At 43.5% G+C, this 57,671-nt stretch carries 35 protein-coding genes and 2 pseudogenes (1 of these 37 running past the window's edge); 33 read left to right on the forward strand and 4 right to left on the reverse strand.

The annotated features are described in order from the left end of the window. From ABMY45_RS16765 to ABMY45_RS16815, 11 genes are all read left to right on the forward strand, one after another. Positions 1-7,362 (forward strand): amino acid adenylation domain-containing protein (locus tag ABMY45_RS16765; RefSeq protein WP_349289213.1); only part of this gene is annotated, 7,362 nt, incomplete at its 5' end. Between the two features lie 61 nt (positions 7,363-7,423). Then, on the forward strand, positions 7,424-16,033 hold the full coding sequence (locus ABMY45_RS16770) for an amino acid adenylation domain-containing protein (RefSeq protein ID WP_349289214.1): 8,610 nt from the start codon (positions 7,424-7,426) through the stop codon (positions 16,031-16,033). Next, positions 16,033-16,971: a TauD/TfdA family dioxygenase gene (locus ABMY45_RS16775; RefSeq protein WP_010604449.1), complete on the forward strand. Its 939-nt coding sequence runs from the start codon at positions 16,033-16,035 to the stop codon at positions 16,969-16,971. Before ABMY45_RS16770 ends, ABMY45_RS16775 begins: the two co-directional genes overlap by 1 nt. A 15-nt stretch (positions 16,972-16,986) precedes the next feature. Further along, positions 16,987-17,979 carry a TauD/TfdA family dioxygenase gene (locus tag ABMY45_RS16780; protein ID WP_010604448.1) on the forward strand — a complete coding sequence of 331 codons (993 nt, stop codon included), beginning with the start codon at positions 16,987-16,989 and terminating at the stop codon, positions 17,977-17,979. A gap of 271 nt (positions 17,980-18,250) precedes the next feature. After that, positions 18,251-19,240: a methyltransferase gene (locus ABMY45_RS16785; protein WP_102056221.1), complete on the forward strand. Its 990-nt coding sequence runs from the start codon at positions 18,251-18,253 to the stop codon at positions 19,238-19,240. A gap of 21 nt (positions 19,241-19,261) precedes the next feature. Continuing rightward, on the forward strand, positions 19,262-20,092 hold the full coding sequence (locus tag ABMY45_RS16790) for an amidohydrolase family protein (RefSeq protein WP_010604446.1): 831 nt from the start codon (positions 19,262-19,264) through the stop codon (positions 20,090-20,092). A 47-nt stretch (positions 20,093-20,139) separates the two neighbouring features. Next, positions 20,140-21,711, forward strand: a complete 1,572-nt coding sequence (locus ABMY45_RS16795) for an NAD(P)-binding domain-containing protein (RefSeq protein WP_010604445.1) — start codon at positions 20,140-20,142, stop codon at positions 21,709-21,711. Positions 21,712-22,319: 608 nt separating this feature from the next. Continuing rightward, complete coding sequence (gene prfC, locus ABMY45_RS16800) at positions 22,320-23,909, forward strand: peptide chain release factor 3 (protein ID WP_010604443.1); 1,590 nt, start codon at positions 22,320-22,322, stop codon at positions 23,907-23,909. A 24-nt stretch (positions 23,910-23,933) separates the two neighbouring features. Next, positions 23,934-25,676, forward strand: a complete 1,743-nt coding sequence (gene argS, locus ABMY45_RS16805; RefSeq protein WP_174171069.1) for an arginine--tRNA ligase — start codon at positions 23,934-23,936, stop codon at positions 25,674-25,676. A 67-nt stretch (positions 25,677-25,743) separates the two neighbouring features. Further along, complete coding sequence (gene pdxH / locus ABMY45_RS16810) at positions 25,744-26,385, forward strand: pyridoxamine 5'-phosphate oxidase (RefSeq protein ID WP_199539682.1); 642 nt, start codon at positions 25,744-25,746, stop codon at positions 26,383-26,385. Next, positions 26,351-27,154, forward strand: a complete 804-nt coding sequence (locus ABMY45_RS16815) for a TatD family hydrolase (RefSeq protein ID WP_349289215.1) — start codon at positions 26,351-26,353, stop codon at positions 27,152-27,154. The genes pdxH and ABMY45_RS16815 overlap by 35 nt, the downstream gene beginning before the upstream one ends. Positions 27,155-27,614: 460 nt before the next feature. Here ABMY45_RS16815 and ABMY45_RS16820 read toward each other — a convergent pair whose 3' ends face one another. Both ABMY45_RS16820 and ABMY45_RS16825 read right to left on the reverse strand, forming a co-directional pair. After that, positions 27,615-28,343 (reverse strand): alpha/beta fold hydrolase, encoded by a 729-nt coding sequence (locus tag ABMY45_RS16820; protein WP_206471851.1) that lies wholly within the window; start codon positions 28,341-28,343, stop codon positions 27,615-27,617. Positions 28,344-28,412: 69 nt separating this feature from the next. Next, positions 28,413-29,069 (reverse strand): AhpA/YtjB family protein, encoded by a 657-nt coding sequence (locus ABMY45_RS16825; protein WP_206471852.1) that lies wholly within the window; start codon positions 29,067-29,069, stop codon positions 28,413-28,415. Between the two features lie 95 nt (positions 29,070-29,164). Here ABMY45_RS16825 and serB point away from each other — a divergent pair, with 95 nt between their 5' ends. The 13 genes and pseudogenes from serB (at position 29,165) to ABMY45_RS16890 (ending at position 41,828) form a co-directional block, all read left to right on the forward strand. Continuing rightward, positions 29,165-30,178 (forward strand): phosphoserine phosphatase SerB, encoded by a 1,014-nt coding sequence (gene serB / locus ABMY45_RS16830; RefSeq protein WP_349289216.1) that lies wholly within the window; start codon positions 29,165-29,167, stop codon positions 30,176-30,178. A gap of 166 nt (positions 30,179-30,344) precedes the next feature. After that, positions 30,345-30,617 (forward strand): helix-turn-helix transcriptional regulator, encoded by a 273-nt coding sequence (locus tag ABMY45_RS16835; RefSeq protein WP_095727217.1) that lies wholly within the window; start codon positions 30,345-30,347, stop codon positions 30,615-30,617. Between the two features lie 253 nt (positions 30,618-30,870). Beyond that, positions 30,871-31,371 (forward strand): hypothetical protein, encoded by a 501-nt coding sequence (locus ABMY45_RS16840; protein WP_308374737.1) that lies wholly within the window; start codon positions 30,871-30,873, stop codon positions 31,369-31,371. Positions 31,372-32,927: 1,556 nt separating this feature from the next. Beyond that, a pseudogene (locus ABMY45_RS16845) lies at positions 32,928-33,830 on the forward strand (phage late control D family protein); the annotation flags it as partial. 1,911 nt (positions 33,831-35,741) lie between these two features. Beyond that, positions 35,742-35,999 (forward strand): annotated as a pseudogene (locus ABMY45_RS16850) (hypothetical protein); the annotation flags it as partial. 494 nt (positions 36,000-36,493) lie between these two features. After that, on the forward strand, positions 36,494-37,243 hold the full coding sequence (locus ABMY45_RS16855) for a PoNe immunity protein domain-containing protein (protein WP_349289217.1): 750 nt from the start codon (positions 36,494-36,496) through the stop codon (positions 37,241-37,243). Between the two features lie 9 nt (positions 37,244-37,252). Continuing rightward, entirely contained in the window at positions 37,253-38,044 is a 792-nt protein-coding gene (locus ABMY45_RS16860) for a PoNe immunity protein domain-containing protein (RefSeq protein WP_349289218.1), read from the forward strand. A gap of 117 nt (positions 38,045-38,161) precedes the next feature. Continuing rightward, positions 38,162-38,848, forward strand: a complete 687-nt coding sequence (locus ABMY45_RS16865) for a GAD-like domain-containing protein (RefSeq protein ID WP_266071505.1) — start codon at positions 38,162-38,164, stop codon at positions 38,846-38,848. A 78-nt stretch (positions 38,849-38,926) separates the two neighbouring features. Continuing rightward, complete coding sequence (locus ABMY45_RS16870) at positions 38,927-39,394, forward strand: SMI1/KNR4 family protein (RefSeq protein WP_266071506.1); 468 nt, start codon at positions 38,927-38,929, stop codon at positions 39,392-39,394. 284 nt (positions 39,395-39,678) lie between these two features. After that, on the forward strand, positions 39,679-40,197 hold the full coding sequence (locus ABMY45_RS16875; protein ID WP_349289219.1) for a group-specific protein: 519 nt from the start codon (positions 39,679-39,681) through the stop codon (positions 40,195-40,197). Between the two features lie 271 nt (positions 40,198-40,468). Continuing rightward, positions 40,469-40,699, forward strand: a complete 231-nt coding sequence (locus tag ABMY45_RS16880; protein ID WP_349289220.1) for a hypothetical protein — start codon at positions 40,469-40,471, stop codon at positions 40,697-40,699. Between the two features lie 106 nt (positions 40,700-40,805). Next, positions 40,806-41,483: a GAD-like domain-containing protein gene (locus ABMY45_RS16885; RefSeq protein ID WP_102056228.1), complete on the forward strand. Its 678-nt coding sequence runs from the start codon at positions 40,806-40,808 to the stop codon at positions 41,481-41,483. Positions 41,484-41,567: 84 nt separating this feature from the next. Further along, positions 41,568-41,828 carry a hypothetical protein gene (locus tag ABMY45_RS16890; RefSeq protein WP_102056229.1) on the forward strand — a complete coding sequence of 87 codons (261 nt, stop codon included), beginning with the start codon at positions 41,568-41,570 and terminating at the stop codon, positions 41,826-41,828. A gap of 815 nt (positions 41,829-42,643) precedes the next feature. Here ABMY45_RS16890 and ABMY45_RS16895 read toward each other — a convergent pair. Next, the gene (locus ABMY45_RS16895) at positions 42,644-43,762 is read right to left on the reverse strand and encodes a DUF1570 domain-containing protein (protein ID WP_102056230.1); all 1,119 of its coding nucleotides are present in this window, start codon (positions 43,760-43,762) and stop codon (positions 42,644-42,646) included. Positions 43,763-43,991: 229 nt separating this feature from the next. On the opposite strand from ABMY45_RS16895, the gene ABMY45_RS16900 reads away from it, so the two are divergent. The 6 genes from ABMY45_RS16900 to ABMY45_RS16925 all read left to right on the forward strand — a co-directional run bounded on the left by ABMY45_RS16900 (position 43,992) and on the right by ABMY45_RS16925 (position 52,717). Beyond that, complete coding sequence (locus tag ABMY45_RS16900) at positions 43,992-44,744, forward strand: transporter substrate-binding domain-containing protein (RefSeq protein ID WP_102056231.1); 753 nt, start codon at positions 43,992-43,994, stop codon at positions 44,742-44,744. Positions 44,745-45,299: 555 nt separating this feature from the next. Next, positions 45,300-46,049 carry a pyruvate dehydrogenase complex transcriptional repressor PdhR gene (gene pdhR, locus ABMY45_RS16905; protein WP_010607393.1) on the forward strand — a complete coding sequence of 250 codons (750 nt, stop codon included), beginning with the start codon at positions 45,300-45,302 and terminating at the stop codon, positions 46,047-46,049. A 70-nt stretch (positions 46,050-46,119) separates the two neighbouring features. After that, positions 46,120-48,786, forward strand: coding sequence for a pyruvate dehydrogenase (acetyl-transferring), homodimeric type (aceE, locus tag ABMY45_RS16910; RefSeq protein WP_206471282.1), 2,667 nt, complete (start codon positions 46,120-46,122; stop codon positions 48,784-48,786). A gap of 11 nt (positions 48,787-48,797) precedes the next feature. Continuing rightward, the gene (gene aceF / locus ABMY45_RS16915; protein WP_349289221.1) at positions 48,798-50,690 is read left to right on the forward strand and encodes a pyruvate dehydrogenase complex dihydrolipoyllysine-residue acetyltransferase; all 1,893 of its coding nucleotides are present in this window, start codon (positions 48,798-48,800) and stop codon (positions 50,688-50,690) included. 211 nt (positions 50,691-50,901) lie between these two features. Continuing rightward, positions 50,902-52,326: a dihydrolipoyl dehydrogenase gene (gene lpdA / locus ABMY45_RS16920; protein ID WP_010607389.1), complete on the forward strand. Its 1,425-nt coding sequence runs from the start codon at positions 50,902-50,904 to the stop codon at positions 52,324-52,326. Between the two features lie 142 nt (positions 52,327-52,468). After that, positions 52,469-52,717 (forward strand): DUF1289 domain-containing protein, encoded by a 249-nt coding sequence (locus tag ABMY45_RS16925; RefSeq protein ID WP_010607388.1) that lies wholly within the window; start codon positions 52,469-52,471, stop codon positions 52,715-52,717. Here the strand turns inward: ABMY45_RS16925 and ABMY45_RS16930 are convergent. Then, entirely contained in the window at positions 52,701-53,390 is a 690-nt protein-coding gene (locus ABMY45_RS16930) for a hypothetical protein (protein WP_174170857.1), read from the reverse strand. The two genes, ABMY45_RS16925 and ABMY45_RS16930, sit on opposite strands and share 17 nt — an antisense overlap. A gap of 167 nt (positions 53,391-53,557) precedes the next feature. Between ABMY45_RS16930 and ABMY45_RS16935 the strand changes: the two genes are divergently transcribed. The 3 genes from ABMY45_RS16935 to ABMY45_RS16945 form a co-directional block, all read left to right on the forward strand. Next, entirely contained in the window at positions 53,558-53,761 is a 204-nt protein-coding gene (locus tag ABMY45_RS16935; protein ID WP_010607386.1) for a DUF3283 family protein, read from the forward strand. After that, complete coding sequence (locus ABMY45_RS16940; protein WP_349289222.1) at positions 53,761-54,147, forward strand: GNAT family N-acetyltransferase; 387 nt, start codon at positions 53,761-53,763, stop codon at positions 54,145-54,147. The genes ABMY45_RS16935 and ABMY45_RS16940 overlap by 1 nt, the downstream gene beginning before the upstream one ends. A gap of 65 nt (positions 54,148-54,212) precedes the next feature. After that, positions 54,213-57,671, forward strand: the 5' portion of a protein-coding gene (locus ABMY45_RS16945) for an EAL domain-containing protein (protein ID WP_349289223.1). Its footprint extends 996 nt past the window's final position; only the first 3,459 of its 4,455 coding nucleotides appear in the window; the start codon lies at positions 54,213-54,215; the stop codon falls past the right edge of the window.

Here is a 57,671-nt window from a genome sequence, read left to right on the forward strand (position 1 = left end):
AACCACTATGGTCCGACGGAAACGGTGGTAGGTTGTAGCTTATATGATGCAAGCGCGCATTTAAGGGCAGGGGATTCAACGCGAGAAGAGATACCGATAGGGTATGCGATGGCGAACACAGGGCTGTATGTCGTTGATGCAGGGGGTGAGCTGCAAGCGAAAGGAGGCGTAGGAGAGCTTTATGTTGGAGGGCCTTGCGTAGCGAAAGGATATGTTGGAGATCCGGACAGGACGGCGGCGTCATTTGTGTATGTTCCTTGGTTGGCGGATACGAGGTTGTATAGAACAGGAGACAGGGTACGGCGCTTGGAGTCGGGAGCGTTGGTATTTTTGGGAAGGAAGGATGAGCAAGTCAAGCTGCGGGGATATCGTATAGAGCTTGGAGAGATAAGGAGTGTTTTGGCACAGCAAGCAGTGGTGAAACAGGCGGCGGTGTTGGTGCAAGGAGAGGGTGCGGATGCGACGTTGGTGGGTTATGTTGTTGCAGAGGGAGAGGTAGTAGATGAAGGTATTTTTATAGCGGAGTTAGAGCGTGCGTTATCGTCGCGTTTAGCCAGTTATATGTGTCCGAGTCGTTGGTGTTTGCTAGATGCTTTGCCGTTGACGGCGAATGGTAAGCTGGATAGGGGTGCGCTACCGAGCGAGATTGGGGAGATAGGGCAGGAATATGAAGCGGCGGAGAATAGTGTAGAGCGAGCGCTGGTAGAGATATGGGCAGAGGTACTGCGACAACCACTAGAGGAGTTAAGTGTAACGGGTGATTTCTTTAGGTTAGGGGGAAATTCTCTGTTAGCGGTGAAAATAATCAGCGAGATTAACGCTCGCTACAAGCTGCAGTTGGGTCTCAAAGAACTCTTTAGTTATCCTAGTATTCGCCGTTTAGCGGTACTTATGCAGCAATCTGGTTTGGGAGAAAACAACCCAGAGATCCCAGCGTTACCTCGAGATGGTCAAGCCCTACCGCTATCTTACGCACAACAGCGTCTTTGGTTTATTGAGCAATTAGCAACTCAACCAAACGCACAATTCAATATGCCATTGGCGTTAAGAATCCGTGGCCAATTAGAGACTAATACCCTTGAGCAGGCCATCGCAGCAGTTATTAAGCGTCACGAGATACTAAGAACAGTATACCAGCTCGATCAGGATGGCGAACCCCAACAAGTTATATTGCCAGCATTTGCGCCACGGATAACAACGCTTGAGTTAAATGGCAGTGAGCAAGAAAAGCTTAATCAGGCACACGCTAATGTCGCAGCCCAAGCCTTGCAGCCGTTTAACTTACAAAGTGACCACATGTTAAAGGTTCAGTTGTTGCAACTTGGCAAGCATGATTATGTATTGGCCATTGTGGTGCATCATATTGCTTGCGACGGTTGGTCATTGAATATTCTTCTTAACGATATCATGGCATTCTATGACGCGATAAGCTCAGCGCAAGCACCCACTCTGGAGCCATTGACGATACAGTATGCAGACTTTGCAAGTTGGCAACGTCGTTACCTAGGTGGAGAGCGGTTGCAACACGGACTTGATTTTTGGCTGAGTCATCTAGATCAAGCGCCGCCATTACATAGTATTCCCCTAGACCGTAATCGAGCTCCTGATCAGTTCAGTGGAGCAAGAGTAGATGGAACCATTGCACCAGATATCGTTAATGAACTAGAGCTATTTGCTCAGCAGCACCAAAGCACTCTGTTTATGCTCTTACAGACTATGTTCGCGGTTACTGTAGGTAGATTCAGTCGTGAGCAGGATGTTGTAATGGGGATGCCTGCGGTCAATCGTAATAATAAGTCCTGTCAGAATATGATTGGCTTATTTCTAAATACACTAGTCGTGCGTACTCAGTTTGATACACAACAACCCATCGGTGAATTGCTGCGCAAAGCCAAGCAAACTCATATGGAGATACATGCTCACAGTGAGGTTCCGTTTGAATTACTAGTCGAACAATTGAATCCAGAGCGTTCCTTGACACATGCTCCTATCTTTCAGTTGTTTATCAATATGGCCAATGAACAACTAGCATTGTCAACAGAAAGCCAACTCGAAGTGAGTGCTTTTTCCGCACAGCAAGAGTTTGACAGTAAGTACGACATTACTTTATATCTGCGACCGACTCACTCAGGGTTGAAGTTTATTTTTGCTTACAATGCGGCATTGTTTGACTGCTCAACCATTACTGCTTTGGCGAATGAATTTAGTAGTACGTTGTATCAGGTTGCAGCAAATCCACAACTTAACGTTGCACAGCTTAAGTGGTCGCAACCTCTAAAAGAGAATGCCGCAGTTACTCTTTGTGAGCATGAAGTCAGCTCAGTTCATCAATTATTTGAACTTAATTTGAGTAAGCACGCAGCTAGTGGTGCATTACATTATGCAGAGCAAAAGCTGTCATTTGAAGAGTTAAACGAACAGTCCAACAAGTTGGCTCATTATCTGATTAAGCAACATGCTATCAGTAAGGGTCAAACGGTAGGTATACATTGCCAGCGAAACGCCACGCGGATAATCGCTATGCTTGCTGTATTAAAGGCAGGAGCAACACTGGTTCCATTGTCTGTTGAACTGCCTGCATCACGATTGAAGTTGCAAGCAGAAGATGCAGACATTACTTTGCTATTACATGATGAGCAAACAGAGGCATCATTTTTTGAGCGCGCAACATTGGACTGTAGCAGTCTATTGAGAGAAAGCACGCTGGACCAATACAGCGGAGAAAATCCAGACGTTGAAGTCTTTAGTGATGATATTGCGCACATAATCTACACCTCGGGCTCGACGGGTAAGCCCAAAGGGGTGTTAGGGACTCACGGTGCTGTAGTTAACAGAGTCAGTTGGATGTTACAGCGTTTTCCACTGGCCTCAAATGAAGTAACCGTGATGATGACCTCAATGGCGTTTATACGCGGTATGTGGGAGTTTTACGTCAGCTTAGCTGCAATCAAACCCGTTGTTTTATTGCCACGAGAGCAGGTGAAAGATAACAATTTATTCGTCGCAGCTATTGAAAAACATAAAATCACCAGAATAGTTACTACGCCTTCTCATTTGCAGAGTTTAGTAATATCGGGAGCGCAGTATCGCTCGACGCTTAGCAGTTTGCGCTACTGGTTTATTAGTGGTGAAGCACTGTCTTTGAGCCTTGCTGAGCGATGCTGTAAATGGCTGGATGAAGTGGAGTTTTATAACCTTTACGGCTCCACCGAGGTTATGTCCGATGTTCTATACAGTAATATTAAAGAGGATGTCGCACGAGGTGTCATAACACTCGGACAGGCGATAACCAACAACCACGTATTACTCGTTGATGAGCAACTACAACGTATTCCTACGGGAGCTGTAGGTGAGGTTTTGGTTGTGGGTAGTAATGTGGCAGCAGGGTATTTGTTACGCCCAGAACAAACGAAAGCCGCGTTTGTGGAGTATGATGGTCAACGCGCATACCGAACCGGTGACTTGGCAAAGTATCTCGCTGACGGTCGTTTGGTTGGTTTGGGACGTAAAGATAAGCAAGTTAAGATTCGTGGGTTCCGAGTTGAAGTGGATGAAATCGCCAGTCTACTGCGCAACCGCCCTGAAGTTGATGATGCGATCGTACTGGTCAAAGGCACTGAACTACAACAACGGTTGATTGCTTATCTTAATGTTGGTTGTCGAGCTGTTAAACCGTCACAGCTTGAACAGATTAAAGTCTATTTAAGTGATCATTTACCTGATTATATGGTTCCTAGTCACTTTGTTACCGTCGAAAATTGGCCTCTCACTATCAATGGTAAACTACAATACAGCGCCTTGCCTGAACCCACTTACCAAAATGATCAGATGCAAGTGGTTCCGAGTACAGAGACAGAGCATCAGCTCCTAGAAATCTGGCAAGGTCTATTAAATGTGACAACAATCGGTGTTACAGATAGCTTTTTTGCGTTGGGCGGACATTCGCTTTTAGCAACTCGTTTGGTTAGCCAAGTTGAGGCGACTTTTGGCTTGACGATAGCGTTGAAAGCAGTTTTTGAAAACAGCACGATTCAATTGCTAGCGCAGCATATAGATAATCATGGTAAAGCCAGTCTAGGGGCAATAACACCGGCACCTAAAGGAAAGCAGATCCCACTTAGTTATGCTCAACAGCGTCTATGGTTTGTAGAGCAAGTAAGTCCTAGTAATCAGTACAATATGCCGCTAGCGTATCAAGTAACAGGAAAGTTTGCACTGCAAGTGGCAGAGCAAGCGTTGCAGTATTTAGTAAATCGGCACGCGGTACTTAGAACTCAATATCAATTTGATGGCCAAACGGCATATCAAGAAGTGCAAGAAAGCTGGCAAGTCAGGCTGACGGTTTCTGATCTAACTCATTTATCTGAGCAACAACAAAAAGATAGCATTATTGATCTGCTACGTTCTTTTTATCAACGAGTATTCGTACTCGAAGAACAACCGCCATTTGAAATCCATTATATCTGCCAAAGTAGCGAACAGGGCATACTGCTGTTTAATCTCCATCATATAGCTGCAGATGCATGGTCTATGGGTATCTTGATGTCTGAGTTTATCCATTGTTATCAGGCTATCGAGGCGGGAGTTGATCCGCAGTTACCTGCATTGAGTATTCAATATAGTGATTTTGCGTACTGGCAACGACAGCGATTGGATGATGTATTTTTAGCTGAGCAATTAGCATATTGGCGTACACAACTACAAGATGTGCCAAGCATCCATAATCTGCCATTGGACAGGCCTCGACCTTCAGTCAGAGCACAGCAAGGAGCAATTTATGAGAGTTGTTTATCTGGCGAAATAGTTCAGCAATTAGAGAAAGTGGCGAGTCAGCATAATGTATCGATGTACATGCTATTTCATGCAGCCTTGGCATTTTTAGTTAGTAAATTAAGTGGACAGCAGGATGTGGTCATTGGTTGCCCTATCGCCAATCGAACGAATGTTGAAGTTGAGCCACTAATAGGACTATTTGTAAATACTCTGGTTCTGCGAACTCAAGTACAGCAAGAGAGTTTTAATGGACTTCTAGAGCATATTCGCACGGTCAATTTGGACGCTCAAGCACATCAAGATGTGCCATTTGAGCAACTCGTAGATTTATGTAAGTTACTACGCACTAGCAGTCACACGCCGCTAGTACAAGTTGTTTTGAACTTGAACAATATCGGCCAATCTGTTGCGGGGATTGAAGGGCTGGAATTTACCCCGTTAGAACAACAAAGCACGATTGCTAAAACTGACTTGAATCTTGGGGTGGTATTTGCCGGAGGGAAGTGGGTCATCAACTGGACCTATGATGTTGCGTTATTTGATGCAGATACGATTGAGCGATTCTCGAGCTACTTTATACGTATCCTTCATCAAGTTGCACACAATCCACGGATCGCATTAAGTGATATCGATCTGCTCAATGAGCAAACACAGCAAGCATTAGTGGCAATGAGCCGAGGGCCAGAGCTTGCACCAACAAGGATACAACAAGTTCATCAGTTTCTTGAGAACCAGGTAACACGAACTCCAGAGGCGATTGCACTGGTTTCTGATACACAGAGCTATAATTATCAGGAGCTAAATTCAGCTGTTAACAAGCTATCCAACTACTTACTCAAATTGGAGTTACCGCGTCAAGCAACGGTTGGGATCTGCATGGAGAGATGTAGTGATATGGTAATTGCAATGTATGCAGTTGCTAAAGCTGGTTTAGTTTTCACGCCTTTGGATCCGGAACAGCCACAAGCGCGACGTGCATTTATTATTAGCAATGCAAAAGTTCATTTAGTGCTGAGTCATCAGCAATTTGAGCCCATATTGCGACAAATCCCTGCACTGGCCGTCGCCTATATTGATAGTGTTGCGACCAATCAATTAATCACACAATGCTCAAACATAAATCCAGAAATTGGAGGTCACAATACGGATTTGGCTTATATCATGTATACCTCTGGTTCAAGTGGCGAACCTAAAGGTGTACAAATTGAGCATCGGCAAATCATCGCTGCAACACAGAGTCGTCTAGATGCTTATCGAGTACCAGCAGGGCGCTTCTTGTCTCTTTCATCTATCTATTTTGACTCTTGTTTATTAGGTATTTTTTCAGTGTTAGCACAAGGTGCTGAACTACATATCGTCAAAGATAGTGATGTGGTCGATATTGGAGCCGTTTACCGGTACATCATGGCAAGTGATATTACTCACTTGGCGATTTTACCGACAATGTATCGGGCGTTATTACAGTATGCCAACCTAATGGCTGCGCTACCAAGCCAGCTAAGATTAGTGATCACTGGTGGAGAAGGAGTAGAGCAAGATCTTCAACAGTTGCATTTTGAAAGCCAATGGAGTCAGGGGGCTCGATTTTTTAACGAATATGGGCCAACAGAGGCGACAGTTTGGAGTAGTCACTATGAAATCAAAGCGGATGATAGCTTTCAGGTTGCACCTATTGGTCGTCCGGCGGGTCATGTCAACCTGTACGTAATGGATCATTATGGGCACCTAACACCACAAGGTTGTGAGGGGGAGTTGCACATTGGTGGAGTTGGTGTGGCAAGAGGCTATATGGACAATGCTGAGCTTACCAATGGACATTTTTTCTCAAGACAACTCTACAGCGGAGAATCAGAGCGACTATATCGAACTGGTGATGTGGTGCGTTATAACAAGCATGGTGATATAGAGTTTGTAGGTCGTAAAGATAACCAAGTAAAAATACGTGGCTATCGTGTTGAGCTAAGTGAGATAGAACAACAGATCTTACACCACCCTGATGTACTCGATTGTGTCACAAAAGTGTGGCAGGAGCAGGGAGAAGAAAAGCTCCTTATTGCATACTTACAGATCCGCGAACGACAGTCCGAACAGGCGGTTGTTGCAGCAGTTAAAAAACAACTGGCTCAAACACTACCCAGTTACATGCAACCCAATGCGATAACGAGTATTGGTCATATACCTGTCAATCGTAATGGTAAGGTGGATAGAAAGGCGTTGCCTAAACCTAACCTTGCAGCACTAACCGGTGAATATTCGCCTGCGCAAAATAGTACGCAGAAAAAGCTGCTGACCATCTGGGCCGAACTACTGCACTTATCGGCAGAGGAGATCAGCATCAATGCCGACTTCTTTGAACTGGGTGGACATTCGCTATTAGCGGTACAACTAGTGACCAAAGTTAATGAAACCTTTCCTGTTGACTTATCTATAAAAGAAATTTTTAGCTCACCCGTACTATGCGATTTGGCTGACCAAGTTGATGCTTTACTTCATTTAGATGAAGACGAGCTGGCGGCCGCTGAAGCTGAGCTAGCAGATATGTCTGATGAAGAAATAGAAAAGCTTTATCAGGAGCTGTGTGACGAGTAACGGCTACTTTGAATTATCGTCACCTCCGGATATAGCGCATAACAAAATAGGTATAACGAAAATGGATATTGAGAATACACAGTCAGTGGCAGAGTCAAATCGCAAGCGAGCCGCGCTGATTAAAAAGTTGGCAGAGCAAAAGCGCGCCCAGATGTTGGCTAAGAAACAAAGCAAAATTACAGCTCGGCAAATAGGGTCTAACACCTTGCCTTTATCGTTTGCACAGCAACGCCTGTGGTTTCTCGATAAGCTTTCTGATCAAGGCGCAGAATATAATATCTCCGGAGGCTTCACCGTTAGAGGTGAGTTTAACGTTGTGGCGGCCCAACAGGCAATACAACAGATCATCACCCGCCATGAAGTGCTTCGAACGACATATGATGACAAGGACGGAGAGCCTATTCAGATTATTCAAGCGACTCCTGAATTTGCAATGACAGTTTACGACTTGAGCCGTGACGAATGTGCACCAAATGCGAACACGATGGAGGAGTTACTCCAGCGCGAATGTGAAAAACCGTTCGATTTAAGTACCGATGTGATGCTCCGAGCAAGTTATATCTCTATGCCACGCGAGCAAGAACAGGCTGTTGGGGTATTACTGTTTAGTATGCATCATATTGCTTCTGATGGTTGGTCGATGGAAATTGTCACGCGTGAATTTGTGGCCGAATATCAGGCTCAACTTGATGACCGCCCAGCGAGTGTCGTTGAACCGGAGATACAATACGGTGATTTTGCACTTTGGCAACGCCAACACTTGGATCAGCAAGTGTTGCAAAAGCAACTTGAATATTGGCAGCATCAACTTGAAGGAATGCCTGCCGTTCATCGTCTACCCATGGATTATCCACGGCCAGATTTTAAACGCTATCAAGGCCTTAAACTTTCCAGACGACTCGAAGGCAGCGTAAGCCGTCGAGCGTTGATGTTTGCAAAGGAGCATGGACTGACTCCATTCATGTTATTTCATGCGGTGCTGAATCTTATGATGGCACGCTGTAGTAACCAAGCCGAATTTGTAGTGGGAACGCCAGCCGCTAACCGAATGAAATCAGAGTTGAAGCAAGTGGTTGGCTTTTTTGTTAATACGCTCGTTTTAAAAGCAAATGTCGATGCGTCTAGTGTTAATGCATATCTTGAGCACATTAAAGAAGTTAATTTGGATGCTCAATCTAATCAAGATATTCCTTTCGAGCAGATAGTTGAGCATTGCGTGCCAGCCAGAAGCGCCCAATACACCCCATTATTTCAGGTACTGCTAAGTACAACGAGCGGTCAAAACACTGCATTAGAGCTACCTCACCTTGAGTTACTACCTATTGAGCGCAAAGGGGTGGTAGCTAAATTTGATATAGATATTAACGTTGCTTTGGGTGAGCAAGGTGGCCAAATCAAATGGGTTTATGATAGTGCTATTTTTAAGCCTGAAACGATAACACAATTTGCTGAATTTTTTGAATGTACCCTAATCTCCCTATTAAATTGCGATGATCTTAGTTTGCCCTTAAGTCGCATCAATATGATCACTGATGCTGAGCGCACGAAGCTAGTTACTCCCAACCAACCGCAGTTTGAAGGTCAGCCACTAGCAGATCATGTTCATCTTCATTTTAGTGCGCAGGCCCAAAAGCTTCATAACCAAACCGCGTTAATATCGCAAAATAACCACATTAGCTATCAAACAGTTGATAGCGCCTCGACACAAATGGCTATACATCTTCAAGAGTTGGGGGTAGGTGCTGGCGATATTGTGGCTGTAAGTATGATTCAGAATGAGCGCTTAATATATACTATTTTGGGCATTATGAAGCTTGGAGCAGCCTATTTACCTGTCTCACCTGATTTACCTAAGGCGAGGTTACAGTATATTTTTGATGATGCATCAGTGTCATTGGTGATCACATCGGAAGAAAAGATAGGGCTCGACAAGCGTGATGGCCTCAAGGTCATATGTTTCGATGATGATTTTGAGCAACGAATATTAAATCATTATGTTACTGAAGGCTTTGAGCCCCACCAAGGTGACCCATCTACACTACCAAGTTATGTGATTTACACTTCAGGTTCGACAGGCAATCCCAAAGGCGTTGTCATTTCGCAGCAAAGTGCTTTGCAATTTGGGCTCTATATGGGGCAGCGATTTGCAATTGACTCTAATTGCCGAGTACTACAATTTGCCACTATTAGCTTTGATGCTTTTATCATGGAATGGCAATGGGCATTATTAAATGGTGGCAGTCTACATTTTTGCGATCCGCAATGTAAAACCGATCCTGCGCAGCTAAGCTCGTTTTTACAGCAACAAAGTATTACTCACACACTGTTGCCGCCAACACTTCTTCGCCACCTTCCTTATCATGATAATTATGATTTTAAAGCTCTGTTGGTCGGAGGCGAGGCTTGCGATGAAGGTTTGGCCGAACAGTGGGCTGGGCGATACCCTATGTTTAATGCGTATGGGCCCACCGAGTCTACAGTGTGTGCCAGTATTGCTGAGCTAAAACCCCAGCATCAGGTCACAATTGGTAATCCTGTAGATTTCACCCAGCTATTTGTCTCGAGTCGCGACGGTCAACCTTTACCGAAAGGCTTGTGTGGAGAGTTAGTGATAGCGGGAAGTGGGTTGGCTTTAGGTTATTTGAATAAATCAGAGCTGACTTTGCAAAAATTTATCACGAACCCTTTTGGGGCGGGGCGGTGGTATTTTACTGGAGATATTGCGCGGCAAAATAGCCGCGGAGAATTTGAATATCTGGGACGTATTGATGATCAAGTGAGTATTAAAGGCTTCCGGATTGAGCTTGAGGAAGTTAAGCAGCAACTACTGTTAGCTGTTGGTGTAACCGCGGCAGAAGTAGTTGTTGAAGAATTGGCTGCAGGACAGCGTAGGTTGCTAGCCTATATCGTAGCGAGCAATGAGGTAGTTGGCTCTGACGGTGAACTTATTGCATCGGTGAAAGCACAACTGCATGAGCGTTTGCCCAATTATATGATCCCTGCAGGTTTTGCTGTGCTTGATGCTCTGCCTGTCACCCAAAGTGGCAAGGTTGATAAACAGGCACTACCCAAAATAGATATGTTGGCGCAACAAGAATCATACCAAGCGCCAAGCAATGATATAGAGCATCAACTGGTTGAGTTGTATGCTCAGTTGCTGGGACTTTCACCACAACACCTAAGTGTTACGAGTAACTTTTTTGAACTGGGTGGTGATTCGATCTTGTCTATACAGCTAGTGTCGAGAGCCGCAAGGGTTGGATTGTACTTTTCTGTTAAGCAGTTGTTCTCCTACCAAACCATAGCTGCACTGGCTGCCCATGTTTCGACTTCACAAGTACAGCAGGTCTCACAGCAGCCAAGTTCTGGAACCTTACCATTACTGCCTATTCATCAAGCTTTTTTTATGGATGAGGCTGGACTAAATCATTTTAATCAAGCTGTTATGCTCGGTTGCCAAATCCAGTTAACTAAAGAGTTTCTGACCCAAGTTGTTACATGCTTAGTGGTCCAGCATGATGCACTGAGGTTGCGTTTTAAACATCAAGATACTGGTTGGGTTGGTGAGTTTGCTGACACTTCAAGTTTTGATATTGACGCAGTACTAAGCGTAATCAATGTTGATAATTTAAATTCAATTACAGGTATTGCGGATGAGTTACAGCAAAGCCTCAACATTACAGTTGGCCCCTTATTCAAAGTGGTCTTGTTTACTGATCCAAAACAGCAGCAGCGTCTGCTGATTATTTGCCATCACCTTATTATAGATGGAGTCTCTTGGCGTATTCTGCTTGAAGACTTTGAGCGCTGTTTAGATAAGAGCCAAGAGCCCACTCATCATGCTCTATTTGAGCTTGGGCAAAAGACCACCGCTTATCAAACATGGTGCGAGTATTTAGACTCATGGCCAAATCTAGAACAGAATGCCAACGAGATTGCTTATTGGCGAGAGCAGTTAGCGCTACCTGTACCTAGTTATCGGCGCGGTGAGACGAGTGAGGCATACATAAGTAATGAGTTTGTTGGTAGTTTACAGTTTGCATTGGATAAGGATTATACAAGCTTGTTGTTGCAACGAGCTAATAGCACTTATAGAACACAAATAAATGAGCTACTCATTGCAGCGCTATTACGTGGTTTTAGTCTTTGGTCGGAACAGTCTATCATGCGCATAGATTTAGAGGGGCATGGTCGCGAAGAGCTTGATAGCGGCCATGATCTCAGTCGCACTATCGGCTGGTTTACTACCTCATACCCACTTACATTAGAAGCGCCTGATGGAGATCTTGAAGCGCTAATTTGTGCAGTAAAAGAGCAATACCGTGCCATTCCAAATAAAGGACTCGGCTTTGGGTTATTAGCTCGGGCAGGTCTGTTGGGGAGTAATGTTGAACCTCACGCTGAAATTGTATTCAACTATCTAGGCCAATTTAAGCAGGTGATCAATGAGCAATCGCTATTGTTTGCTGTAGAGGAAGGTACCGGGCGAGCTATCAGCCCTCATAGAAAGTTAACACACGGGCTTAGCTTCAACGGTAAAATTTTGGCCGAGCAATTACAGTTCAACTTGAGCTATGACAAAAACGGTTACTCCTGCGAGTCTCTCCAAAAGTTAAACCAGCTAATTGTCAGAAGTTTAGAAGAGATTATTCAGCACTGCTGTGATGTTGAAGCCGGTATTTTTACGGCGTCGGATTTTCCGTTGGCAACCGTCCAGCCGCAAGAGCTAAAAAGCTGGACGCAAGGCCAAGCTATTCAAGATATTTATGCGACAACGCCAATGCAAGAAGGGATGCTATACCATAGTAACTTGGAGCGTGGTGCATACGCCAACCAGCTATTTATGGAAGTGATTGGTGAGGTTGATCTCGGCCATCTGCGTGCTGCTTGGCAGTGTCTGGTAGATAGGTACGACATTTTTCGAACTGGATTTAGAACGTCAGAACTAGGAATAATCAATCAGATTGTCCATCAACAGGTGACATTACCTTGGCAAGAGTTTGATTTAAGTCAACTAGATGTGGCGGAACAACAAGCGATAGTCAATCAAATGCGTGCTGAAGACAAGGCGGAAGGCTTTAATGTCAATATGCCACCTTTAGTACGAGTAACCGTTTGGCAATTGGCGCCCCAACACTATCAGCTTTTGTGGACTCAGCACCATGCATTAATCGACGGTTGGTGTTCTGGTATTGTTTTCTCCGAGCTATTAGCGATTTATCATGCATTAAGTAACAAGCGAGATATACAACTATCGCCAGCCGTGCCTTACAAAAATTACATCGCCTGGCTACAAAGTAAAGATAGTGATAAAGCTGAGCAGTTTTGGCGTACTCAAGTGGGTCAAATTACTGAACGAAGTCATTTACCTTTTTCTCGTTACCTAGAGCAGCCTGACTATGTGGTTGCGAGGGAATATTTACAACTAACAGTCGAGCAAACTAATGCGTTAACTCTACTTGCAAAGCAAACGCGCACCACCCTGAATGTTGTATTGCAAGCTGCTTGGGCTTTATTGTTGAGTCGAGCAAACCGCAGTAAACAGGTTACGTTTGGTACAACCGTATCCGGCCGCCCTGCAGATTTGAATGGGGTAGAGTCAATGGTGGGGCTATTTATTAACACAGTGCCCGCGGTCATCTCTCTTGACTCAGAGCAGAGCGTATCTGAGCTGTTACTACAGCTCCAATCAGATTATATTGAAAGAGATGAATACAGTTATTTTCCGTTATCAAAAATTCAAAAGTTATCTAGTGAACATGCCGGTCGCGGCCTCTTTGATAGCCTATTAGTATTTGAGAACTATCCGCGCTCTTTATCCGATGCGAGTAGGCACACAGAGCAGTCACTGCAAATCAAAAATATTGAATCGCAGCAAGGCAACAATTTCCCTCTTTCTTTGATAGCCTCTCATGGCGAGGTACTCAAGATTAAGTTCGAGTACCATAGTAATCATTATTCAAAACACGGGATAGAACAGCTTCGTAGCTGCCTTGGCGAAATCCTTACGGCCATGTCACACGGATCAGATAAGCCAATATCGACATTAGCTTGGCTAACCAAAGCGCAGCAACAAGCTGTTTTAGTGAACAGTGGTTATGGCCGACAAACGCAAACTTCCCCGAGTTTTATTGCTACCTTAAAGCATCAATTTGCCAGTTATCCAGAGGCTGAAGCTGTTTATAGCCATGGGGTAAGTACGAATTATCGAGCATTAAATACAATTGCTAATCAAATCGCTACACAGTTATCAGAAAACGGTATCGGTAAACAAAGTCGGGTTGGAATTTGTCTCGAAAAGGGCGTGGGTTATTTAGCTTCAATTATAGCGACATTTAAAGTTGGCGCTGCATTTGTGCCATTGGAAAAGGAATGGCCAGCAGAGCGTCTAGCTTTCATTGCTCAAGATGCACAGCTAGACCTAACGCTCACTGAGCCCACGACTCAACATGCAATGACCAAGTCTCAACGACAGCTATGCATAACAAAACTAGCTTCTGAACATATCGAGTTTGAGGGGGACATCCCTCACGCTAATGATATCGCTTATATTATCTACACGTCGGGCACAACTGGTAAACCTAAAGGAGTGGCCGTGAGTCATGGCAACATAAGCCATTACGTTGATGCCATGTTATCTCGACACGCGATTGCCCAACATAGTCGCTTTGCTCTCCTTACTTCATTTGCCACAGATTTGGGTTACACCTCGATACTTCTAGCGTTGGCGACAGCAGGCAGTGTAGATATAGGTAGTCGAGAGTTGATCCAAAGCGGTGATAGTTTTACCCAGCATATCCTTGCACGTGAGATTAATGTGATTAAGCTGACTCCGAGTCTATTGGCTGCACTGTTGACGCATTATGATGGAAAATTGACATCGCTAAACCATGTATTCGTGGGTGGTGAAGCTATTCAATCCGATGCTCGTCAAGTCATTCGCACGCTACTTAATGATGGCGTGGAAGTAATTAATCACTACGGTCCAACAGAAACTACCATTGGTGCATGTACACAGGTTATTAATGATGTGGATGCTAAGCCAATAGCGATAGGTCGCCCTATTTCAGGAATGCGAGCTTGTGTGCTGGATGATAACAAAGAGTTGGTGCCTGATGGCATCGTAGGTGAGCTGTACTTATCAGGAAGCGGTGTTGCTTTAGGATACATAAAACAATCGTCGTTAACGGATCAATATTTCACTCTTGACCCTTGGGCGTCCGATAGTTCGCGTCGTTACGCCACGGGGGATTTGGTATATAGAGATGAAAGTGGAGATTTGGTATATGTCGGACGTAAAGATAATCAAATTAAAGTTCGTGGTTTCCGCGTTGAACTGGAAGAGATCGAGCTAACTTTACTGCGCTCACCTAGCGTTAGTACCGCCGTTGTCATACTTAATAGCGAGCAAACTTTGGTGGCCTACATCAAGCTCAAAGCTGGTGCTGTGGAGCAACAAAGTAATCTATTAAATCTTGCCCAGCAATGGCTACCTCACTACATGGTACCAAGTGCGATTGTCTTTGTGGAAGATATCCCATTAAAAAGCAACGGAAAAGTAGATAAAAGTGCATTGCCAAGTGTGCAAAAGAATGTTGAGAAAAAACGAGCTGAAACGCCTTTGGAATTAACCGTTGCTCGAGCTTGGGCGCAATATTTGGGCTGCGATGCTGAAACGATAGGGGTCGAAGAAAACTTTTATGATTTAGGTGGTGACTCCGTAAAAATGATTTTGGTGATTGGCTTGTTGAAGAAGCAAGGGATCACAATAGCAGCTCAGCAAATGAGCAAAATCAATACCATTGCTGGGGTCGTGGAATTGGTTGAAGGTCAAGGCCAAGCACCGAAACAGCCAGAGTCAGTTGTTTTATTGGGGCAACAAGCTGAAGAAGTTATCTTCGCGATTCACCCATATGGGGGGCGTGTTGATAACTATCGCCAGTTGGCAGCTAAATTGCAGCCTGAATATCAGCTACTAGGGTTACAAGCGCCATACAATTACCAGTCTGACTATCGATTTGATTCTGCAAAGCAACTAGCTGAGCGTTATGTAGAAGAAATCCTCGTTACGCAACCAAAGGGGCCTTATAGGATCATAGGTTGGTCTGCTGGTGGCACACTCGCGCACTTGGTTGCTGCTACGTTACAGCAACGAGGCCGGAATGTTGCCTATTTAGGCATGATAGATTCACTTCCGATAGGCATATCTCGAAAAGTGAAAAGTAACCATGATTATCTGTTAAATAGCGCTCGCTATATTGATAAGCATATCGCCACGAAATTAGCACCAACTTGTAGCTACAGCTACGATGAGCTGATGCAAGCCATCATTGAGTCAATATTTTCCTCACAACCTGATTTCCCACTTTCACGCGATGTGCTAACCGCAGCGTTGCAATTTGGGGTTGATTTAGGGCGTAGTTTGGCGACTGCTCAGGCGATGCAAGAACCATTAGATCTAGCCGTTGAGTTGTTTAAAGCGACTGCTTCAGAAGGCGGGGTGATTGAGCCTGCGTCATTTACTCAGGCCTTTAAACAGCCGCTGAAGGTGCATGAATTTGAGACCACACATGCCGGTCTACTCGAAGGTGATGCTGTAGTCATGATAGCCGATCTAATAAAACAGAGTTTAAAGCGAAAGAATAAGAAAAATGAAGGAGTAACTGGATAATGTTAAAGACTAAACCACTACCCGAAGCACGAGATAGAGAAGTACTACTTGAAGTCGAGTTGTCAGGTATGAAATCACTTGATTGGGTGACACAGCATAAGGAACAACTCAATGGCATGTTAGATGAGCACGGAATGCTGCTCATTCGAGGTTTAAACGTTGTGAGTAGTAAGCAGTTTGGGCAAGCGCTTAGCACGTTGTTTGGCTGTGAGTTAGCTTCGTACCAATACCGCTCGACGCCTAGGACCGAACTTAGAGGAAATGTTTACACTGCCACTGAGTATCACCATGACGAAGTGATACCGCAGCATAATGAATGTTCTTATGCGAATAAGTGGCCTCAAAAATTAGGTTTTTTCTGTATGTTACCGGCAGGAAAAGGCGGGGCGACACCGTTGGCTGACAGTCGTGCGGTATATGAAAAATTACCAGCGGAGATCCGTGCCAAATTTGAATCTAAGCAAATCATGTATGTACGAAACTATAGCGACATTGATCTTCCTTGGACTGAAGTATTTCAAACCGACAGTAAAGAAGATGTTGAACGTTTTTGTCATGAAAACGGTTTTGAATTTGAATGGTTTGATAATGAGTTACGGACCAAGCAGGTTAATCAAGCTGCAATTGAACACCCGCTACATGGCTTTAAAGTTTGGTTTAATCAAGCTCATTTATTCCACATTTCAAGCCTTGACCCTGAAACTAAACAGAGTTTTTTATCAATGTTTGGCACTGAAAGATTACCAAGAAATACCTACTTTGGAGATGGCAGTGACATTCCTGAAGCTGATTTGGCAAAAATCCGGGAAATTTATGAACAGGAAATGTTCCATTTCAATTGGCAAAAAGGCGATGTTTTACTGCTAGATAACTTACGTTTTACCCATGGCCGGCAACCTTTTGAAGGTGCCAGGAAAGTGCTTGTAGGCATGGCCTAACTTCAGGAGAGAGTAATGGTAGATACAATAATAGATGGTGCTGATATTAAGTCATTCGCGACGTTGATTGAGTCCAACTTAACGCCGTCCTCGGTCACTAACCCTACTTTTTTGTCCGGTATCGCAATAGCAGATCCCGTTTTATGGGCAAGTACAAATCGGGAAGCTATTTTAGATTTATTGCAACGCGATGCTGCACTGGTTTTTAGAGACTTCTCATTACCAACTCCTGAGCATTTTGAAGCATTTGCCGCAGCCATTTGTCCTGACCTTTACGGTAACTATGGCGATTTACCGAAAAAAGAGGTTGGTAAGAAAATATACAAGTCCACACCATACCCTAATAACATGAAAATACTTTTCCATAATGAAAGTTCCAATACTGGGGTTTGGCCAACAAAACAATTCTTTTTTTGTGAACAGCCAGCGGCTGTCGGAGGGGCAACGCCATTAGTGGATTGTCGTGCTGTATACAAGGCTTTACCGGAGCATATCAAGCAGGATTTTTCAGCAAAGGGATTGAAATATACGCGTAACTTCTCTGCTGGGTTCGATGTGTCTTGGCAGGACTATTTCAAAACAGACAGCCTTGATGAAGTCAAAACTATTTGTGAACGGCTAGGGTTAACATTTAGTCACGACGCAGACGATACGATAACTACAGAGTTCACAACGGCTGGCGTACTGGTCTTATCTCCAGAAGAAGTAAGCTTTTTCAACCAAGTGCAACTACATCACCCATTTTGTCTAGAACCTCAGGTGAGGGCCGTTTTGCTTGAGTTGTTGGGGCAAGATCGATTACCACGAAATGTTACATTTGCAGACGGGAGTGTTATTTCTGATGAAACAATGCAGCTGATTGCAGAGGCCTATGAATCCTGCGCTGTACGGTTTACGTGGCAACAAGGAGATGTCGTAATGGTTGATAACCGCATTATTGCGCATGGTCGAGATGAATTCGACGGCAATAGAAAAGTTGTAGTAGCGATGGCAGATATGAAAAATTGAACCATTTTGTATCATTTGTAAATTATTTATTTACTTGAAATTAATTAAATTAACATGTTAACCTGTTCGCAAAGTGTTCAGTTTTGGTCACTATTGACACATTTTTAATCATGATTGAACAGCTAAACGCTGAAAGTCAGGCGAGTGTTTTCTGCCCCTCCTTGCTTTCAAGCTATGTAGCCAAGTACTTGATGTAACGACTTCTCTTTACTGCAGTTCAAGTATTCCTAGCGAATTAATTACAAGTACTGTCTATAGGTAGGCAAGGAAAATGAAAGAATTGTATAGTCTTGAGGAGTACGACAAGCATTTATATGGTTATGTCGTTACTGAATTACTTGCTCTGTGTTTTAAATACAACATATTTGAACGGTTAGTTCAGGCACCAGGAACAAATATCGGCCAGCTAGCGCAAGAGCTGAACCTAGCACCTGAAGCTCTGCATCGAATGTTATTGACGCTTAATGCACTAGATATTCTCACGGAACGTGGTGATGGCTTCGCTGTTGAGGATTATTATCTTCCCTTCTTCGATAAAACCCACATACGTTATTTAGGAAACTTCACTCAATTTGTATGCGATCAAGGTCGCAAGTCCATATTTAAGTTAGAAAACCTTTTGACTGGTGAAGAAAAGCCTCGCTCGCCATATGATGATATATACAGCCAAGACAAAAGCTATAGTTTTGCTGCTGCGATGTGGGAGCTGAGTCACTGCTCAGGCCAACCCTTAATCTCATTTTTACCTGACGCACTCGGAGATGTTGTTGACGTTGGTGGTGGTGCAGGTGCAGTAGCCAGTATGCTGATCGCTGCAAACAAGGCACAAAGCGTTACAGTATTTGACCTTCCTGAGGTTGCTTCTGAGTTTGATAGGTATTGTAATGATAATCCCCTTTTTCACCGCATTCGATTTAAAGCTGGCAGCTTTTTTGAAGACTCGATACCTAATGGCAATAACTATTTGCTGAGCAACGTTTTATCTAATTGGAATGAGAATTCATCAGTAGCCATCCTCACTAAAATTCACGCTCAGTTGGCCGCCGGAAATGGCGGTAAAGTATTCATTTTGGAAAGACTTTTTGATGTTGCTGGAAGTCGCTATTCAACTGCTGTAATGCACTTAAACATGATGCTCCATACCGAAGGCGCACATCGTAGCTTTGAGCAGTATAAATCTCTTTTACACCAGGCGGGTTTCTCTTGTGTAGAGCTGATAGAAACAGGGACTGACAGGCATATCGTAACCGGTAGTTTATAAAAAAATACAAAAGGAAATACCATGAATAATATTATCGACTTTCATATCCATGCGGGTGATTTCCCGCAACTGCGTGAAGACATCCAAGATTTAATACAAAAAATTCCGTTAGAAGATGGGGCTGATGTTAAGGAGCTATTTTCAAATGGTGAGGCAATGTCTGCCTACCTTCAAAACGCGGGTGTAAGCACAGGGATTATTCTGGCTGAATGTGGGCCGGGTACAAACTATTCTATTACCAGTGAAATGATCGCTAACCGTTGTAAAGATAACAATAGTTTAGTGCCTTTTGGTAGTGTTAATCCTAATTATCACAAGGATCCGATAGCTGAATTTCATAAAAGTATAGAGGCTGGAGTCAGAGGGTTTAAATTCTATCCTGCTGATCATGGTTTTGATGCATTAAGTAGTGACATGATGGAAATTTATAAACTCTGTGAACAGCATGGAGTGGTGATCATGTTTCATACCGGGTTTACGGCTCAAAAAGATACAGAACAAATGTACTGTAACCCCGCGGACTTTATTCCTATTTTTGAGGCATGTCCTGAGTTGGCAGTCGTATTGTGCCATGCAGGTAAGCCGCACTGGTACAAAGAATCTGTTGAAGTAATTACTAAGTACCCAAATGCATTTATTGATACTGCGTTAGTACCAATCGATGTGGTGACTGAGTTGGTTCGTAGTAACCCCAAAGTAGTAGACAAAGTTTTATTTGGCTCAGACTGGCCTGTATGTGGCAATTATGAGGCATTAGTTGAGCGCTATTTACACTCTGGATTGAGTGAAGTGCAACTGCAAAAAATAATGCGTACCAATGCATTAAGTCTGCTCACTCGTAGAGATTTTTAAGCATCACTGCTTGGACTCAACCGTCATCAAAAATTTGGAGTTTAACCGTGAATAGTACTGAACATAACACGCAACATATCGACCATATTATCATTGGGGCCGGACCTGCAGGGGTACAATTAGGATATTACTTTGAGCGTGACCAAAAAGACTACCTCATCTTGGAAGCCGGTGAGCAACCGGGGAATTTTTATAAAAAGTTTCCGAGGCATCGTAAATTAATTTCAATAAATAAGCGATTCACTGGGAGCGACAATCCTGAATTCAATATGAGGCATGACTGGAATTCATTGTTGTCCGATGATTATTCTTTGTTATTTAAAGATTATGATAAGGAGTTTTTTCCTCAGGCAGACAGCTTAGTTACGTATATGCAAGATTATGTAAATCACTTTGACATTAAAGTGAGATGTAACACTCGAGTTGTTAATATAGATAAGGAAGATGCACTATATAGGCTAACAGATCAAAATGGGAACGTTTTTCTTGCTAAGAAGTTAATCGTTGCAAGTGGCTTTTTGAAACCACATATCCCACAGATTAAAGGAATTGAGTTAGCTGAAAACTATACTGAGATGTCAATTGACACAAAGGATTATGAAAACCAAACAGTACTAGTGATTGGTAAAGGTAACTCAGCCTTTGAAACTGCCGATCACTTAGTTTCCTCTGCAGCCATCATCCACCTTTGTAGTCCTAATTCTGTAAATTTTGCATGGAAAACACACTACGTGGGTCATTTGAGAGCGGTGAATAACAACGTGCTTGATACCTATCAACTCAAATCGCAAAATGCAGTCTTGGACGCAGAGATTATGTCGATTGAATGCGTAAATCAACGCTTTAAAGTATTATTTAAATACAAGCATGCTGAAGGGGAGCTAGAAGAACTATGGTATGACAAAGTACTTTGTTGTACTGGGTTTGCTATTGATACTAGTTTGTTTAGTGAAGAGACGAAGCCAGAGCTCACAATCAAAGATAAGTATCCAAAATTAAATAACGATTTTGAATCGGTTAATCAAAAAAATATGTATTTTGCGGGTACTTTGACCCATTCGTTAGATTATAAAATGGCGACATCAGGATTTATTCACGGGTTTAGATATAATAGTCGAGCATTGAATACGATATTAAACAAAAAGCAGGGCGAGCATTACCCTGAAGTTACCTGTAACAACGAAGATGTTGCTCAACTCGTGCTTGATCAGGTTAATGAGTCCGGTGCTATGTGGCAGCAGCCTGGATTTATAGGTGATTATTTTTACCCAGATGGTGACAAAGTACATTATGGTTTTTCTTTACCAATAAATCATGTGCTTGAATCTTTAGCAAAAGAGAAAAGACAGTTTTTCACCGTAACACTAGAATATGGTATAGATGCGGACTTTGACCCGTTTACTGCCAACCGGATCCATAGAGAAAATGTCGCGGCTTCAGATCACAGCCAATTTCTTCACCCAATAATTAGAGAGTATCAAGGGACGGAGCTAGTTTCTGAACACCACGTTATTGAGGATCTATTGGCGATTTGGAAAGAAGATATTCACTTACACCCACTACAATCTTTTATCAATGAAGCAATTCGTTTAGTACAAAAAACTGAAGAGTTGGCCTAATCCCCTATGAAACAGCCCCAAAGCAAGTGTTTCGGGGCTGCTTTCTTTTTGAGTCCTGCAAAACAAATTTTCCCCATGCGTTGTATTCCATCACCTTTTAAGGTGTCGATTAAAATGTTGGTACGAGCGCCAGTTGAGCTGTGCTGTTTAATACCAATTTGTCTTATTATTTGCTCAATTTGAAGAATCAAATCTGATGCTAACTGCGTTAAATATTTCTCATTTATTTGGAACTACTAAAGGGCAAGGTTATTGCCTTACTCATATGGACATAGGTAGCTTGTCGCTAGTAAGGAACGGGAGTTGAGCTCCTAACTTTACACAAATATTTCGCTATGTTGTTTAACCAAAAAAGGTAAGTGACGGTTTCAATAGCAAGGTTGGTGTACAATAAGCGTAAATAGCCTTTCTGCTAGAAAGGCATTAATTATCCGAAGTTCAGGTTAAATAGTACGCGATTCGGCAAACATTGATTGTTTATAAAGTCAAGATCAGCGAAAATAGCGGCCAACTACGATTAACATGACGGATTTGACAAGCGAAGGGCAAGAAAGAGCGTGCTTCCGAAAATATGTACAAATCCGTGTACAAACTAAAAGAATTTATACATGGCTACCCAAGATTTTCTTAATGAAATCAATAAGCGAAGGACCTTTGCAATTATCTCGCACCCGGATGCGGGTAAAACCACTATCACTGAAAAAGTACTCTTATTCGGGAAGGCGTTACAAAAAGCCGGTACGGTTAAAGGCCGTGGCTCAAATCAACACGCTAAATCAGACTGGATGGAAATGGAAAAAGAGCGTGGTATCTCGGTAACAACTTCCGTGATGCAGTTTCCATACAATGATGCTTTGGTGAACCTACTTGATACCCCAGGACACGAAGATTTCTCTGAAGATACTTATCGTACGTTAACCGCGGTTGACTCATGCTTGATGGTGATTGATGCAGCAAAAGGTGTAGAAGATCGTACTCGTAAACTAATGGAAGTAACACGATTACGTGACACGCCAATCGTTACCTTTATGAACAAATTGGACCGTGATATTCGTGACCCAATGGAGCTACTTGATGAAGTCGAAACCGAGCTCAACATCATGTGTGCACCGGTTACTTGGCCAATTGGCTGTGGTAAAGAATTTAAAGGCGTTTACCACATCCATCGTGACGAAACGATTTTGTACCAAACAGGCCAAGGTCACACTATTCAAGATAAACGCATTATCAAAGGACTAGATAACAGCGAGCTTGACGCCGCTGTGGGTGAAAGCTTAGCTGAGCAACTACGTGAAGAGCTTGAGTTGGTAATTGGAGCCTCACACGAGTTTGACCGTGAGTTGTTTTTAACTGGCGAATTAACTCCTGTGTTCTTTGGTACGGCACTTGGTAACTTTGGCGTTGACCATATGCTTGATGGATTAACTGAGTGGGCACCAAAACCACTACCACGCCAAACCGATGACCGTGAAGTAACAGCCGACGAAGAAAAGTTCTCTGGTTTCGTGTTTAAAATCCAAGCAAACATGGATCCAAAACACCGCGACCGTATTGCCTTTATGCGTATTGTTTCTGGCAAATATAGCCAGGGCATGAAGATGAACCATGTGCGTCTTGGTAAACAAGTCAGTATTGCAGATGCGGTAACCTTTATGGCCGGTGATCGTGAACGCGCTCAAGAAGCGTTTGCGGGTGATATTATCGGTCTACACAACCATGGTACGATCCAAATCGGTGATACCTTCACACAAGGTGAAACGCTTAAATTTAGCGGTATTCCAAACTTTGCGCCTGAGCTATTCCGTCGCATTCGTCTAAAAGATCCACTCAAGCAAAAGCAACTTTTAAAAGGTTTGGTACAACTTTCTGAAGAAGGTGCGGTACAGGTATTTAGGCCACTTATCAACAACGACCTGATCGTAGGTGCGGTCGGTGTGCTGCAGTTTGATGTGGTTGTGGCGCGTTTAAAGTCTGAATACAACGTGGATGCGATTTACGAGAGTATAACGGTTCAGACCGCACGCTGGGTAAGCTGTGATGACGAGAAGAAAATGGCTGAATTCCGCCGTAAGTGTGAGCAAAACTTGGCACTAGATGGTGGTGATAACCTAACTTACATCGCACCAAGTCGCGTAAACCTGAATTTATCTATGGAACGTTACCCTGACGTGAAGTTCCATGAAACTCGTGAACACTAATCGCTGCGCATTAAAGGAAAACAGATGAACATCAAAAGTATTTTAATTGAAAAAGCCAATGCAGCGATGCAAGCGGCTGGTATCCCTGAAGGTACAAACCCAGCGGTAACACAAAGCACGCGTCCTCAGTTTGGTGATTACCAAATTAACGGTGCGATGGGGGCTGCCAAAGCACTAAAAACCAATCCAAGGGAGTTGGCGCAGAAGATCATCGACAACCTAGATGTTGCTGATCTTGCAGAAAAAACGGAAATCGCAGGCCCAGGTTTTATTAATATTCACCTCAAGCCTGAGTTTTTAGCCACAAGCCTAGAGGCGGCAAATACGGATGCCAAGCTAGGTGTTGCTGAACATGCTACGCCTCACAAAGTCGTGGTAGATTTTTCTTCGCCAAACCTTGCTAAAGAGATGCACGTAGGTCACCTGCGCTCAACTATCATTGGTGATGCTGTTGTACGTGCCCTTGAGTTCCGTGGTGATACCGTTATTCGCCAAAACCACATGGGCGACTGGGGTACCCAGTTTGGTATGTTGATAGCACACCTTGAAGATTTGCTAAACCAAGGTGTTGACCTTGAAAATGTCGCACTTGCGGATCTTGAAAGCTTTTATCGTGATGCGAAAAAGCGCTTTGATGACGAAGCCGGTTTTGCCGATAAAGCCCGTGATTACGTAGTCAAACTTCAAAGCGGTGATGCGCATTGTAAGAAGCTATGGCAAATGTTTATCGACACCTCAGTTAAACATTCTGAAGAAGTATACGGCAAGTTAAATGTGACGCTTACGCGTGATAATATCATGGCAGAAAGTGCCTACAACGACCGTCTTGCCGGTGTAATTGAGCTATTAAAAGAGAAAGGCATTGCGGTTGAAGATCAGGGCGCTCAAGTAGTATTCCTTGACGAATTGGCAAATAAAGACGGTGAACCTTCCGTATTTATCGTGCAAAAATCAGGTGGTGGTTTCTTATATTCAACGACGGATTTAGCCGCCTGTGATTACCGCTCAAATGAGCTAGATGTTGATCGTATTCTAATTTTTGTTGATGCGCGTCAGGGCTTACACTTCAACCAAGTTGAGATCACAGCACGTAAAGCGGGTCTTTTAAAAGACAAAACCAGCTACGAGCCTAGCCTGTTCGGTACAATGATGGGTAACGACGGCAAACCGTTTAAAACTCGTACTGGCGGCACGGTGAAGCTATCAGACTTACTTGACGAAGCGGTGAGCCGTGCGACAGAAAAACTTGCTGACAGAGCTTCTGACTTATCTGATGAAGCACGCCAAGAAATCGCGCGTAAAGTGGGTATTGGTGCAGTGAAGTACGCCGATCTGTCAAAGCACAGAACCAGCGATTATATCTTTAACTGGGATACGATGCTGAGCTTTGAAGGGGCGACAGCGCCATATTTGCAGTACGCCTATACCCGTGTGCGTAGTATTTTCCGCAAAGCAAACATGGATAGCGCTAGCCTAACTGGTCGCATTCAAATTCAAGCACCACAGGAAAAGGCACTTGCGCTCAAACTGCTGCAATTGGAAGAAGTACTTGATCTGATGATCAGCGAAGCAACGCCACACGTATTATGTAGTTATTTATATGAGCTCGCGAGCTTGTATATGACATTCTATGAAGCGTGCCCAATTTTGAAAGATGATGTAGCAGCAGACGTCCGTGAAAGTCGTCTCTTGTTATGTAATCTGGTTGCTAACTCACTGAAAACCGGTCTAGATTTGCTTGGTATCGAAGTGATGGAGCAAATGTAAGTTAGTTTTAACTTGCATTAAGGTATACTAGAAGCCGCTTTATAGCGGTTTTTTTGTAAAGGAAATAGTGATGAAACTTGAAGACATTCGCAGAGAATATACCAAAGACGGTTTACGTCGTGAGATGCTAAAAGACACACCCGTTGAGCAGTTTGAAACCTGGCTACAGCAGGCGATTGATGCCAAGTTTACCGACCCAACAGCGATGGTCGTTGCTACGGTTGACGAGCACGGCCAGCCGTCTCAACGCATTGTTTTACTTAAGCATGTAGACCAGCACGGTTTTGTCTTCTTTACCAATACCGGTTCACGCAAAGCGCAAGAACTAAAGCAAAACAACAAGATATGCTTGCACTTCCCGTGGCATGAAATTGAGCGTCAGGTTATCGTGTATGGTGAAGCAGTCCCGTTACCAACCAGTCGCGTTGCCAAGTATTTCTTATCACGACCAAAAGAAAGTCAGCTTGCAGCGTGGGCGTCTCAGCAATCGCGCCCCGTGTCATCTCGCCAAGCCTTGATGCAAACCTTTAGTAGCATGAAAGACAAGTTCGCTAAAGGCGAAATTCCACTACCTGATTTTTGGGGCGGTTATTGCGTGGAGCCCACTAAAGTTGAGTTTTGGCAAGGTGGAGAGCACCGTCTTCATGACCGCTTTATGTATGTGAAGCAAGCCGATGGCAGTTGGGAAATTGAGCGGCTCAACCCATAAATTCGCCTTTATAGATAGTCACTGTCACCTCGATTTTGACGAGTTGGCAGATGACCTAGCTACGCATATCAAAGCTGCCCGCAGCAATGGTGTTGAACGCTTTGTGGTGCCTGGCGTTACGCTCAAGCAGTCTCAACAGCTTGTTGATTTTCAAGCACATCATCCACAATGTGAAATCGCCGCGGGGTTACACCCTTATTTTATTGGCGAACATTGCGACGACGATATGACCGCGTTGGTAGAGTATGTAATACACAATCGTACCCAACTGTGTGCGATAGGAGAGTGCGGTATTGATACAACCTGCGATGCACTTGAGCGGCAAATTGCACTGTTTGAAGCGCATATCGCACTGAGTAATCAGGTAAAGCTTCCGCTAATCGTCCATCACCGTAAAAGTCATCACCTAATTGCTGCCGCGTTTAAACGTGTTAAGCCACAGTATGGCGGGGTGATCCACGCCTTTTCAGGTTCAAAACAGCAGGCTGAATATTATATCGCTCAGGGTTTTAAGCTAGGAGTAGGTGGCACAATCACCTATCCAAGAGGCGAAAAAACAGCGCAGGTAATATCACAGCTGCCGCTTGAAAGCCTAGTATTGGAAACCGATTCGCCGTCGATGCCGTTACATGGTTATCAGGGGAAGCCGAACTCTCCTAAGCGAGTCGTCCAAGTATTTGACAGGCTTTGTGAATATCGAAGCGAAACACCAAGCGAGCTTGCCTCAGCGCTCTATCGAAATACCACACAGTTGTTCGGCTTGGGCTAAATTGATGATGTCGAGATAAATCTCGACCTACGAGTCAATATCACAAATGGGATATAAAACCATACCTACCAGCAATAGAAAAGCAGGTGTAGGAGCCGGTTCACCCGGCGATCTTGATGCTTTTACCGCGATATAAAACCATACTTACCAGCAATAGATAACCCGTGTAGGAGCCGGTTCACCCGGCGATCTTTTGGTTTTTACCGCGATAAAAAACCATACTTACCAGCAATAGAAAAGCAAGTGTAGGAGCCGGTTCACCCGGCGATCTTTACGCTTTTACCGCGATATAAAACCATACTTACCAGCAATAGAAAAGCAGGTGTAGGAGCCGGTTCACCCGGCGATCTTGATGCTTTTACCGCGATATAAAACCATACCTACCAGCAATAGAAAAACAAGTGTAGGAGCCGGTTCACCCGGCGATCTTTAAGCTCTCCCGGCATAACACCAACAATACTCAAGCCAATTGCCGATTAATAATTGAGATCATCTCATCAGCGTATTGGTGAATAAAAAAGTGCCCACCAGAAAACTCAGTAAGCTGATATGGTTGTGCTGTTAGCTCTTGCCATGCTGCGACATGTTCATTCAAGATCTCATCATCAACACCATGAAAAACATGGATAGGGATGGGTAAAGCTCGCTGCTCTGCGACATAGGTGTCTGCTATTTTGAAGTCGGCCCTAAGCAATGGTACCAGTAACTCCATTAGTTCTTTATTTTCAAGAATCTCTTTTGGCGTGCCATTTAAGTCACGTAGCTCGGCAATAAATTCATCATGTGGCAGACCGTGTAAATGGCGTTTAGTTGAGGTGCAATGCGGTGCACGACTCGCAGAAGCAAATATTTTACGTGGAGTAGGTAAGCCTGCGTCTAATAATTGAAAAGCAAGCTCATATGAAATGCGACTACCAAGACTATGTCCAAAAAACGCGAAAGGCTTACTGGTCATATAGTCTTGGTGTACCATGAGTTCAGAGATAATATCCGGCATGTTGTCTATTGCTGGCTCTACCAGTCGAGCCCCTCTCCCCGGAAGCTGCACAAAAACGAGCTCAACACATTCACTTGCCTTTTCGATCCATGGCGTAAATATTGCTGGGGAGCCACCCGCGTAGGGAAAGCAAAATAGTCGCAACTCAGCGTTTGGATTGGGTTTTGGGGTAATAAAAAGTTTACTATTCATATCCTTTGTTGTTCGATTTTATTTTAGGTTAACTATTATGTTATCAACTTTATTACAATGCTAACAGCTTTACCCCTGCTCTAATTCTTCTGCCCGTTTTTCAGGCGCAGGAAGCATCTTTACTTTCTTGCGAATTTTGCGTTTTACTTCCCAGCGTTTTAATGCTCGACCTATTTGCCATGTGAATACCATAGTAATCACCAGCATCAGTAAAACGACTCGTCCAAGTTCGTGGAAATGAGAGTGGCTTTGTGACATAGCAGCTTCTGTCAAATAGACCATATTGACGAACCCAAGAGGTTGTCCCATCGGCGTATATACTGGTTCAGAAATAATGCTTTTGGTTTTACTGAGCCCAGGTAAGGTTTGAGGTAGCTGCTGATAATCTGTGGGTGAGGAATTACCGTCGTTACCAACAATAAAGCGTCCTTGATAATCATAAATTGCGACTTGAAGCACAAAGTCATCGCTAGCGAGGTGATTTGCCAGTGCGCTGAGCCTTGGTGTATCACTGCGAGAGAGGGGCAATGCTACATTTTTTGCGAGCTGCTTGGTGAGACTTCTTGCGGTAAGGTCTGCGCCATTATGGAGCAAGCGATGAGATTCAAAACTGGTATTAAACGCAAGCCAAGTCACCATAATTAAACACGTCGCGGCGATGCACAGGCGAAATAATCTACGCCCTCTGGTCGAGTTTAACACTTCTAATACATGTAAATTTTTCATATTTATCGCATATTGCCCGCTTTTGCTAAGGTCCAGTGCTGACAGCTTAGCGCAATCATGTTAAAAATCGGCTTAACGCTATCAAGGAGCAACTTATGTCGTCAATCATTCAATTCGCTAATCGTGAACTAAACACACCAATTCAGGAACATATGGCGCTGGATCATTGGTATAGTTGCCAAGGTAACACAAGCCTCACACAAGTAAATCAATTACCTGAGCTGACGACCCAATCAATATGCTTTTTTGGCCCAAATATACAATTGCAACACCTTCTGGAAGTCGCGAAATTTCTTCGAACATTTGCTATCGAGCAAACTTATTTTACGGCATATCAACCTCATGAACAGCTCCCGGTTGCATTGGGTATGCGTTTTAACGCATCGCAATTGCCGAGCAAGGCTGAAGTAAGAGATTTTGCAAAAAGCATTAATGCGCAAGGTGCGATTATAACGCAAGCACCTACTTTAGAAGAACCAGGGCTACTTGTGATGGATATGGACTCCACCGCAATTCAAATTGAATGTATTGACGAAATTGCTCGATTGGCCGACCGATATGATGAAGTGGCTTCTGTCACCGCACAGGCAATGGCCGGGGCACTCTCTTTTTCTGAAAGTCTACACCGCCGCGTTGCATCACTTTCTGGCGTACCGTTATCACAAATTCAATCATTAAAAGAAAACTTACCGCTAATGCCCGGCATAGAACTGTTGTGTCAGGCGCTCAAACAGCATCACTGGCATCTTGCCATCGCCTCGGGTGGCTTTACATGGTTTGCAGAATCATTGATAGAGCCACTCCAGCTAGACGCTGTATTTGCCAATACCCTAGAGGTGGAAAACGCGCACCTCACCGGCAAAGTGCTAGGAGATATCGTAGATGCCGACAAAAAGGCGGAAGTGCTAGGTCAACTTGCAACCCAGTATGCGATCCCAATGACTCAAACCGTTGCCATTGGTGATGGCGCAAATGACTTAGTGATGATGGCAAACGCCCAGCTAGGTGTGGCAATCCATGGTAAGCCAAAAGTGGTAGAAAGTGCCGACGCTGCGATTTGTGAAGGATCTTTGTTACAACTGTTATATTTGCTAGGTGTGCCGAAATAATCGGCATTTATAAAAACTAAAGCCTGTTAAGTGTTGTTGATTTTTTGTGTTTTTTTGTTATCCTCTAGGAGTTTCAGGCTCTATAATAGTTGAAATGCAGAAAGCTTTTGCAGCAAGTTTTGTATTTCAATGTTAATTACAACATTTTAGCAGGGATATAACAGCTTTGTTTTTCTTTAAAAACAGTATATCAGGTGATGACCTTCGCGCACTTAGAAAGCGTAAAGGGGTCTCCATGCAAAAAATGGCAGATAAAATTGGTGTGTCTCTCAGGACGATAGAAAATTGGGAAACCGGTGTCGGTCAGCCTAGAGTCGATCAGTTTTTGCAAATATGTATCTATTGCTCTATCGATATTAAAGGTTTGATGCATCAAATCAGGGAATGTGATGCTGAGCAAGATACACATAGAAATGATAAATTTGCTTCTAAAAAATAGACTTACCTTTCTTAACTGTGACCGCTTTAGTGTTATACATTCAATCTTGAATGTATAATCCGTGTTTAGTGTGGCAGTTTAGTACCTCCGTCACTGAATTTAGCTACAAAATTATTTTTAAAATAACATTTAAGGCTTTGATCCTGAAACTATGAAGCTGCTGTTAGCATTGCATTTTACCCTTCTAAGTGTTCTGTATTTAGATCATCCTTTTCTAGATCGTTTGGGCGTTATTACGGCGCTTGTTGTGATCATGATTTGGTATCGAGACAATGTGAATGCTGTACATATCTGTGCAATTCAATTGACTGTTGTTACCCTAGAATATTCAGTATTTCACTTTAATGTGTTTGCGTTGCATGAAAGTTCGTTGCATCTGTGGAAAAATACACGTATTTATACGATCCATTTTATAACTGACACCGTTAACTTCATTGCTTTAGCATATCGTCCAGCGCTTTCTAGGATGGTACTTAGAATACGTAATAGGTCTTGTGAAGACGTACATTTTACTATCTCTGATATGACATTAATGACGATCTGCCTATTATTTATTGTAGCTGACTTACTAGCGATGTTTGAAAACTTTATTCGCAACCTTGATTACCTTGGCTTCGATGAAGAATTCGCCAAGCAATTTTGGGACTGGAACTGGGTTTTTTATAACTATCCGACGATAAAAAGTATTTTAGCCGGTGTTGAACTATGGGCTATTCTATCTATCACAACGCATGCTAAAAAGCTGAAATCATAGGTTTAAACCACTGTCCCTGACTGGTTTCGACGCCCATCCATGGGCTACGACATACTTTTCTTTGATGCCCAAAGAACAAGTAAGCAAAAGAAAGGGCACTCCCAACATCACACTGACTCCTCAAGTAAATTGCCAATATGAACGTCACCGCTGTGTAAGGGCCATCCTTGGCCCTGTCACCGCTTTTCACGCATCCATGCGTTGAAATGACTCATTGGCAATTTACTTTCGGGTGTGATGAGGGAGACACAAGGCGCTGATAAATTATTGTGGTGCTTGCAAGCAACTATGTTTCTGATGGCTTTGTGGACAGCTAACAGACAACTTATTTCCCCCTCCATCACACCCGAAAAGCATAAGCCGATATGCAATGTGCCGACAGGATGTCGGCCAAGTCTTGTCTGGCACAGGGACGTGCCTTACAAGACGGTTGCACTATATCGGCTTAGGGTTTGAGGATTGAGTGTGATGCTGGGGCGACGTTTTCTTGGTTCGTTCTTTTTCGTCGTTTAAAAAGAATGAACGAGGAGCGCATGGATGCGCTTTGATACGAGCCATGGAGGGTAAGGCTAATATGTCCTCCTGACGGATTTCGACGCCCATCCATGGGCTACGACATACTTTTCTTTGATGCCCAAAGAAAAGGTAGCAAAAGAAAAGGCACTTCTTCACCCGAAAAACATAACTTCTCGGCGGGTAAACCGCCTCCCACAAAACTATTTACACTGTGAGCTTGGAGGCTACGCTGATAGTTTTTGTAACCCTTGCAAACGGCTTAATCGCTAAAATCGTAGACGATCTCACAAGCAACGTATTCCCCCTCCATCACACCCGAAAAGCATAAGTCGATATGCAATGTGCCGACAGGATGTCGGCTAAGTCTTGTCTGGCACAGGGACGTGCCTTACAAGGCGGTTGCACTATATCGGCTTAGGGTTTGAGGATTGAGTGTGATGCTGGGGCGACGTTTTCTTGGTTCGTTCTTTTTCGTCGTTTAAAAAGAATGAACGAGGAGCGCATGGATGCGCTTTGATACGAGCCATGGAGGGTAAGGCTAATATGTCCTCCTGACGGATTTCGACGCCCACCCATGGGCTACGACTATCTTTTCTTTGCTTGCCCAAAGAAAAGGTAGCAAAAGAAAAGGCGCTCCCAACATCACACTGACTCCTCAAGTAAATTGCCAATATGAACGTTACCGCAGTGTAAGGGCCATCCTTGGCCCTGTCACCGCTTTTCACGCATCCATGCGTTGAAATGACTCATTGGCAATTTACTTTCGGGTGTGATGAGGGAGACACAAGGCGCTGATAAATTCTTGTGGTGCTTGTAAGCGACTTAGCTGCTTCAGGAGATAAAATCAGAATTAACAATCAGCGCTACTTTCCTCTCTCCAGCACACCCAATAAGCATTCGAATGCTGATTAAAAAAATGAGTTAAAAATGCTTGCCTTTTATGTAACAATAGCGCGCAAATAAAAACCAATTGCAGCACACTAGGAAGTAGTACTGCGTATTGGTGGAACGGCTTTAACCAACAACAGTGGACATAAAAAATGCAAACAAGGATTGTGGTGTATGGTACTAACCATCCTGTACATGTCGTCGATTTTGAGCTCACGACCTGTATCAATAGCGGCTTTTTACTCAAAGCGAACCTAGAATCCCAATTTGACCTGGCTGATGAATTACTCGTCGGCAATATGCTCACGTTTGAAATTGAGTCACCAGATGCAATATCAACATATTTCACTGGGACTTTGTTTGATATCCAATCTGGTTTTGTGTCTGAGCACACCTGTGGTGCAGAGGTGGTCTTAAAGCCTCGCCTTGAGTTACTTAGGCAAACTGAAAAAAGCCAAATCTTTGTACAAGCCAATGTTCAGTCTGTCCTCAATAAGTTGATACAAAAAGCCGGCTATTCACAAGACCGGATAAAATGGCGAGTCACTAAAGATTTACCCACGCTACCGCAGTGCGTACAAGCGCTAGAAAACGACTACACCTTTTTCACTCGACTCTTAGCTAAATACGGCTTAATTTATTGGTTTGAATGCCATGATTTTATTGAGTCGATAGTGATTGCCGAGGGGAATCTTGCAAGCCCCTATATTGAGCGAGGCTTGCTGTCGGTAACGGATAAAGATGGTCTGGTGCACGAACATGAAACCGGCTTTGTTGGGTTTACGCAGTGCCAAAGCCGCCATCGTTTTAGAATGGGTGGCTCACAAGTGCATATGAATGCCCATCCACCAACCTCGGTCAGCTCGGCCCAGCGTAGCTATTTTGAGCCTGCTGCACAAAATCCTGCTGAGCAATTTGAGCGCACTGGCAATCTCGAGCTTGCCTATCAACAAGGTAAAAATGAAGTCACGCTGGTAGGAAACGTAGCCGAAGCCAATGCCGGTTATTCGTTTTCGTTAAATGGTAAATTGGGCACAGCGAAAGGTGGCGATTATACCTGTATTCGCAGTAAACAGGTGTATAAGCAAGGCAGTGCCAATGACCCTAAGCAAGTTGCGCATCATAGCGAGTCGGTGTGTGTACCACGGGGTGAGCCAATACGTATCGCGCCCCCAGAGCATAGCCCCAAGCCGATGGTGTTTACCGCCACAGTGCGCTCGCTGTCGGGGTCAAAGGCCAATCCTCACTTAGATGCACAAGGGCAATATGCCACGCAAGTACATTTTGATAGTCAGGTGACTGAATCGGTAAAGCGCCTCACACAATATGCCTGTCGTGGTCAAAAGCAGCCGACAGGGTTACACTTTCCACTGCTGCCAGACAGTAATGTGCTCATCGGTTGTATGAACAACGACCCTGACCAAAGTTACCTGTTAGGGTTTGCGCTTAATGACACGCAACCATCTGTTGTTACTAGCGCCAATAACGCCCAAAACGTGTTGTGCTCTCGCGGCCAAAACCTGTTGATGTTTGATGACACCCCAAAAACCCCGCATATTGTGTTGCAAACCTTAGCAGGCAACCAGCACTTGGTGTTACATGGGGATAAAAAGCAGCCTTATATTCACTGGCTTGCGCAACTAGGCGCAATGAACATTTTTGCAGCCAAAGACATACAACTTGGCAGTGTTAAAAGCGCAATTCGACTACTCACCAATAAAACCTTTATTGCCAGCGCCAAACAACAACTGGCACTGGAGAGTAAAAAGTCGGTGATTGCTGATGCAGCAACCAACCTAGACGTCACCGCCAACCAAATTGACGTCAGCGCCAAACAAGATTTGACCTTTAAGGCGGGTCGCAGCCATCGCAGTGTTATCCAAAGTGATATCAACCTCAAGGCAGACAACAACCTCACCATCACCGCCCCAGCGGGAAGTCAACTCATTCAAAGCCAAGGCAATATCACAGTAAAAGGCAGTGGCTCTGGCAACCTCACCCTTGCCAATGGCGGCAGTGAAATCAGTATTGACTCAAGTGGTAACGTCAACATCTTTGCAGACAAGTTACTGACCTTAAAAGGCAAAGCCATGACCGTGTTTGACGGCAGCATGGAGCAAGATATTGGCGGCAAACAAAGCGCCACGATGCCGAGTGTACCGCAAATTCAAGCGCTCTCTGAGAATGCTCGACTCTCACTTGCCGCCGATGGCATTGCCACCATGATGAGCAGTACCATTGAGCTGTCTTATACCTATCAAGATGGCAGCCCAATTATGGGCGCACCTTATACCATTCGATTTGCAAACGGCACAGCGCTGACCGGTTACTTAGATGACAGCGGTAAAGCAAAAATTGAGAATGCACCACCCGGTCAATATACCGTGCAATATGGTGAGGATAAACGCGATTACCTACCAGAAGATAATCGCCCTAAAAATCCACTGTATGGACAAATCACCCCAGCGCGAGCGGCTGAAATGGTACGCAGCGGCAATACCGCACCACTGATAGAAGCCAATGGCATTGCAACCCAAGCAGGTGATTGGTTATGGGGCACACTGCAAGGCGACTTTAATCAAAACCCCTCTACGTCACAAATCGTGGTCGGCACCTTGATTTCCATGATACCGATTATCGACCAAGTCATGGATTTACGAGATATCATTGCCAATGTCATGTTACTGACCGACGATGATGAAGCCAACGACACCGACGCTTGGCTTGCCTTTACCCTCACCGGCATTGGTTTAGTGCCAGTTGTGGGCTCAGCAGTCAAAGGCGTGGGAAAGGTTATCTTAAAAAATACCGGAGAATCTCTCTCTGCTGCGCTTGCCGTTTTACGCAAGCTCGGTAAAGGCGACCCAGTTAAATACCTAAGAGACATCAACTGGCAAGACCTAGGAAAACAATCCGCCACGGAAGTTAAAAACATCGTCAAAGGCCTGCGCGATTCACTTGATGACATGTCTAGCAGTTGGCACTACGACCTACTACTTCCAGACGCCGCCATCGAAGGCATGCAAGCCACGGTTAAGCGCCTAGACGACGTCACCCCCAAAATCGACCAGCATATGCAACAAGCCGCCCAAGAAATCGGACAGCGAGTTAATAAAGCACTGGATGAGTATCAAGGGGAGTTACCACAGGTTGGTGTTACCAATGTGCCGAAGAAATCTAAAGCGCCGGAGCTTTCAGCTCCAGAAGGAAACGATCTCAAAGGTGCCCCAGTTAACAAAGTCAATCCGCCATCACGCAAAACGCCTAGTGACTTTACGCAGCATAAATCATTAAGCCATAGAAAAGGTGCTACTGGTGAGTACAATGCACACCAATTAATGCTGGAAAATGGTTTTACACCGCTAGGTAAAACCGACGGTAATTATAAACCAGGACAATCCGGTATTGACGGAATATATCTGCACCCAAATCCACCACCGGACTATGTGATTACAGAAGCCAAATATAACACCTCTCCATTAGGTATGACTAAAGATGGTAGACAAATGGGTGATGACTGGATCACAGCCGAACGGCTAGAAAAAGCAGGTATAAGTAGAAGAGATAGAAAAAAAATACTTGATGCTTTAGCTGATGATGATGGCTCGGTACTAAAGCTATTAATTAGAAATGAAATAGATGGAAACTTAGCTGTTGAAGTACTTGGTAAAGATGCTAAAACGATTGATAATCAATTTAAATTTTAAGAGATATTAAGATGTTAAGAGATACTTTAAGAGATAAAGCTTACTTTGACGAAGCAGTTGAGTTTTATAGCGATGCAATAACTGAAGATGTTGAGAAAATCACTTCTAGTAATCGTCCTAATTTGGTGAGGATGAAACGCACCTTTAACTTAATAAACGAAGTTTTAAGTTACCTCCAAGTAAAATACTCTCGAGGGGATGACCTTATTGAGTTTAGAGCTTTTATTCAGGACCTGCTTACTTATCGCAAATGGCAAAAGGACTTTGCAGATGATCTATCAGACGTAGAACAAGTTGAGCGTATTCCTATAGAAGAGTTGCACCAAAGCGATTTACGGAACTATTTAAAGTTATTTAGCTTCGCCTACTGCTTAAATATGGGAAAAGATTACTACTTACAATTATTAGAGCTTATTGGAAATCAAGGACACGATGCACTATTTGATAAAATTGCGATTGCGCTAGGTGACACTGATCGTGAAATAGCAGCGGATACTCTGTTCAAAAAACGTTTCGATAAGCTGTACAAAGTAGTTGAAGGAAGTCCAGAGCAACGTCCAGCACTTGCGAAATCTTATATGGAGGCTTGGTACGTTTTGGAGGAAAGTCCCGATATACATTTACTGGATAATGATGCTTACGATGGCTATTGGTGCTGGGAAATTGCACTTGTTGTTAAGTTATTCAATATTGATGATAGCAGCTTTATTGACCACCCATATTACCCTAAAGACCTCGTACATTGGCAAGAGAATCAGTAGGAGATAAAGGTGCGCGATACACGGAGAAGTAACGATTATTACGAAGAATTCTTAGTCGACATTGAAGTTGGCATTAAAGAAACACAAGAAGCCCTCGACGCAGGTAATTTTACCACACCTAGCGAACGAGTTAATGTTGCCCAGCGTATATATCAGCTCGCGATTATGCGAGCGGTAGCGCACTACTCATATGGTGCTCACCTTGGGGATGTTAAGCGCTATACCGAAGCGATTTTGCCGTATCGCAAACAACTGACTCACTACTGTGATAAGTTACCTGCAAATCATCAAATATACCGCCATGCTTTTGAAAAGTTGGGCGGGCAAATCGATGCTGTCGGCTCCCCTAATATCAATCGTTATATCTACACTTTGTGGTGGCTGGCACTTTTACAAGCCTGTGATGTCGCTCCAGCTCATATTCAAGAAGTGCTCGATGTTATTGGCGAACGCGGCAAAGACACCTTACTTGATAATGTAGCCATTGCACTTGGTGATAACGATAGACCTATTTCGCCCACACTCTATTACCCTGAAATCTATCAAAACCTTTCACTCGCTTTTACAGTACCCAATGAACAAAAGCCTGATTTACTCAACCAATTTGCACAAAGTTGGTACAACAAGTTAGAGGGTTTGGCGGACTGGCATGATAATCACACCTGTGAATGCGAATTCGAGTACACGGATTATTATATTGGTTATTGGTGCTTTGAATTAGCTTTAGTCGCTAATGTTCTAGAAATACCAAGAGAATTCTTGGAAGATAGCGTTTATGTTCCGGTTGATTTACTCAGATAAACCACCTCTACATAAAAATATTAATGGGGTCCTTTCAGATATGAGTATTGAGGCACAAAACACATTATTTACATTTAGTACAAGTGAATCAAATATGAATCTATATAGGTGTAAATAATGAACAAGTTTTTTGACAATTTTTATAACTTTGGTGGGTTTGGTCCAGCGATAGAAGCAATTCAACCAACTGATGAGCAGATCCGGTTCTATCAAGGAACTTTACCTGACAATTTGCTTGAATACTGGAAAGAATACGGTTTTTGTGGTTGGGGGAAAGGCCGTTTATGGATGGTCAACCCAGCTGATTATCATGATCTTTTGGCTGAATGGATTAGAGGTACTCAGTTCGAAAAAATGCAAAATGACGGTATAGATAGTTTCTATGTCATTGCAGTAGATGCATTTGGGAAGATGTATATTTGGGGTAAAAACTCGGGTAATTGCCTGAAAATCACTTCTCCCTACGGCATGATATTTCCTAATTTTAGTAACGATGATTACTTAGAAGATGGTGAGGAGCTAACTTTGGACTTATTTTTCTCAACAAAAATGAGCACCGAAATTGATCTAAAAGATCACAATGAAAAGCCTCTTTTTGAACGTGCTGTCGAAAAGCTAGGCCATCTTGAAAATGGAGAAATCTATGGCTTTGCGCCTGCTCTTGCCCTTGGTGGCGAACCTAAGCTTGAGAATCTCCAAAAGGTAAAAGCCACGGAACATTTAGCTTTCTTAGCTGACCTTGGGGAGAAACGTGTTATGGCGGATATCGTCGCATTGTCCAAAAAATTATCCCATAATCAGTAACATCTTTTTAAGTCTTTTCAAGACTCAGATGCCGCAAGGCCTAGGCCAATATTTTCCAGCAAAAGGCATAGACTATATATGATTACTCAACGTAACGACTCTTATGAGTTAAATAACTCAAGCATCTTTGATTTAGAAAACTTTTGCAGAATTAAACTTCCGTATTCGTTTATCGAGTTTTTCCGCAACAATAATGGCGTTGCTTTTGAAGGGCTCACTTACACCATAGACAATGAGGAACGGTTGATTGAACGGGCACTTCTTATCACAAACGATTCAAAGTTGTCAGACGATATTATGCAGTACGAAATAAAAGTGGTACTCGCTCAGATTGAAGAACGCCTAACCGACAACGAAGATTTAGTGGGTGTTGAGTTACTTCCTTTTGCTTATGTCTTTGGTGGAGACTTTTTATGTTTAAACTTCAAAGATAGCGATATTGAGCCGTCAGTTGTACTCTGGGATCATAATGAATCAGATGAATTAAGTCCTGTTTTTGTACTAGTTTCGGATAGTTTTGAAGCTTTTGTTGAACGTCTCTGCTAGGCTGAATATAGCTAATATAAACGGTTAGTTTGCTTTCTCCCTTATCAGCATTGGGTATTGGATGTCGTGTTTAAGGAAGATACTTGTCAGATAAGTAAAGCAGTTTCGGCGGGAAATCGCACTCCGTTCAGATGGGTTGTTTATAACTTTGTAAAACACACTGGTCGTGGAGATTCGATACGTCGCAAATATGTACGACCCTGTATTGACTATGAATTCAGAGCAGAGTTGCTCTTCAGTTAATTGCTGTTAACTAAGTATGCTTTCACCCTAAGGAAATATCTGTGTTTGATGGAATAGTAATAGTAGTTATACGCTATCAAAGCAAAATTCGCTGGTTTAAGGGTGAACGAGAGTTATGGATATTAGATTTGGTAAAACTAAGAGACGCTTTTATAGAAAATGGATATCAAGTTCCAGAGCTTGACGACTCTGATAGGTTTGGCCTCCATACTTTAGATGAAAATAATGTAGAAACTTTTCTGGATAAAATTCAGGGTAATGAAATAAGTTGCAGCGAACTAAGTAAGAGACTGGCATCTAGGTTCCCATCAGCTAGATCTTGGTGGGATGTTGCTGATTTATTCCCTAGCATGTTTATCGACTTTGATGCTAAAAGTGTAGCCGCATTTTATCATGAGGGCGTGCAAATGGAAAAGTACATACCACAACATTGGAACGGTGAATTTATAGATTTTGCAAATGAGTACCCAGAGAATATTTTTCCTGATGATGACAAGTTCTGGGTAAAAGGCGATTCTGACTTACTTAAAGTTCTAAATGAACGAGCTAGAAAGCAATGATACTATTCGAAAGCTGTGTTCGCTGATTTTCGGAGAAAATTAGGACAACACATCTAAGATAAAAGCTTTTATTAAATAGTCAGGATCACCAGCTCAACTCATAACTTCTTAGCGCTTCGCGTGTCCGAGTTAATTGAGAATACTAACATCGTTTTACTACCTTCAAAATCAGATGCTGTAGGGGTTATTCAAAGCCACCAATAGAGGCCCAAGACATGTCACAACCGTAGGCAAGGTTATCTTAAAAAATGCCGGAGAGTCGCTCTGCGCAGTGCTTCAGATCTTTACACAAAGAAAAGTTGGTAAAGGCGACCCAGTTAAATACCTAAGAGACATCAACTGGCAAGACCTAGGAAAACAATCCGCCACGGAAGTTAAAAACATCGTCAAAGGCCTGCGCGATTCACTTGATGACATGTCTACCAGTTGGCACTACGACCTACTACTTCCAGACGCCGCCATCGAAGGCATGCAAGCCACGGTAAAACGTTTCAGTTTATAGGGAGTTTCCGGTATGGATGAGGCAGCAAGGTTTGCGTTGAGAACAATGGGCCCTACCACCCAAGTGAATATAGAATTAGAACGGTGTAAGTAAGGAGGTTAGAATAATGACCAAACAATTTGAAATAGATGAAGATTTCGAGTGGTTTCTTGAAAAATTTGAAGAGCCTACTGAAAAACATCAAGCCCCAGCAGAAATAATAAAAAAGTTTGAAGGTAAACTGCCTACTAGATTATTAGAATATTGGAGTGAATACGGGTTTTCTGGTTTCGGGGAAGGGCTTTTTTGGTTAACTAATCCCGATGATTATGATGATACCTTAGATGCATGGCTTGGAGATACAGTTATCGTCGAGCAAGACACATATTATGTAATTGCTCGCAGTGCATTTGGTGAGCTATTCTTATGGGGAGAGAAATTTGGACATAAATATCTAATCGACCCATCTCACGGTTGGATTATAGAGAAAGAAGGTAATGCCGAAGACATAGCAGTTGGAGAAGAAAACGATGCCATACAGTTTTTCTTTAGTGCAAAAAGGCCAACATCGCTGGATATAGATGATACGAGTGGAGGCTTACTTTTTGAGAAATGTAAACTTCGATTATCTCAATTAAAATATAACGAAATGTATGCTTTTGAACCCGCTTTTTTTCTTGGTGGGCAGCCTACCATTGACAATGTCAGTAAAGTAAATATTTTCGCCCATCTAAGTGTATTAGCATCATTTGGTCAGAAAGAAATACTAGACCAACAAGGGCTTATAGCTAAGGCTTATTCATAATAAATGCTCCTGTTATTAAAGTAGCAAATAAAAACCACTTAACTCCTTACCACTAAAAACACTTACTTATTAATTGAAAATGCGATGATGATTAACTTTGAACTCATCGCCAATCAAATTGACGTAAGTGCCACACAAAATATCACCCTTAAGGCGGGTCGCAGCCATCGCAGTGTTATCCAAAGTGATATAAAGCTCAAGGCAGACAACAACCTTACCATCACCGCCCCGGCGGGAAGTCAACTCATTCAAAGCCAAGGTAATATCACAGTAAAAGGCAGTGGCTTTGGCAACCTCACCCTTACAAGACGGTTGCACTATATCGGCTTAGGATTTGAGGATTAAGTGTGATGCCGGGGCGACGTTTTCTTGGTTCGTTCTTTTTTGTCGTTTTAAAAAAATGAACGAGGAGCGCATGGATGGGCTTTGATATTAAACATGGAGGTTTATTTTGCTAACGGCTGATAGCTCGAAATTTATCGTAAAGTCAGCCCGTCCTCCTGACAGTTTTCGACGCCCATTCATGGGCTGCGACTACCCGAAAAGCATAACTTCTCGGCGGGTAAAGCGCCTCCCACAACGCTATTTACACTGTGAGGCTGGAGCCGCTTTTGAGCTTATAAACTACTTTATTGCTACTGAGAAAGTGGAAATTCCACAAGCAACTTTATTCCCCCTCCATCACACCCGAAAAGCATAAGCCGATATGCAATGTGCCGATAGGATGTCGGCTAAGTCTTGTCTGGCATCATGGACGTGCCTTACAAGACGGTTGCACTATATCGGCTTAGGATTTGAGGATTAAGTGTGATGCTGGGGCGACGTTTTCTTGGTTCGTTCTTTTTCGTCGTTTAAAAAGAATGAACGAGGAGCGCATGGATGCGCTTTGATATTAAACATGGAGGTTTATGTTGCTAACGGCTGGTAGCTCGGAATTTACCGTAAAGTCAGCCCGTCCTCCTGACTGGTTTCGACGCCCATCCATGGGCTACGACTACCCGAAAAGCACACTTCTCGGCGGGTGGACCGCCTCCCACAAAGTTATTTGCATCGTGAATTAGGAGGCTGTGAATTGGGAGACATACTAGGTTGTTGGTTTCTTATAAGCCTCGACACAGCGTAATTGCTAAAATAATCCGTGCTTACTCTCACAGGAAGAGTTATTGCCATGTACCACGTTGAATTTGGCGAGGTGTGTTACGCCATCCCTCAAATTGTGATTCGACATTTTCATTAAAATTACGAAAGATTAGCTCGATGTTTTGTGCAGGTACAATATTGCACGGATTGCTGCTTTCTTGTCGTAAATACTCGAAAAAAGCGTTGCTGTTGTGCTCGACCATAAATCCCGTAAACAGATAACTATTGGCATATAAGGTGGTACTTTGCATGGTTTGCCACTGATTTTCGCTATTGAATAGGGTGTTAATATCAAGCTTGGCAAAGCGCGATTTCAAAATCCCTTCTTTCGTTAACCAATCTTCGTCAGAGAGGTAAACTGAAAATTGACCTGTTTCGGTAATTCTTAGGTGCTCAAAATACTCGGCTAAGCCTTCCGTTACCCATCGAGGGGTTACGCCGAAATAGTAAAAAACGAGGGCGTGCACGGACTCGTGAATGAGCGTTCTTAGCGTTTCTTCTTCAGTGCGACCGCCATTGATAAAGCCTTGGTTTTGAAACAAGAAGTACATGCCCAAGGTGCCAGCGGGCTCGGCATCGCGAGAGAGGATTAGCTCATTGTAGTCAGCGTCATTGGCGGCAATATGCATGTTCAACTGGATGGGAGATAAGGCTTTTTTATGCGCTAACTGGTTAAAAAAGTGCTTAAACATCATATACACCACGTTGAGGGCTTGCTGCGCCTGATACTCAACATAAGGGCTCACGGGTTCACCCGTTAGATTGAGTTTAAAATTTTCAATGTGGTTGAATTGCGTTTGCAAGGAAAATACTTCGCGCTTTAGTACCCCGCAGGTAGGTGTTGAGATACCGCTGAACATATTAACAAGATCACTGTGCCCGTTTAGGTTATAAAAGGTTTTTTCTGGTATTTCAGGTAGCTGCTGTCTTGTTACTTTTGGTGGTGCAACCGTTAGGTGAGGAGTGGTGTCTGGCTGACTTAAACGTTTTTCGGTATGGGTGTCTAGCTGTATGCCTAATTCAGTCAATAAAGGTTTGATAGACCTCATCGAGTTTGCTGCTGCACTTGGGTAGATAAAATAAAGCGCAAACAATATCAGCGTGATGATAAGTAGTAGGACAAAGACCCGCCAAACCAAAGTGATATCCTTGTGTAATACATGCCCAGAGACTCTGGTTATACTCGATTATCGGTAAACTTGGCAATCGGTAATTTGATTATCGACTTATTTCCATGGCATTAAATAACATCTACTTTAGTGTGTCATAGCGTATCGTTTGCATGATTTGCCATTCTTTTTTCTACAACAATGTACCCATAATCTAATTCGTTGCCTATACTTTTTGAAAAAATAACAGAGCATACAGATGAAAGTAGTTTGGCCGTTGATTTTACTGTGTTGTGTGAGCGGGAGTGCGAGCGCGCTTGATACTCAGGTGAATATTACGACGGGGCAATGGCCGCCGTACTTAGATCAAGCGAAACAAGATCAAGGCTGTGTGGCTGCTGTGATCCGAGATGTCTTTGCGCTCTCTGATATCAAAGTCCGATTTTTATTTATGCCTTGGGAACGCGCCTATCAAGAGGGAATGAAGGCGGCTTACATTGGTAGTGCTTATTGGTATTACAGCGAGCAAAGGAGCAAAGACTATATTTACACTCAATACCCACTCACTGAAGAAACAGCACGCTTTTATCATCATCGAGATTTAGCGTTTACCTATACGAGTTACGCAGATCTCAAGCCATTTAGATTGTTGCTCAATCAAGGGTTAACTTATCCGCCTTCTCTGCTAGAGGCGATAGAGACGCTTGAAATCAAAACTTCATATGCCACGTATACCAGTAAAAATGTGGCACTGATCCTACGAAACCGTGCAGATATTATGATTATGGACGAAAAATCGGCGAAGTCCTATCAGCAGGAACTGCCTGCGGAAGAAGCGGAGTTATTAGTGGCGCAAGCGATCCCTGCTTTTATCCAAAAAGGCTATTTGCTTATCAATAAGCATCATAGTGAATATGTCGAGTTGTATAACGAAGGGCTTAAAAAACTATGGGCGGATGAAGACTATGTTGCTCAGTATCGTGCTCGCTGCTCTCGTGTGTTTACTGATTGATTGCTTTTTGGTTTTGCTAAAACCAAATAATGTCCTGATCCGTTGCGAAATCATTCATAAGTTAGAATCTAAATTTGTTTTTAATGTTTTTCATAGCCTGTTGGCTATTTTGACGGTATATAAAGCATAAAGAATGTTATTACACATAAAGCCTAATAGTGTATTCAGTGGGATTTTAGAGCATGCTTTGCAGCCAACAATCGTAAAGACTATCTTGAATCGTCATTGGCTGCTTTAGATTAAGACTTGCCTTATCCAAACCGCCTTCCGGCAGCTTGATTTTACGTTAAATGGTATATGCCTATCTGGTCTGACCATTTAAATCACCTTTTAAATTTTCCCGATTCTTGGTTAAAGTTTATGCACGCCAACTGTTGTTTTTACACTCAGCTAATTATTGAATTGGGCTGAATTTTGACAGTTGTCATGGATTTTGATAACGTATTGTGCAAATTTGGTATGACCAATTTACCTATGAAGTTAATTCTTACCAAATTGATTAAAATAAGTCAGCGGTCTGGCTAGGTCACATCATAAAAAATTGGCGTTATTTCAATGTCTTTAAAGATTAAAGCAGCAAAATTATCCGACGTAATACTAGAACAGCTTGAGAATATGATCCTCGAGGGCTCGTTATTACCCGGTGCAAAGTTGCCGCCTGAGCGTGAACTAGCTAAGCAGTTTGAAGTGTCGCGTCCATCACTTCGTGAGGCTATCCAGAAATTGGAAGCTAAGGGGCTTGTTACCCGTCGTCAAGGTGGTGGCACGTATGTTAAAAATCAGCTGGAAGAAGGGCTGACTGATCCGTTATTTGACTTGATCAGTAAGCATCCAGAATCTCAGTTTGATTTACTTGAGTTTCGTCATGCATTAGAAGGCATCGCCGCCTACTACGCGGCACTCAGGGGCACAGAGAATGACTTTGCAAAGGTACAACAAAGCTTTGACAGTATTGCAGAGATAGGTGATGACTTGATGCAAAAGGCAAGGGCAATTAATGCTTTTCACTTTGCCGTTGCAGAAGCGTCACATAACGTCGTCCTGCTTCATCTTGTAAAAGGGATGCAGTCATTGCTTGAGCAAAACGTGTTGCAAAACTTAACGGTCTTGGTGCAAAAATCAGACGTGAGTGAGCAGCTCGGTGAGCACAGAAAGTTGTTATTAGATGCGGTGATCAATGGTAACCCTGAACAAGCAAGACTTGCTAGTAACGCCCACTTAGCCTTTATCGAAGAAGCGTTATTAGAAGCCGGTAAAGAGCGTTCGCGAATAGAACGTTCACTGCGTAGAACAAAACAGCAGTAATCGGACTTGATTCAGTAAGAATTGGCACAAATAGAATAAATTCGTATTTTAAACATAAGGAACACTCCATATGTCTGAAGTCAATAAAATTGACGTAGACGCGCTAGAAACCCAAGAATGGTTACAGGCGCTTGAGTCGGTCGTAAAAGAAGAAGGCGTAGAGCGCGCTCAGTTCTTGTTAGAGCAAGTATTAGAGCAAGCGCGTCTTGATGGCGTAGATATGCCAACAGGCACTACGACTAACTATGTCAACACTATCCCAGCAGATCAAGAGCCTGCGTATCCAGGGGATGTGAACCTTGAGCGTCGTATTCGCTCTATCATCCGTTGGAATGCGATTATGATCGTACTTCGTGCTTCGAAGAAAGATCTTGAGCTGGGCGGGCATATGGCCTCTTACCAGTCGTCAGCTGCATTCTATGAAATGTGTTTCAACCACTTCTTCCGTGCACCAAACGAGAAAGACGGTGGTGACTTAGTGTATTACCAAGGCCACATCTCTCCGGGCATTTATGCTCGTGCATTTGTTGAAGGCCGCCTAAGCGCTGAGCAGCTAGATAACTTCCGTCAGGAAGTAGATGGTAACGGTATTTCTTCATACCCACACCCTAAGTTAATGCCTGAATTCTGGCAGTTCCCAACGGTTTCTATGGGTCTAGGTCCAATCGCGTCTATCTACCAAGCGCGTTTTCTTAAATACCTAGATGGCCGTGGTCTAAAAGATACGTCTGAGCAACGCGTTTACGCCTTCCTTGGTGATGGTGAAATGGACGAGCCAGAATCACGTGGTGCGATTTCTTTCGCTGCCCGTGAAAAGCTAGACAACCTATGCTACCTAATCAACTGTAACCTACAGCGTCTTGACGGCCCAGTAATGGGTAACGGTAAGATCATCCAAGAACTAGAAGGCCTATTTAAAGGTGCGGGTTGGAACGTGATCAAAGTCGTTTGGGGTTCTGGTTGGGATAAGCTACTTGCCAAAGATACTACGGGTAAATTGCTACAACTGATGAATGAAACAGTTGACGGTGATTACCAAACTTACAAAGCAAAAGATGGTGCCTTCGTACGTGAACACTTCTTCGGTCGTTACCCAGAAACAGCAGCGCTTGTTGCTGATATGACTGACGATGAAATCTTCGCGTTGAAGCGCGGTGGTCATGAGCCATCTAAGCTATTTGCTGCATTTAAAGCGGCACAAGAAACCAAAGGTCGTCCAACGGTTATCCTAGCTAAAACGGTAAAAGGTTACGGCATGGGCGCTGCGGCTGAAGGCAAAAACATTGCTCACCAAGTTAAGAAAATGGACATGACACACGTAGCACACCTACGTTCACGTCTAGGCCTAGATGACTTGGTATCTGATGAGCAATTACAAGAGCTACCTTACTTGACGCTAGAAGAAGGGTCAAAAGAGCACGAATATCTACATGCTCGCCGTAACGCGCTTCACGGTTATACACCTAAGCGTTTACCTAACTTCACAGAAACGCTTACGCTACCTGAACTAGATGCATTTAAACCGCTTCTAGAAGAACAAAAGCGTGATATCTCAACCACAATGGCATACGTTCGTGCGCTTAATATCTTGTTAAAAGACAAGAATATCGGCAAGAGCATTGTTCCAATTATTGCTGATGAAGCACGTACCTTTGGTATGGAAGGTTTATTCCGTCAAATCGGTATTTACAACCCGCACGGCCAAAACTACAGCCCAGAAGACCGCGATATCGTTTCTTACTACAAAGAAGCAACGTCAGGTCAGGTACTACAAGAAGGTATCAATGAGCTAGGCGCGATGTCTTCATGGGTTGCAGCGGCAACGTCATACAGCACGAACGACCTACCAATGATCCCGTTCTATATCTACTACTCAATGTTTGGTTTCCAACGTGTAGGTGATATGGCGTGGATGGCGGGCGACCAACAAGCGCGTGGCTTCCTATTAGGGGCAACTGCCGGTCGTACAACGCTAAATGGTGAAGGTCTACAGCACGAAGATGGTCACTCACACATTCAAGCAGGTACAGTGCCTAACTGTATTTCTTACGACCCAACGTTTGCATTTGAAGTAGCGGTTATTCTACAAGATGGTATCCGTCGTATGTACGGTCCAGAGCAAGAGAACGTGTTCTACTACCTAACGCTCATGAACGAAAACTACCATATGCCAGCAATGCCTGAAGGCGCTGAAGAAGGTATTCGTAAGGGTATTTACAAGCTTGAAAGCTACACAGGCGACAAAGCACAGGTTCAGCTAATGGGCTCGGGTACTATCTTGAACGAAGTACGTAAAGCGGCGCAGATCCTAAGCGACGACTACGGTATCGGTTCAGACGTATTCTCTGTAACGTCATTTAACGAGCTTGCTCGTGACGGTCAAGATGCAGAGCGTTTCAACATGCTTAACCCAGAAGCAGAGCAAAAAGTGGCTTATATCACCAGCGTACTTGGTGACGCGCCAGCAATTGCTGCTACGGATTACATGAAAAACTACGCTGATCAAGTACGTGCATTTATGCCAAGCGCATCTTACAAAGTACTTGGCACAGACGGCTACGGTCGTTCAGACAGCCGTGAAAACCTACGTCGTCACTTTGAAGTGAATGCCGGTTACGTGGTAGTTGCTGCACTTGGCGAGCTAGTTAAGCAAGGCAAAGTTGAAAAATCAGTAGTGACTGACGCTATCAAGAAATTTGATATCGACACCACCAAAACTAACCCACTTTACGCATAAGAGGACGAGTGATGGCAATCGAAATTCATGTTCCAGATATTGGTGCCGATGAGGTTGAAGTAACCGAGATCCTAGTAAGCGTAGGTGATACGGTTGCAGAAGAGCAATCGCTTATCACTGTTGAAGGCGACAAAGCATCAATGGAAGTACCTGCCTCTGTGGCGGGAACAGTTAAAGAAATCAAAATAGCGGAAGGCGATAAAGTATCGACTGGCTCTTTGATCATGGTTTTTGAAGCGGCAGGTGAAGAAGCACCGGCAGAGCAACCAGCAGAAGAAGCTAAGCCAGAAGCAAACGCCTCTGGCAAGACAGAAGTGAAAGAAGTTCACGTACCAGATATTGGTGGCGATGAAGTTGAAGTAACTGAAATCTTAGTAGCTGCGGGCGATGTTGTTGAAGAAGAGCAATCGCTTATCACGGTTGAAGGCGACAAGGCTTCAATGGAAGTACCAGCACCATTTGCAGGCACTATCAAAGAAGTGAAAATCAACGCGGGTGACAAAGTGTCAACCGGTTCATTGATCTTCATCTTCGAAGTGGCAGGTAGCGGTGATGCACCTGCGACTACCGAAGCTGCAGAAGCGCCTGCTCAAGAGCAAGCACCTGCTGCATCAGCTGAAAAAGAAGTGCATGTACCAGATATCGGTGGCGACGAAGTTGAAGTTACTGAAATCATGGTTGCTGTTGGCGACAGCGTTGAAGAAGAGCAATCGCTTATCACGGTTGAAGGCGACAAGGCTTCAATGGAAGTACCAGCTCCGTTTGCAGGTACGATTAAAGAGATCAAAGTCAATGCCGGCGACAAAGTATCAACGGGTTCTTTAATCTTCGTATTCGAAGTGAAAGGCGCGGCACCTGCACCTCAGGCAGCGGCTAAAACTGAAAAAAAACCAGCTCAGCCTGCGGCTTCAGCGGCAAAATCTGAAGCACCAAAAGCCTCTGCACAAAAAGATGATTTTGTGGCCAATGATCAGTATGCCCACGCATCACCTGTGGTACGTCGTTTAGCGCGTGAGTTTGGGGTTAACCTAGCTCGCGTTAAAGGTACAGGTCGTAAGAACCGTGTACTAAAAGAAGACGTACAAAACTACGTGAAAGAGCTGGTTAAGCAAGTTGAGTCTGGTCAAATCGCAAAAGGTGGCAACACTGGCGGCGGTGAGCTTGGTCTTATTCCTTGGCCAAAAGTAGACTTCAGCAAGTTTGGTGAAATAGAAGAGAAGAAACTTTCTCGCATCAATAAGCTATCGGGTGCAAACCTTCATCGTAACTGGGTACAAATCCCACATGTTACGCAGTTTGACGAAGCAGATATCACTGAGCTTGAAGCGTTCCGTAAAGAACAGAATGTGCTAGCTGAGAAGAAGAAAATGGGTGTGAAGATCACGCCATTAGTATTCGTGATGAAAGCGGCTGCAAAAGCACTTGAAGAGTTCCCAACGTTTAACTCTTCACTATCTGAAGATGGTGAGAGCTTAATCTTGAAGAAATATGTTCACATCGGTATCGCGGTTGATACACCAAATGGTCTAGTGGTTCCTGTTGTTCGCGACGTGAACAAGAAAGGCATCATTGAGATATCACGCGAGTTGATGGAAATTTCTAAGAAAGCACGTGACGGTAAACTGACGTCTGCTGATATGCAGGGCGGCTGTTTCACTATCTCAAGCCTAGGCGGTATCGGCGGTACGGCGTTTACGCCAATCGTTAATGCTCCTGAAGTTGCGATTCTTGGTGTTTCTAAGTCAGACTTCAAACCGAAATGGAATGGTAAAGAGTTTGAGCCGCGCCTAATGGTGCCGCTAAGCTGTTCATACGACCATCGTGTCATTGACGGCGCACTAGCAGCTCGCTTTACTGTGACACTTGCAAACTACTTAAGCGATATTCGCCAGCTAGTAATGTAAGAATAGAAACCGCATGACTTAGGTAATGCGGTTTTCTTGTATTTTATTGTTCCGCTTGATAATTAGGCGGGACAATAGAGAGTGTGAATGATACACTTTCGAGCAATAATAACTCTCTCTGCCCTGTGCCCCGAATCGGGTGTTTGGCAGGCACTTTGGGTCGGCTACTCTCGACGAGTAAACCCGTTCAAATAACAGTTAAGGTAATAACATGAGCAACGAAATCAAAACTCAAGTTGTTGTACTAGGCGGTGGTCCTGGTGGTTACTCTGCAGCATTCCGTGCAGCAGACTTAGGTTTAGACGTTACACTAATCGAATCTCGCGACACGCTAGGTGGTGTGTGCTTGAACGTTGGTTGTATCCCTTCAAAAGCCCTTCTTCACGTTGCAAAGGTAATTGACGATGCAGCAGAAATGGCTTCTCACGGTGTTTCTTTCGGTGCTCCACAAATTGACCTAGACAAAATCCGTTCATGGAAAGAGTCTGTGATCGGTCAACTTACAGGTGGTCTTGGTGGAATGGCTAAGATGCGTAAAGTAACTGTAGTTAACGGCTACGGTAAGTTCACAGGTTCTAACACTATCGCTGTTGAAGGTGCTGACGGTGCAAAAACAGTGACCTTTGATAACGCAATCATTGCAGCGGGTTCTCAGCCTGTAAGCCTACCTTTCATTCCTGAAGACGAGCGTATCATCGACTCTACAGGTGCACTTGAGCTTAAAGACGTGCCTGAAAAGCTACTTGTACTAGGTGGTGGTATCATTGGTCTTGAGATGGGGACTGTTTACCGTTCACTAGGTTCAGCGATTGACGTAGTTGAGTTTGCTGATCAACTAGTACCAGCGGCTGACAAAGACGTTATCAAGATTTACCAAAAGTACGTTAAAGACAAGTTTAACGTGATGCTTTCTACTAAAGTTGTTGCTGTTGAAGCGAAAGAAGACGGTATCTACGTATCTTTCGAAGGCAAGCAAGCACCTGAAGGCCAAGTTCGTTATGACAAAGTACTAGTTGCTGTTGGTCGTACACCAAATGGTAAGCTAATCGACGCTGACAAAGCGGGCGTAAATGTTGATGAGCGTGGCTTTATCAGCACTGACAAGCAAATGAAAACCAACGTTGATCACATCTTCGCTATCGGTGACATCGTAGGTCAACCTATGCTTGCACACAAAGCGGTTCATGAAGGTCACGTTGCTGCTGAAGTTATCTCTGGTAAGAAGCATTACTTCGATCCTAAGTGTATTCCTTCAATTGCATACACAGATCCAGAAATCGCTTGGGTTGGTGTGACTGAGAAAGAAGCAAAAGAGCAAGGTCTAAGCATTGAAACTGCGGTATTCCCGTGGGCTGCTTCTGGTCGTGCAATCGCGTCTGCACGTACTGAAGGTTCTACTAAGCTTATCTTTGATAAAGAGTCAGGTCGTGTGATCGGTGGTGCTATGGTTGGTATCAATGCAGGTGAAATGCTTGGTGAAATCGGTCTAGCAGTAGAGATGGGTGCTGACGGTGAAGACCTAGCGCTTACTATCCACGCTCACCCAACGCTGAACGAGTCAATCGGTCTAGCTGCTGAAATCTTTGAAGGTTCAATCACTGACCTTCCAAACAAAAAAGCAGTGAAGAAAAAGTAAGTTTTTCTGAGCTTTCAAAAACCCAGCCTTGTGCTGGGTTTTTTTGTTTTTGGGACCCTAGATTGTAACTCGCTCTTTATAACCTTGGCAGACTAGTTACTAAACAGTATGCTTAGAAAAGGGGAAAAAGTGTTGAGTGTACATGGAACAAATTGAGATATTTGAGATCCCAAGTCCGTGTAAGGGGATCTGTCAGGTAAATAATCGCGGTTATTGTAAAGGTTGCTATCGCAGTCGCGAAGAGCGCTTTGAGTGGAATAATCTTAATAACGAGCAAAAACGTAAAGTTATTGCGCTGTGTCAGCAACGATATAAAAGGTACTTGCAACGTAAATCAAAAACGGAGCAAGCAGATGAGCAAACAGGAGAAAACTTTAAATTTGATATTTAGCTTTGAGCATTTGTATCACCCCTTCGCGTTCAAACTCCTCTAATTTTGCTTTAATCAGTGGAATTAAGTGTTCATTGCGCTTATGCACGAAGTGAAAGCTCTCAACGACGGCTAAATTTTTTATTTGTAGGGTTTCTTCATTGATATTTTTTAAATGTGGTTTCAAGTGAAAGTCGAGAATAAGTGCTCCTTCAACTTGCTTCTGCATGACTAAATTGAGTTGTGCGACCGCGCTTTTCACCCCGATAACATAAGCTTGGATTTGGTGCTCAGCCAAATATGTGGTCGCTACAGGATAGCCGCTGCGAACCGTTAAGGATTGAAGCTCCCTAAGTTTACAATCGCCACAAAGGGTGAATAGCTGCAAGTTAAACTGAAATAACGGGTAATCAACACGACGCAAGTTTGGATACTCCTTTTCCACGCTCGCAACTCGAGCTAACTGTCCATCTAAGTTTCCTGCATTAGCTGCAATTAGAGAGCCTTTGTGATTAAATTCTTCAAGGCGTAGCTCTATGTCGAGAGATTGATAAACCATTCCCATAAGTTCAATTACATAGAGTGCTTGCGGGGTCTTTGGCGGTTGATTGAAATGCATAACTTTTGGCGTATCTGTGGCTGCTTGAGTCGCCGTTGAAATCATCATAATTAAACATAGTAATGCGGTTTTCAATCCAACTCCGTCAACTGTTTACTTAGAAGTAGAGGCTATTAGTATACATAATTTTTACAAAAAAGTGCACAGCATCTCGGTTTAATCAAAACTAGATTTTGCTGCAATAGGTGTGTTGGCTTGTGATACACTTGTGGTTCCCTTCACTTAAAATTGAATGATGTGTAATGAGCCACAACCTATGTTTGCTACCTAGACAAGAAAAATACCAAATTCAACTTGAGTATGAAGCATCGTTTTGGGCGTACCAAATAAAACGAGGCAAAAAAAGTAGAGAAGCAATCTATGATGCGATCAATCAAAGGCCACTCTCTGAACAGGATACGTTGAAGCAAAAGTTTGAATTTTACTTGAGCCTGATGCTTGCTTGATGTATTCGATTGAACTACTCCCAGCGATAATGACACCGCTCGTTAATAAGTTTTATGATGCTCAAAAAGCACGAGGACGAGCTGCAAAACACGACAACGTTTGGGTAGTTAAAGATAATAGTAAAATTATAGCGGCTTGTCGTTTACAGCCTGTAGATGGCTATTGGTTACTTGTAGGCGTTTATGTTGCACCGCAGTTTAGACGCAAAGGTGTTGCAAAAAAATTAATTGAATCAGCTGTTTATCATTTTCTCAGTGTAAACCCTGGGCAAACAGTTTATACCTTTGCATATCGCCACCTCTGTCATTTTTATACCGCACTTGGGTTTCAAAATAACTCATGCCAATTACCGTCTGAACTCGCTTCTCGCTTCTCGCTTATCTAGTTATCTTGGACAAAACCGTCAACTCGTGGCAATGTATTACGTCTAATTAACAATCTCGGCCTTTTATGTTTCGCCTGTGTTTTATATTTTGCATTTGCCTATTTACTGCATTGGTAAATGCCGCGCAAATTTCACGACTTTCACCTGCTGAAGGGTTATCACAAAGTTACGTCAATACACTGCTTATCGACGAGCAAGGGTATCTATGGCTTTCCACTGAAGGTGGGCTTAACCGTTACGATGGCTATCAGGTATTGGATGTAAATGGACCCGATGGCGTACTTGATAAAGTGCAGGTAAATTATATCTATCAGGACAACCTTGGTGGGATTTGGATCACGACGGGTATTGCAGGGTTACTGCGATACGATCCGATGAAAGATGAGTATAGAAAATATATAGAACCACCGTCTACAGAGGACGAGTTTTATTCTAATTTGGTTAATATTGTTTTGACCAAAGATGATGATCATATGTGGGTTGTGCGTACCAATGATGTTGCGACCCTCAATATCCACTCAGGTAAGCTCAAGAGTGAGGTGACTTTACCGTTAGATGAAGAAAGTGGTTTTATACGCGCTGTTTATCAACATCAAGACATCTTGTTTATCGCCACTTCAGAGCGCTTGTTTGCATATCATTTAACAACGAAAAAATTAAGAACCCTCGATCACCTTGCTCCCATTGAACATCCTTATCAAACAAATACTAAATCACTATTTATTTTAGACCAGGATACCTTGCTCGTGGGTGCGGTTCAGGGGATGTATGAGCTAGATATTTCTCAACTACTAAAAGATTTTGACGCAGAGGTACAGTTTAAAACGCTGCTTCCCGAACTAAACATATGGAAAATGCTCAGGCATGATGAACATACCTTGCTGCTTGGTACTGACAAAGGTCTTGTTTATTACACGATTGAAGATGGTAATACGGTTCGAGATAGGCGTTTGTCTTCAAGCGTATTTTTGCCGTCAAATACCAGTATTATCGATATTGTTAAAGACAACTATGGTGGCCTTTGGGTCGCCACAAAAGAAGACGGTGCATTTTACTTACCAGACAGTACGCTGGCGTTTGATAATGTTAGTGATCTTACCGTTGAAGGTGAAGGTTTTTCTCACAGTAATGTCTGGGCGATGCATGAATCTAATCAATTTTTGTGGCTGGCAACGAATGACGGCCTAACACGATACAATCCAAAAACCAGAGAGACTAAACAGTTTCTAAAGGGTTACTTGGGTGACGAAATTCTCTCAGAGTTTATTATCTGGAAGATTGCGGAGTATAAAAATAAGCTTTGGCTCACGACGGTAAAAGGACTGTTTGTCTTTGACCCTATTACTCACGAAGTAACAAGGCCCAAGGCTAACAATCCAGAAGATAAAGAGATATTGACATCCTTTGTGAAAGGTGGGGAGTTGTTATCTGATGGTAAGTTTTATTTCGTCAATAGTGACGTTGGGATGTTCGTTTACGATATTAATACAGCAGAGCTGACACACCTGACGAAGTCATTTGAAAATGTCGATCCGTTTCTTACTTATGGCTTCTACCCACCACTTCCAAACGAACCGCTTAAACCCCTTTACTACTATGCTGGCGTATTGCTGCAATATGATCCGCAGTTGGAAACGCTAACTGAGATCTATAAAGCGCCGAAAGCAAATAAGCATTTAGCGGTCGATATCACTACCTACACCATAGATAAAAATAATATCTTGTGGTTGTCGCTATCATCCTTTGGTTTGATTGGTCTGACGTTAGATGGTTACGAGCCAATTTATAACATCGATTTAAAAGCCCACAAAATAGATACTTTGATGTATGAAATGCGCCAAGACAAGGAAGGTATGATTTGGATGTCATCTCACAAAGGTATTTGGCGTCTAGACCCAGATAATTTGCATTTACAACAATTCACGACCGAAGATGGCATACTTTCTAATGAGTTTAACGGTGGCGCGTCGGTGATGTTGGAAGACGGTCGCATAGCCTATGGTATGTTGAAAGGGTTTGTGGTGTTTTCTCCCGATGACAACAGACCTAAAAAGCCATTACTTGATCATGTCAATATCACCAGCGTGGATTTAATTTCTCGCCCAAATCAAAAAGCCGGATTAAAGCAATTTGATCACATCGAGCTTGAGCATGATGACATTGGACTCGAAGTGTCATTCTCTGCAATGGCATTTAGTTATCAGGATCGGATTATTTATGAGTATCAAATATCTGGTGGTCAGAAGATCCTGAGTCGTAATCAAAATCGCGTGGTATTTCCTAAACTTAATCCCGGTGAATATGCGTTAAAAGTTTGGGCTAAAGATCCGTTAACGGGAGATTATACACCGCCTGCAAAATTAACCATTAATGTAAATTACCCCGCGTGGCGCTCACCTGTTGCGATTGCCGGATATGTTTTTCTTACGCTCTTACTACTGTCTCTTTGGAGCTATCGAAAGTATCGCGTTGAGCAACTTATTCTTGCCGCTCATAAGGAAACACAAGACCGCGAAGCTAGGTTGAAAATGGCGCTAGAGGGAAGTAACTCCGGCGTATGGGAGTGGCATGCGGGTAGTACCTTAATCTATCAGCCTCGATTAGTTACGGAGCTCGATTACGAGCTTGAGAGTGTCGGCTTGGATGATTATCTGCAAAAGATACATCCCTCGGATAGAGCCATGTTTCGCTTACAGTGGCTTGAGTTCGTCACAACGAACAAAGGCTTTATCGACTGTACTTATCGATTAAAAGACAGCAAAGGTCAGTGGCGTTGGTATAAGGACTTTGGCAAGGTACTTGAGTGGGATGAAGGTAATCCAACTCAGGTGGCAGGCACCTATACCAACTTAACGCGTGAGCGTTTATTTGAAGAGCGAGCCGCATTATTTGGGGCGGCGTTTGAGCAGACCCGTGACTGGGTAATGATCTTAGACAAAAGACTGCGTATTCAGGCTTGTAATCGGGCGATGCAAAATGCCTTTAACCTTGACTCTATCCCATCATCAAGCACAGCGGTGAAGCTTGGGATGTCGAGACAAAAACGTATGATGTATCTACGCCAGACGTTGGCGCTAGCTGTGCATCAGCATTTAAGCTCTGAGGAAGTGGTGAGTTTGCCCAATGGTGACGAAAGAGACGTACTTATAAAAATTAGTGCCGTGGCGAATAGCGATGGTGAACTATACAGTTATGTGGTGGTGCTTACCGATATTAGCCAGCAAAAGCGCACAGAAAAAGAGCTATACCAGCTTGCTAACTATGATTTACAAACTAAGTTACCAAATAAAGCGTTATTGATGGATAGAGTGCAGCACGCAATCGTGCATTCGCAACATACACATTTCGCACTTTTGGTCATAAAGTTTAACCGTTTGCAGAACCTATACGATATCTATGGTGCAGACTTTGTTGCTGAGTTGCTTCCTCTGCTTGCAACAAAGCTACGCTGCTGCTTCCGTGAGTTAGATAGCTTAGCGACGGGACATGATAAGTCGTTTTATGTGTTGATGGAGCACCTCGAC

Source organism: Pseudoalteromonas sp. XMcav11-Q, from assembly GCF_040104525.1.
Lineage (GTDB): Bacteria > Pseudomonadota > Gammaproteobacteria > Enterobacterales > Alteromonadaceae > Pseudoalteromonas.

Excerpts from the sequence above, each read along its gene's own strand:
- ABMY45_RS16770 (WP_349289214.1), top strand. The coding sequence starts at position 7,424 with ATGGATATTGAGAATACACAGTCAGTGGCAGAGTCAAATCGCAAGCGA.
- ABMY45_RS16775 (WP_010604449.1), top strand. The coding sequence starts at position 16,033 with ATGTTAAAGACTAAACCACTACCCGAAGCACGAGATAGAGAAGTACTA.
- ABMY45_RS16780 (WP_010604448.1), top strand. The coding sequence starts at position 16,987 with ATGGTAGATACAATAATAGATGGTGCTGATATTAAGTCATTCGCGACG.
- ABMY45_RS16785 (WP_102056221.1), top strand. The coding sequence starts at position 18,251 with ATGAAAGAATTGTATAGTCTTGAGGAGTACGACAAGCATTTATATGGT.
- ABMY45_RS16790 (WP_010604446.1), top strand. The coding sequence starts at position 19,262 with ATGAATAATATTATCGACTTTCATATCCATGCGGGTGATTTCCCGCAA.
- prfC (WP_010604443.1), top strand. The coding sequence starts at position 22,320 with ATGGCTACCCAAGATTTTCTTAATGAAATCAATAAGCGAAGGACCTTT.
- argS (WP_174171069.1), top strand. The coding sequence starts at position 23,934 with ATGAACATCAAAAGTATTTTAATTGAAAAAGCCAATGCAGCGATGCAA.
- ABMY45_RS16815 (WP_349289215.1), top strand. The coding sequence starts at position 26,351 with ATGGCAGTTGGGAAATTGAGCGGCTCAACCCATAAATTCGCCTTTATA.
- ABMY45_RS16820 (WP_206471851.1), bottom strand. The coding sequence starts at position 28,343 with ATGAATAGTAAACTTTTTATTACCCCAAAACCCAATCCAAACGCTGAG.
- ABMY45_RS16825 (WP_206471852.1), bottom strand. The coding sequence starts at position 29,069 with ATGAAAAATTTACATGTATTAGAAGTGTTAAACTCGACCAGAGGGCGT.
- serB (WP_349289216.1), top strand. The coding sequence starts at position 29,165 with ATGTCGTCAATCATTCAATTCGCTAATCGTGAACTAAACACACCAATT.
- ABMY45_RS16840 (WP_308374737.1), top strand. The coding sequence starts at position 30,871 with ATGATTTGGTATCGAGACAATGTGAATGCTGTACATATCTGTGCAATT.
- ABMY45_RS16855 (WP_349289217.1), top strand. The coding sequence starts at position 36,494 with ATGTTAAGAGATACTTTAAGAGATAAAGCTTACTTTGACGAAGCAGTT.
- ABMY45_RS16865 (WP_266071505.1), top strand. The coding sequence starts at position 38,162 with ATGAACAAGTTTTTTGACAATTTTTATAACTTTGGTGGGTTTGGTCCA.
- ABMY45_RS16870 (WP_266071506.1), top strand. The coding sequence starts at position 38,927 with ATGATTACTCAACGTAACGACTCTTATGAGTTAAATAACTCAAGCATC.
- ABMY45_RS16885 (WP_102056228.1), top strand. The coding sequence starts at position 40,806 with ATGACCAAACAATTTGAAATAGATGAAGATTTCGAGTGGTTTCTTGAA.
- ABMY45_RS16890 (WP_102056229.1), top strand. The coding sequence starts at position 41,568 with ATGATGATTAACTTTGAACTCATCGCCAATCAAATTGACGTAAGTGCC.
- ABMY45_RS16900 (WP_102056231.1), top strand. The coding sequence starts at position 43,992 with ATGAAAGTAGTTTGGCCGTTGATTTTACTGTGTTGTGTGAGCGGGAGT.
- pdhR (WP_010607393.1), top strand. The coding sequence starts at position 45,300 with ATGTCTTTAAAGATTAAAGCAGCAAAATTATCCGACGTAATACTAGAA.
- aceE (WP_206471282.1), top strand. The coding sequence starts at position 46,120 with ATGTCTGAAGTCAATAAAATTGACGTAGACGCGCTAGAAACCCAAGAA.
- aceF (WP_349289221.1), top strand. The coding sequence starts at position 48,798 with ATGGCAATCGAAATTCATGTTCCAGATATTGGTGCCGATGAGGTTGAA.
- lpdA (WP_010607389.1), top strand. The coding sequence starts at position 50,902 with ATGAGCAACGAAATCAAAACTCAAGTTGTTGTACTAGGCGGTGGTCCT.
- ABMY45_RS16925 (WP_010607388.1), top strand. The coding sequence starts at position 52,469 with ATGGAACAAATTGAGATATTTGAGATCCCAAGTCCGTGTAAGGGGATC.
- ABMY45_RS16935 (WP_010607386.1), top strand. The coding sequence starts at position 53,558 with ATGAGCCACAACCTATGTTTGCTACCTAGACAAGAAAAATACCAAATT.
- ABMY45_RS16940 (WP_349289222.1), top strand. The coding sequence starts at position 53,761 with ATGTATTCGATTGAACTACTCCCAGCGATAATGACACCGCTCGTTAAT.